This is a genomic window from Shewanella khirikhana (assembly GCF_003957745.1).
GTDB classification, from domain to species: domain Bacteria; phylum Pseudomonadota; class Gammaproteobacteria; order Enterobacterales; family Shewanellaceae; genus Shewanella; species Shewanella khirikhana.
The window spans coordinates 3,981,144-4,036,534 of record NZ_CP020373.1 but is presented as its reverse complement, the minus strand read 5'-3'; the positions used below and the strand labels follow the sequence as shown (position 1 = coordinate 4,036,534).

The following is a 55,391-nucleotide window of genomic DNA, read 5'->3' as shown; positions in this document are numbered from 1 at the left end:
CAGTTTAAAAAGTCATCAAGCTGGCTTAAAGTGTCGTTATTGACATATTTAAGGTTAATAGTGACATGGTCGGCAACCACATCCATTTGGCGATCCTCGTGCCAGAACAGCCCGTCATGAGCAGTGTCACCGCGCTGGTGGACCTATTCCGCCATGCCAACACGTACATAGAGCAGATGGGCCTCACCGGGCTGCCCCGGTTTGAGGTATCGCTATACTCTGCGGCTGGTGGTTGGGTAGCACAGGATGGCATGGCGGTGCAGACACTGGCGGTGACGGCCTTGCCTGCCGTAGGGGATGACTCAGACGCCCAGGGCCGGCTGCCCGATGCCGTGGTGGTGACGGCGCCGCTGATCCTCGATGGGCAGGGACTGCACCGAAACCTCGATGCCTTTGCGGTATTTGTGCCCTGGCTGGACGCCATGGCTGCCCGCAAGGTGGTGATAGGCTCGGCCTGTGCAGGCAGTTTGCTGCTGGCAGGCGTTGGCCTGCTTAATGGCCACAGAGCCACCACTGCCTGGTGGTTGGCAGCGCTGTTTGGCAAGCACTTTCCCGCGGTGGAACTGACCCTGGATGGGCTGATTGTGGAGGACGGCCAGTTTATTACCGCTGGCGCCTCGACCGCGAGTTACAGCCTGGGGCTGGCGATACTGGCGCGGCTGGTGGATGCGCGGTTTGCATCGGCCATGGCCAAGCTATTCCTTATTGACCCCAACCGTGCATCCCAGCGGGTGTTTATGGATCAGGCGCCGCAGATCCAATTGCATCCCGACCCGGAAGTCGCACGGATCCAGCGGTGGATTGCTGACAATCTGGAGGCGCCCATCGGACTCGATACCCTCGCAGACCGGTTTGCAATGGGTAAACGTACCCTGATCCGCCGCTTCAAGGCGGCACTGCACGAAACCCCGGTGAGTTACATTCAAAAGCTGCGAATCGATCGTGCCAAACAGTTGCTGGAAGGCACCGAACTGGGGCTCGAGGCCATAGTGCCGCAGCTGGGGTATGAGGATGTCAGCTCGTTTCGAAAACTCTTTGTGCAGCACACCAGCCTGACACCCAAGGCCTATCGTGAGCGCTTCCGCTCCCGTCACGGCTGTTGCCCGGCGTCTCCCTGAAGTAGAAATCTCACCTACACTGGCTAAAGTGACGTTTTTTTTACGCCAATGTGGAACTTTGGTTGCAGCTTGATGGCCAAAGTGAGGTAACGCGTTTGATTGAGGATTTGCCTGTGCACCGCACCCATTTCGACACCCGCTCCAAAGACTGGTGGCTGAGCCATTTTTTCCTGCCGTTGGGGCTGGGGTTGCTGCTGCTGAGTTTGCTCACCTGGCTTGAGACCGATTTATGGCTGTCGGGGTGGCTGTTTAAGCTGGAAGGTGGCGTGAGCAGTTGGCCGCTGCGGTATTGGTGGCTTACCGAAAACGTGCTGCACACCGGCGGACGCGACATGGTGGTATTGGCCTCGGCGGTCTTGATTGGTTTGCTGATAGCCAGCCTGGTGCATCCCCGCTTCAAGCCTTATCGGCGTGGCTTTTTGTATCTGTTGGCGTCGGTAGCGACCAGCGTGGTGTTGGTGCGGGTAGGTAAGAGCATTACCCAGGTGAATTGCCCCTGGGATCTGCAGATATTTGGCGGCCAGTTTCCCTACGCGCCTTTTCCGTTCAGCATGCAGGGGGAAGGCTTTGGCGGCCAGTGCTTCCCCGGCGGCCATTCCAGCGGCGGATTTGCCTGGATTGCCCTGTATTACTTCGCGGCGCAGTATTTCCCCAGCCGCCGAAAAGTCTTGCTGGCCAGCGTGCTTGCTATTGGTGTGATATTTGGTGTGACTCAGCAGCTGCGCGGGGCGCACTTCCTCACCCACGACATTGCCAGCCTCACGCTGGCCTGGCTGGTGGCCACCCTGATGTATGCTCTCTTTTGGCGCCGCGCTGCTGTGAGGGTAGCACCAGCACAAACACTGGAAACTGAGGCGCCGCGAAGCTCTGCCTTATAAGCGTTTGAACCATGCGGCTCTGTCGGTGCGGGCTTTATACCAAGCGCAGCATCGCCAGGGCGATTCCCAATGCCATCAAGCCATACACCCAGTAACGTCGCTGCCGATATTGCACCAGTTTGGGGTCATGGCTCTGGGCCAGTTCACCATCTTTAAGAGCGGCGCGGATATAATCGCTGCGAACCGGCGTGCCGGGCTGGCGGTTATAACTGTAGGCCTGATGCCAGATATCCGGGTAGCTGCGCTCTATGTGTTTGAGCAGCGAAACCCATGAGAATCGCTCCAGGCTCACGGCAATAAGCATCACATACATTCCATAATCCATACTGACTCCTGTCATTTTCGCTTGTCCTTTTCCTCTTGCCCTTCTCGCTTTTGCCCTTTATCGGCTCATCGCCTTACTGACGGCGGTCGTTGTAGCTTTGCAAAGAGTGGTGCGCCAGCGCTGCTGTTTGAGCCGCCGCGCGCAAAATTCCTCAATCTAAGCAGATTTGGAGAATTTTCATACTGCCATTGTTGGGCGCTTTCCCCTAGTATTTTCATCATGTGAGGAATTTTAGGGGAAGGCCATGTCCGGCAAGAAAGTGGACGCAGCTATTAAGGCAAACACGGCGTCGACAACTAAGGCCTCGGCCGCAAAAGGCCGACCCAGCGGCGACAGCGATGCCCGCATCAGGTTGATTGATGCGGCGCGGGAAGCCTTTATTGCCCTTGGCTATCAGGGGGTCTCGACCCGGGAAATTGCCCGCCGCGCCGGGGTGGATGCCGCCATGATCCGCTACTACTTCGGCGGCAAACCCGGGCTGTTTGAGCACATGGTGCGCGAAACCCTCTCCCCGGTGCTTGAGCGTTTCAAAGCCTTGTCTCAGCAGGGCGCACCTCAGGATCTGGCATCCCTGATGCAAACCTATTACAGCGCTATCGGTGCTCACCCAGGCCTGCCAAGGCTGATTTTCAGCACTCTGCATGAGGGGCCGCAAAGTGAGTCCTTCCGCCTGCTGATGCTGGTGTTTGGCGACGTGCTTAAGTTGTCGCACCGCTGGCTGATGCAATCTCTGGTGGCCACAGGTGCGCTCAGACCCGATATCGACCCGCAACTGGCGCGCTTAAGCCTGGTCAGCCTGATGGTGTTCCCCATGATAGCGCCCCCGGCGCTGTTTCAGTCGCTGGGGCTGGAGCAGTCACCTCAAGGCCTGCAAAGGCTGGTGTCCCACCATATCAAGGTGCTGAGTCAGGGCATTCTGGTCGCCCCGACTCACACTCAAACTCAAAGCGGAGATGCTCAATGAAATCCCCATTATTTTCTGCACTTGCACTCCTGATGCTGTTTGGTCTTGGCGGCTGCAACGACAACGCCGATGTGATTTACGGCACAGTGGAGCGCGACCGCCTCACTCTCACTGCCCCGGCGTCAGAGCTGATAGCCAGCATCCATGTGAAAGAAGGGGACGAGGTCAAGGCAGGCACCTTGCTGCTGGAGCTCGACAGTCGCGGCGCCGAGGCGCAGGTGGCGCTGGCCAAAGCCAATCTTGCCGGTGCCGATGCGCGCTTAAGCGAGCTCACCCGGGGCGCCCGCGATGAAGAGCTGGCTCAGGCCAAAGCCAGTGTCGATGGCGCCAATGCCAGTGTGACCGAGGCCGAGGCCCAGTTTCAGCGCACCCGCAAGCTGGTGCGGGAGAAAGTGTTAACCCAGGCCGATATGGACAAGGCCATCGCCGCCCGGGACCGTGCGCTGGCGGAGCAAAAACGCGCCTCGGAAGTCCTGAAAGAGCTGATTGCCGGTACCCGCAGTGAACAATTGCTGCAGGCCGAGGCCGCGGTGGAAGCCGCCCGGGCACAGCTGGCGCTGGCCGAAAAGCAGCTTAGCGATCTTAAGCTTTATGCCGCCCGCGACGCCGTGGTGGAACTGCTGCCCTGGCGCGAGGGCGACAGGGTGACTCAGGGCAGCCAGCTTGTTGGCCTGTTGGCCCTGGATGCGCCTTACGTGCGAGCCTATCTGCCTGCCCCCGCCCTCAGCGATCTGCTTCCCGGCTCTGAGGTTGGGGTGCGGGTGGATAACCCGGGCGATGCCAATTCGGGGACGATAATAAAGGCAAAGGTGCGCCGCATTCGCGCAGAGCCCGCTTTTACGCCCTTTTACGCCTTAAACGAGCGCGACCGGGCGCGGCTGATGTACCTCACCGATATCGACCTGCCCGAAGGCAGCACCCTGGCCACCGGCCTTGCGGTAGAAGTGGTCATTGGCGGGAGCCGCAACCATGACTGAGCTTGCCATCGAAACCCACGGCATGAGCAAACGCTTTGGTGAGCTCGCCGCCGTCGATGGGGTGGATTTAGCCATTCCCAAAGGCAGTATTTACGGCTTTCTTGGCCCCAACGGCTGCGGCAAGTCCACCTCAATTCGAATGCTGACCGGCCTTTTGCGGCCAAGCGCCGGCGATATCCGGGTGCTGGGTGAAACCCTGCCCGGCGCCGAGGAGCGCCTGCGCTCGCGCATCGGTTACATGACGCAGAAATTCTCCCTCTACGAGAACCTGACCGTGCTGGAAAACCTGCGCTTCGTGGCGCGTATTTATGGCCTCAAGGGCGCGCGGGCACACACGCGAATCGATGAGCTGCTCAGTCTGTACGCCCTCAGCGGCCGCGAAGGGCAGATGGCGGGCTCCATGAGCGGCGGCCAAAAGCAGCGCCTGGCGCTGGCGGCGGCCACCATTCATCAGCCGGAGCTTTTGTTTCTCGACGAGCCCACCTCGGCGGTGGATCCGGAAAACCGCCGCGAGTTCTGGGAGCGGCTGTTTGACCTCTGCGCCCAGGGCTGCACCATTCTGGTGTCGACCCACTACATGGATGAGGCAGAGCGCTGCCATGGTCTGGCGATTCTCGAGCGCGGTATCAAGCGTGCCGATGGCTCGCCCAAGGCGCTGATGCAGGCCATGGGTGCCCGGGTGGTGGAAGTGGGCGGCGATGAGCTGCGTGCGCTCAAACAGCAACTCGTGGCCAAACCTGAGGTATTGTCGGCGGCGCAGATTGGCAGTCGGCTGCGGGTGTTGGTCAGTAACAGCGTCAGTGACCCTATCGGCTGGCTCGGGGCCGAAACCGGCAATCGCCCCATGGATGAGGTGCGTCCAAGCCTTGAGGATGTGTTTGTAACCTGCACCGGCGAGCGGGCGGGAGGTCAGCATGTGGCTTAGAGTTTTTGCCATTTTAATCAAGGAGCTGCGTCAGCTTTCCCGGGACAGAATGACCTTCGGCATGATAGTGATGATCCCGCTGGTGCAGCTGATGCTGTTTGGCTACGCCATTAACACCGACGCTCGTCATCTGCCCGCCGGCTTGCTGGATTTGAGCGCCACTTCGGAGTCCCGCGCCATGGTGCAGGCGGTGAGCGCGACCCAGGTGGTGGACTTTGTGGCGGTTTATCACTCGGTGCCTGAGGCCGAGGCGGCCATTACCGCCGGCAAGGTGAAGGCGGTGCTGGTGCTGCCCGCCGACTTTGGCGAGCGTCTGGCACGCCATCCCCAGAGTCAGCGCGAGCTTCACGGCAGCGGCAGCTATTTCGCCGCCCCCGTGGGCCAGTGGCTGGTGGATGGCTCAGATACAGTGGTGGCCAGCGCTATCCGGTCGCTGCGCTCTATGCCGCTTGCCGAAGTGCTCGGCAGGCCGGTGACCGACTCTGTGCCAAGCCTCGAGGTGGTCAATTACTTCAACCCCGAGCAGCGCACCGTGGTGAACATAGTGCCTGGGCTCCTGGGGGTGATTCTGACCATGACCATGGTGCTTTTTACCTCGGCCGCCATAGTGCGCGAACGCGAGCAGGGTAATATGGAGTTTTTAATCACCACCCCGGTGCGGCCGCTGGAGCTGATGCTCGGTAAAATTCTGCCCTATGTGCTGGTGGGCTTTATTCAGGTGGGCATTATCCTCGGCGCCGGTCATCTTATCTTTAAGGTGCCGGTGCGCGGTGGGCTCGACTCGTTGGCGCTGGCCGCGATGCTGTTCATTCTCGCCAGTTTGACCCTGGGGCTGGTGATTTCCACCATCGCCCGCACTCAGTTGCAGGCGATGCAGATGACGGTATTTATCCTGCTGCCCTCGATTTTGCTGTCGGGCTTTATGTTCCCCTACGAGGCCATGCCAATTCCGGCGCAGTGGATTGCCGAGGCCTTGCCAGCCACCCACTTTATGCGAATGTCGCGGGCGATTATTTTGCGGGATGCCGAGGTGATGCAGCTTGGTTTCGATGCCCTGTGGCTGATTGGGTTTTCGGTGGTGGGCATTATTATCGCCACGCTGAAATTCAGTAAGCGCTTGGATTGACCTTTGGCGTCAACGGCGACAGACACCAAATTCGCGGGTAAACTGCCTGAGTCTATTGAAAATATTAGGGTAATGGCATGGGCAGATTACTTTGGCTCGGGGTGTTTTTGGCGGTGTTTATCTGGTCGGCGATAGGCCCACTTGACCGCTTCACCTGGTTTTTGGAAGTGGTGCCGGCGCTTATCGGTTTTGCCGTGCTTGCCGCCACCGAGCGGCGTTTCCCGCTTACCGCTCTGGTGTACGGGCTTATCCTGATTCACTGCGTCATTCTGATGGTGGGCGGCCACTACACCTATGCCGAAGTGCCGCTGTTTGACTGGCTGAAAGAGCCCATGGGCTGGGAGCGCAACAACTACGATAAGCTCGGCCACTTCGCCCAGGGCTTTATTCCGGCGATGATTGCCCGCGAACTGGTGCTGCGTTTAGGTGTGATGAAAAAGGGCCATTGGTGCAACTTCTTTGTGGTGTGTTTCTGTTTGGCTTTCAGCGCCTTTTACGAGCTTATTGAGTGGTGGGTAGCGATTGCCACCGGCGAGGGCGCCGAGGCGTTTTTGGGCACCCAGGGTTATGTGTGGGACACCCAGTCCGATATGGGCTTTGCCCTGCTTGGTGCAATAGTGGCACTGCTCACGTTAAGCCGCTGGCACGACCGTCAGCTGGCAAGTCTGGCCGCCAAGGCGTAGTTGCCTCTGGCCTGAAAAACCGCCGCAAGGCGGTTTTTATTGGCGTTTTTTATCTGTATTACAGTGGGTTGCGGGAGTCGGGTCGTTGTCATCGTCATCACCCCCGTCCGGAGTGGCCTTGTTCCTGCGTTGTTCCTGCTTGGCCTCATCCAATTGCTTGAAGGACTCGGTGGGAATGGGGAACAAGGAGATCAGCGGGAAAAACGCCATAAACAGGTAGGCACCCTTGGGCATATTGCGCGCCCAGCGGTACAGCCGCCACATCAGCCAGGGCAATACTGCCAGCATCAATACAACAAAGCCTATCAGCGGCCAATGCGCCATCATGGCTCCTTTTGTGTGATTCATTCCATTGCTCAGAACATAGACATGGAGGCGAGTAGCCGGATTTCAAGCGTTGACTGGCTGTCCGCCTGTCCGGCCGGACAGCAGAAAGTGTCCGCGGGCAGGGTTCGGACAAGTTGTGAAAGTGTCCGCTTTAAGCTGATTTTTAATAAAGTCCATTTAAAACATGATGTTGAAACTTTGGCACAAGAGTTGATTTAGTCATGGTGTCCCACAGTGAAGGACAACCAAATCAACCAAGGAGCAACACCATGAATACAGTAAGCCGTAACGCCAAAGCCCTGTTCGCCGCCATCAGCCTGATCCTGACCGCCCCTGTGGCCCTGGCTGACCAACAACTGCTGGAAGACATCGACAAGAGTATCAGCCAGATGCGTCAGCAAAATCTGACTGAAATCCAAAGCGATATTCGCCTGGAACACAGCCGTGAGCTGGCATTTGATGGCAATGATGTAGAAGTGAACTACCCCACAGTGGAAACTGTGAACACGCTGCTGCAACAGTCTGCCGTTGTTTTTGAGCTGACCGCGAGGGATTAAGAGTGGTGAAAGTGGATACTGCCGCCGGTGCTGTGACTGCGTTATTTGGCCCGGCGGTGACCGTCCCTCATTCAAAGCAAATCGAGTAGGGTCGTGTCAGCAGTTGTCTGATATCGGCGATTGAAAACACCCTCGCCAGTTCGCCAAAACTGTCCCCCTGGAAATACACCCGGATACCGGGCAGTGCAAATACCCCCAGCTGTGCACAAAGTGCCTCTCCACCGGCCTGGCAGTCGACATACGCAAGCTGCATGGCAGGAAATTCCGTCTCAAGCAGCTGAGTGATTCTGGGCTTGAGTGCCTGACATACACCGCAATCCTTCCCGCCAATCAACAGCAACAGTCCCTGATGTTGTTTGAGTGCATCTGCCAGTTGCTGCGGCGTTTCCAGAGTAAGCATGCCAATGTCCTGAAAATTGGGGCGATAGCGCATTTTGCCACAGTTTTCCTGCGCTGGCTGTGGGATGCAAATTGACACTTTTGGCTGCCTGTATCCCTGCGTAGTTGGCGCTACACTGAAAGGCTGACAACGCTTGGTTTTTCCATAGGAGATGCCTGATGAAAAGCACACTTAAATCCATCGCAGTGGTGAGTTTGAGCTTCTTGCTGCTGGCCTGTTCAAGCAATCGCCTCAGCCGCGATGAGTGGGAACTGAAGGTGAATGAGTCCATCAGCCAGTGGCAGCTGCAGAGCGTGAAAAGGGTAACCACTTTCCGACTCGACAGTTGGGCCAGCTTGGGGGAGAAACACCTGATCCTGCGCACCAGCCCGAGCAAGCCGTATTTGGTTGAGCTGGATGCCCGCTGCCCACAGTTGGATTTTGCCAGAGCCTTGATGCTGGATCAGACCATGGCTACCAGCCTGGATGCCGGTTTTGATTCTGTGTTTACTGCGCAGGAGCCGCATATCAAGTGTCGAATTAACACCATCTACCCACTCACCAAAGAGCAGGATAAGGCGCTGCTGGCATTGGATAAGGCGCCCGAGGACGACAAGGCCCAGTAGTTTAGTCGCTTGGGGTTAGCAGCTGACCTGTCGGCAACAGTTTTTTCCTGCGCCCTTGGCCAGATACAGCGCCGAGTCGGCGCAGGAGCACAATACGCTTTCCTGCACCATTGAAGACTTGGGGTCCAGGCTGGCGATGCCCATGCTTGCGGTGAGCTGTACTTCGCCATCGATTATAATGCCAAGCCTTTCAACCGCCCTTCGCACCTCTTCGGCCAGATTCAGTCCGGCCTCGGCGTGGGTATTGCCCAGTACCAGCGCAAATTCATCACCGCCAAAGCGGCAGGCGAGGTCGGTTGGGCGCTTGCACACGGTTTTCAATATCTTGCTGACTTGCTGCAAATAATCGTCGCCCGCCAGATGGCCGAAGTGATCATTGCAGGCCTTGAAATGGTCTAAATCCAGCAATATCAGCGTGAGTGGTGTGTGCTCCCGCTGGCTGCGGCGCCACTCATTGTGCAGAAAACTGTTGAACAGTCGGCGGTTGGCCAGGCCGGTCAGTGGATCATGCATAGACAGGTTGGCGACCTTAAGTTCCAGCAACTTACGCTCGGTGATATTCACATGGGCGATGGCAAAATAGCCTGCTTCCAGGCCGGCGATACTGGTTACCCGCATCATAAACCAGCGTTGAGTGGTGGGGCCGTGGCAAGGGTATTCGAGGTAAAACTGGCCCTGTTCGCCCGTCATTACCCGCCGAATGCCCTCCGCCGCCGTTTGGCTGATGGACTCGGCCGCGCCATCGCAAACCCCCAGATAATTGGTGCCAACCCAGCGGTAATCGGCGGGCATGCCGTTGTCTTTGGCAAACTGATCCCAGGCCAGATTGGTATATTGAATGATGCCCTAGCTGTCTATCACCACCACCTGATCTTCCACCGCATTGAGCAGGGCCTGCAGGCAGGAGGCACTGTCGGCAAAGCTGGCTGGCTCAGGCTGAGCGGCGTCATTCATGGCACTTTCTCCGAATAGCAGTGGCGGCATGCCAGCATCGACGGCACACTGGCATCGACGGCGACCCACCACAGGTCGCCTGGGATGCTTGCCCATGCTTTAGCTAGCATATGGCCGCATAAACTCAGAGCATGACAATCACATCCCTAAGCCAAGTAAAGCACCGCTTGGTCAGTTCGCCAGCGCTTCTGGTCTGATTCTCGGAAATGCGAGTTTGCTGAGGAAACTCCCTTTGTCGATGCGGGTGAATCGCATGAGTCGGAAGCAAGAAAACGGGATCTTTATAGATTAAAATCCAATTGAACCGTCTGTCCTTCGGAGCGCTGCTTTTGTCCTTTAATGATTGGTTGGTATACCCACTGCGATACAGCCTTTAAAGCGTAAGCATCAAAGACACCTTCAGGTATAGATTTTATTACCTGAATATCCTCTGTCTGCCCTGCTTCATTGATATTGAATTTAAGCTGAACAAAACCTTCTATACCATTCAAGGCGGCATGAACTGGATAGTTGGGTGCTACAGCTTTCAACAGCAAATGAGTGTTTTTAATTGGACTGCTATACTCAGCATTAATGCTGTATTGTTCCGAGTAACGTTTAAATACTGTAGCCAACTGCTCATAGTTAGCTTCTTTTTTTGCTACTTGCATTGCATTCAAGTAGTTCCCCTTATTACTGCTAGTTGAGTTTTTAACTGCAACTGTTGCATATTGGTACATGTCTTCCCAACGTCCCAGTGCCATATAACTAGCGGCTATCATTCTATTTGTATACTCATCATTTTGATTGCAAGTAAATTGCATAATTGCCAAGTTCGTCTCTATCTCTTCTTCGTACATGTTTTCTTGGTGATAGCTGTAAATGAGAGCGTTGAAGAGACTATGTTTGTCCATGTAAGAAAGCTCATTTTTGCTTACTAAAGGGGCTAGATAGTCAATGGATTTGGTATATTTACCCTGCTCAAGATAGAGAGTGCCCAACCAGAAATTTATATAATCGGCTTCGCCTTTCTGCTTGGGAGTGATTTTTTCAAGCTCGGCGATTGCTGATTCAAACTCACCCTTTTGGGCAGCCGCTCTAGCCGTATAAAAAGTAGGAAGTTCACTTGTTTTACTGTTGTGTTTTTTAATGTTTTCTAAATAGCAATGCCTAGATTTTTCACGAGCGTAATTCTTGGTGGAAGTGCATCCAGATGAACCTAAAACAACAGTAAAAACTAAAATAAAGTATTTATTCAACAATGTAGTCATTTACAAATCCTTTTGATAGAAACTATTAATCCAATATTCGTATCAAACAGTTATTTAAAAATCGTAATGTCGTTCTGTAAAAAGTGTGCTAGAACCCAACACCAGATATTTCAACAAGAATTATCAGCATGATACCTTTTTGCATGTATATATTCATGTTAATTTGCAAGGAGAATCAATATCAAGGGAAGAACAACTATGATTCGATGGACCAATTTTGCCACTATTGCAGTCTGTGTTTTCGTAAGTAGCTGCGTTTCAACGAAGACCATGCGCGCTTCTCCAAATGCGCTTGGAGACATGAGCGCTAAGTCGGTTGTGCCGATTTTTAGGGCATCGCCAAGCCCTATTACTCTAATAACCGCAGGTAATGCCATTGATTTTTCCCAAGGTAAGCTAGGGTTTCAGAGTGAAAGGGATGTTAGCTCAGAGGCCATGGTCAAAGAGGTTGTTGAGCTTCTGCAGCAGCGAGTGGCGATAGAGATTAACGAGGTGGCTGCGCTCTATCGTGGTGACCTCGAGCTCGAATCTTTGGTAGCGGCCTATTCCCAATATGCCGATTACGGTTTGGATAGCTATTCCATGAGCAAGGTTATTACCTACTATCCTTTTAATTGGCAGTCTTACAAGTTGACCTATACCAGCTTGTTTAGGCTTATTGATCTGAAAAATAACACTATTGTGGCTCAGTATCATTGCACGGCAGAGTCGGCCGACGAAGATGCCATGCGTTATGAGACTTTGACTGATCCTGATTCTAACCAGGTGTCTCGGTTAGAGGTCAAGTTGGCCAGCCAATGTGCCAAAGAGGTGGTGAAGGCGATTTTCTAGGATTTTTAAGGGTGGATAGCATAAAAAAAGCGCCGCAGTGCGGCGCTTTCCCAGGTGCCAAAGCCTTGGATTCTAGTGGATATCAATCCGTTGGCAGCGTTGTTTTTTCTGCTCTGTCTTTGGCAGCAGCAGATATAGCATGCCGTTGTCGAATCGGGCGTTAATGGCAGTTTCGTCAACATTGTCAGGCAACTGGAAGCGGCGGGTAAACTGCCCGTGGAACCGCTCGTTCAGGTGCTGCTTATCGTCGGTGTGCTCGTACTTGCGTTCACCGGACAGAACCAGATAGCCATCTTCTATGGCCAGTTCAATATCGTCTTTGTGGATCTCCGGTAGTTCGACTTTCAGCTGATAGCTCTCGGCGTTTTCACTGATGTCGGTCGCAGGTAACCAGTTGCGTTGGCCTGTTAACATAGGACCAGACCAATGCAGCATGGGCTCAAACCGGCGCAGCATGTCGTCAAAAGCTTCAGCAGGATTCCAAGGACGCAGTTTCATACTCTCCTCCTTACAGGCGTCACTCCTGGCTCGCTTTAACGAAAGGGAGCGTGTGTCTCCCTCTACTCACTATGGTGTCTGTTGCTGATTTTTCAAGCGCGTTGGCGGCCATTTTCAGATGTAGACTGTTACGAAAAATTGCCAATTTAAGGCATTGAAAATCAGCTGTTTTTATCATCCTTCGCAGTCAACTTCAGGCTGGCAAGGCGGGCAATGATCAGCGGAATACCCAATGCCAGACCATTGACCCAGCTTTCCATGGCAACACCCATGCTGAAACCTATGGCAAGGCCTGGCCCTACCGCACTGAAAATGCGGCATATCTTGGCTTTCATGTTGATGTTCTCCGCCCTGGGGCTAATGCAGAGGTGTCGGCCGACCGGGCACTTGGGGTGTCAGACGGCCTTGGCAGTGTGGCCTCAGAGGCGGGCGATTTGTTGCTTCAGCTCATAGCCAGGCTCTGTGACTATGGCTTCCAGGGCGGCGATGCGGGCCTTAAGCTCGGCATTTTCGCGCCTCAGGCTGTCATCTTCGCCACTTTTGCGGGGGCGGCTCTTAAAGTAGCTGATAGCCACCTGGGCGGCGAAAGCAGCAATCATGATCAGGGTAACGGCAGTCAGTTTGTCCATTTTGATGCTCCTTTGGGGCGATGACAGCGCCCCGTGCTGATCCACAGTTGTTCAGTTAGAGACCGAAAACCACTTTCTCGCTTTTCAGTGAGCGTTCCATAAAGAGTGCCAGTCCCAGAGCGATGACCAGGGTGGCGCCCGAGGTTGCCAGCAGCTGTATCAACGGCAGTTCCTTGCCTTTGACGACTTCCATCAGCGCCTGTTGCTGGCCTGCCAGCGGAACCCAGGCCATGATATCCGGCGCAATCTGATAAGTGCTGGCCATCACCAGCATCAGCGGCACAAACAGCACCATGGTGAGATACGACTGGGCTTCCTTGAAGGTCTTGGCCATAAAGGACACCGCCAACTCCAGGCTTGCCGCCAGCAGGGCAATGGGCAGGGCAACCAGTAACATCAGCAGCATAAAGCTGGGGTCTAGGTTGATGGCAAAGCCCAATTCCTGCCAGGGCACCAGGCCGTAGGCCAGCTTGGAGACGATAAGAATCAGCACCACCCCGAGCATGGCGAAGCTGGTGACCGCGAGGATTTTCGACCACACCAGCTCACGGGTGCTGATGGGGTGGCTCAGTAGCAGCGCCAGGCTGTTACGCTCACGCTCACCGGCACTGGTGTCGATGGCTAGGTTCATGCCGGAGATAAATACCGCGTAAATCATGGTGAAAATCGCCAGTCCGAGGATCATGCCGCCCTTGGAGTCGGCGGTGGCCTCATCCTGCACTTCCACCTTCAGTGGCTGAACCACCCTTGGGTCTATACCCCGGGCAATCAGGCGCAGACTGCCCATCTCGGCGCTGTAATATCTCAGCTGCGCTTCCAGGCGGCGAATCGATTTTTGCAGTTTGTCGTCCGAGTTATCGGCCACCAGGGTGACCAGCGCGCCTTCACCACGGGCCATCTGGGCCGGGTATTCCTCGCTGACGATAAGGCGGATTTTCTTGGCCTTGGTGTCATCGTCGCTGTGGCTGATACCCTTGCTTTCGAGGTAATGCACCAGGTCTTTGGCTTTGTCGGCATTGTCGATTTTGATAAACAAATCATCCGGGCTCGACAGTTGATTGATTAGCACCATAAACAGACCGCACATGATCAGTGGTGTGCCAATGGCGTAATAGAGGCCTGCCATTACAGAGCGCTTGTCACGGGCGGCATCCAGCAGCTCCTTGCGCAGCATCGTCAGTATCCGTTTCATGCGGCAATCCCCTCGTCTGTTCCAATCAGTTGAATAAAGGCTTCTTCCAGTGAATCGTGGCCGGTTTGGGCGCACAGCTCGGCGGGGCTGCCTACGGCAACCACCTGACCTCGGGCCATCACAATCACTCGGTCACAGAGGGCTGCCACTTCCTGCATCACATGACTGGAGAACAGCACGCAGTGCCCCTGGGCGCGCAGATCCTTGAGCATGTCACGCAGCACCCGGGTACTCATTACATCCAGCCCGCGGGTAGGTTCATCGAGGATGATATTGCGTGGCTGGTGCACAATGGCCTGCGCCAACGCGGTTTTCATTCGTTGCCCCTGGGAAAAGCCTTTGCAGCGGCGGTCGGCAATCTCATCCATTTTCAGCTGGGTCAGCACCCTGGCGGTGGCCTCTTTGGCGGCGGCGCCATTCATGCCGGACAGTTCGGCAAAAAAGCGGATGTATTCCCTCGGTGTCAGCCGCTCATAAAGGCCAAATGGGTCAGGGAACAGTCCCAGCGCCTGCTTGGCGGCAATGGGGTTATCGGCCACGTTAATGCCGTCGATTTCGGCAAAGCCCTGGTCGGGTTTCAGCAAACCAAACACGGTGCGAAGACAAGTGGTTTTACCGGCGCCATTGGGGCCAAGCAGGCCGGTGATTTCGCCATCGCGGGCTTCAAAGCTTAGGTTGCTGAGCGCCTGCACCTGACCAATCTTTTTATGTAATCCGTTGACTTTAATCATGATGTTCTCCGTTACTCTCCGGCCTTGTCCTGTGCTTTGTCGGCTTGGGTTGGCAGAGGCTCTACCGTGCTGGCGTTGAGGTAGAAGCCACGGCGAATGTCTTTGTTGATGCAGTCGGTGCTGAGCTCTTTCACAGAGCCTTCGCTGACAAATTCGGCCACCACGCTGCCAGCGCAGGACTCGCGGGCAATACCGTGTCCTGAGTAAGGCGCCACCAGGTGCAGCGAGTTGCTCAGGTGCTCTTTTGCCAGTTCGGCCCAGCTGGGTGGGGTGGCGGGGTCAAGCTGACCGGAAAGCAGCAGTACCGGTTTATCGCTGCTGACGCCCTCGGCAAAGTCAGCGGGCACGGCTGGCACCTGCCACACGGCGCAGGCCTTGCTCAGGCCCCTGTACATTTCGCTGCCGTAATAGCTGGCGTCGATATTGGCTTTCATATCGGCATCGATGCGATGCATGTCTTCGCCGCATACCACTGAATTGTGCATGCCGGCGGCCAGATCCAGGCTGCCCACGGTCATGCCATACAGTCCCAGCACAGTTTGATAGTTTTCATTGGCGGCCTGATGAATGGCGTAAGGCAGCAGCGCGCGGGTGGTGGGGGAATACAGCGCCAGACGCACCACGGCGGCAAATTTGCTGCGGGTCAGCAAAAAGCTTTGCAGCTCGCCGGTGAGCGGGTGTTGCACCCGGGTTTCGAAAGGCGTCTGGGCCAGACGCTCATGTACGGTTGCAAGCTCTTGTTTCAGATTGGGAAACTGCTGCTGACACGCTGGGGTATTGCCGCAGTCTTCCAGCATCAGCTCCACAGCGCGGTCGATGGCTTCGCCGATGGCCAATACGCTTCGCTGCATGGGCACAACGCCGTCCAATACTGTGGTGGCGACGCTTTGTGGGTAATGCTTGAGGTACAGCTGCGCCATGCGACTGCCGTAGGATACACCGTAAACGTGCAGTTTTTGGTAGCCCAGCGCCTGACGCACGGCTTCAAAGTCGCCAAGGGCTGTGAGGCTGCCGTATTGGGTGATGTCGGATGTCAGGCTGTCGAGACACTTTTGCGCATCGACAGCTATATCGACGCTTTCATCGTTATAGGCCAGCACATCGATGTTACCTTGCTCGCAGTTCAGCAGATTGGAGCGGCCGGTGCCGCGCTGGTCAATCAGCAGAATGTCGCGGGTTTGGCGAACCTTGTGGAACATGCGCTCGAAGCCGTCGGCATTATCGATTGCCGACTGACCAGGGCCACCGGCAATGGCCAGAAAGGCTTCGTTGGGGAAACTGGGTTTGATGGCCGGCAGCACGGCGTAGTGCACTTCAATCTGCTTGCCATCGGGTTTGGCCGGATTTTCCGGTACTTTGACAAAGCCGCAGCGCACCCGGTCGGAAATCCCGCTCAGGTAACAACTCTTGGGGGTACCATCCAGTTCGTTGTCCAACACATGGGTGTCGACGGCGTAGCTGTTCGCCACCACATGGGGCAGCGCGGTAATGGCCAGCAAGGTGGCGCAGGCAAGCCGGGACAGCTTGAGCACACCTTGACGAAAATTCCTTGCTTTCATAAGACCTTTTTCCTTTTTGAAATCCGGACCGAGTGTGTTAGTTTATAGTGTATCGGTGTATCAATGTATTAATACAGTGATTCAAGGCTAATGTTAGAACTTCTTCATGTCAACCCCTCCAGCGGCGATCCTATTTATCGTCAGCTGCACGAGCAGATAGTCAGGCTCATCGTCTCTGGCCAATTGGCCGAAGAGGATGTGCTGCCGTCTGTGCGCCAGATTGCTGAAACTCTGGCGGTGAACCCGATGACGGTCTCCCGCGCCATTCAGCAACTGGTGGATCAGGGCTATCTGGAGCGTCGTCGTGGTCAGGCAACCCGGGTTGCTCCCCGAGGCGGCGCGCAGCCCACCTCCAGCGCCGAACTGCTTGGCCCCAAACTCAAAGAAATCATCAATGAGGCGCGGCAGCTGGGTATGACACACCAAGAACTTGAAACCCTGCTTAAAGACATGTGGCAATGAGGCCCTGACGACCATGGATATGATGAAAGAAGGACCCTTGTTAGAGGTTCGCGGACTGAAAAAGCGCTTTGACACCAAGCTGGCGCTGGATGGCATCGACCTGACCCTGGAACCTGGCATGGTGATGGGGTTGCTGGGTGAAAACGGTGCCGGCAAGTCGACCCTGATGCGCGCCATCCTGGGGTTGGTGGCCGCCGATGAGGGCGAAGTGGTCACCCTGGGTGTGTCTGCCTCTCAGCTGGGCCCAAATCAAAAGGTGCGCATCGGCTATGTGCCGCAGCAGCACTTCGGTTACGAGGGATTCAGCGTTGCGCGGGCGCTTGAGCTGCATGCCAGCTTCTACCCTGAGTGGGATAAGCAACTGGAGCAAAACTGGCTCGCGCGCTTTGGTCTGGATGCCAATGCGCAGGTAAATCGCTTGAGTGTCGGTCAGCGCCAGTCGCTGTCCATCATCATGGCCATGGCTTACCGTCCCAGTCTGCTTATTCTCGACGAACCCGTTGCCAGCCTCGACCCATCGGCCAGACGCCGCTTTATGGGCGACCTGTTTGAGCTGGCGCTGGAGTCGGGTTCTGCGGTGCTGTTTTCCTCCCACATTACTTCGGATCTGGAGCGGGTTGCCAGCCATGTGGCGCTGCTCAAAGATGGCAAGCTGTTGATCAATGATGAATTGGATGCGGTGCGGGAGTCGCTGCGATTGCTGACGGTATCTGCCGATGCGCAGTTGCCAGAGGGGTTGAAACTGCTCGGTAAAAACGGCAACAAGTTGTTGGTGCAAGGCTATGCACAGCAGAGCTTCCCGGGGCTTATCAAGGCGGAAAAACTGAATCTGGAACAGCTATTTATGGAGCTGCACCCATGAATGCCTTAAGGGGATTCTGGCCCCTGTGGTGCCGTGACCTTGGCAGCGCCACCTTTATCAGCATGGCGGTTATTTTTATGCTGGTTTTTGTTCCGGTGACGCTGCTGCTGGAGCGCCCGGATGAAGCCGGATTTATGCTGGCATTTGCCATCAATGGCCTGTGCGCTGCTATCGCCTGGCAGCGCAACCGACTGCATGCGGCCGAATGGACCTTGGTGAATCCGGGCTTTGTGGCCATGGTGCGCAGCCATGTGCGGGTGCTGCTGGGCGTGGCAGTTAGTATCTCGTTGCTGGCCTGGCTTGCGCTGAATATTCCCCTTGGCTATGGCGGTCTGTCGTTGCTGCTCGGTGCATTGTTTGTGTATTTATGTATGCAGCGCCCCGGCAGTTTCTATCTGTCGATGATTGTATTTTTTTCACTTATGCTGATCCAGCCATTGTTGGATGCCTTGCCTCAGCTTAATGCCGTGTCCTTGCCTGTGGCTGTGCTGGTGTGGCTGTGGCTTGACCGTCGACTCTGGGGCAGTATCTGGCAAAAAGATGCCTTAAGCCTTTACTGCAATGGCATGACTACCGGCGGTTTATTCCTGCCAAGTTGGCGTTGGCTCGGTTTTACCAGCAGGTTGGATTCACGGCTGTTCCCCTTAAGTTATTTCGGTGGTCCCGCTGTTAATGCACTGTTGGTGTTGATGCCGCTGTTGGTGCTTATCGTGAGCCTACTGCTTAAATTCAAAGGGGAAGAGTTTAGTTTTCTTCATCTGTGGGTGCAGTTCAGTGTGATGATGAGTGCCATGATCCACTGGACCCGCGCCATGCGCTGGCGCTCGACCGAGGCGCTGCTGATGCTGCCAGTCTTTGCCGGTTGGCAGGATTTCTGTGGCAGCTTCTACCGGGCGCAGCTGAGGTTTCTGCTGCTAACCGGCCTGTCGATAACGCTCAGCAGCTTTATCAGTGTCACTCTGTTTGATTTACCACTGTGGATCTGGCCGCTGGCGGTGCTCGCAACCCTGTGGGGCTCGGCGGTATGCCTGGCCCTGGGGGTATTTTGTAAGACCAGCCTGCACACCACAGCACTGATGCTGGTGATGATTTTCCCCCTGGTCACAGTGGATGTGGCGGTGCGCATGAGCGAAAAGGGCCCGCTGGACCCACTGCCGTGGCTCGCCATCAATGGGGCCCTGGTGCCGTTGGCATTGCTGCTGATGTACCTCACCCGCACGTGTCTGCCCCGTAACTGATAGCGTTGATTTAGTAACAATAATCGACAGCCCCATGACAGCCAATGCGGCTTGTTTCGGGGCTTGTATCTGTGTGATTCATCGACCCTGTACCAGGCTCGGCGACGAATGTTGGCCGCGATACAGGTCGCTTTTTCGACAAAATTAGAGCAATAACTCTTACCTTTGCCCCCGAGCTGGGCTAGAATGCCGCCAAAACAGGAACAGTTGTACGCTAAAACGCGATTTGTCAGTTCCGGTCATCAGGCAGGTAATTCCATGTCACTCGAGCAATTTCATCTGGTTCGGCTGCTCAAAGCCCAAACCAAACAAAACCCCAACGCCATTGCCCTCGAAGGGTTCGAAATGGCTGCGCCCTGGGATCAGGTGTCCCGTCAGGCCTTCGATCACGGCAGCGACCAACTGGCAATGCAGCTGATCGGCGCCGGTCTTGGCGTGCAGGACAAGGTTGCGATTATGTCGAACAACTGTCCACAGTGGACAGTAACCGATGTTGCCGCCCTCAAGGCCCGCGGCGTTGTGGTGCCGATTTATCCAACCAGCACCCTGGAACAGGCGGCCTACATACTGAACGATGCCGATGTGGGCTTTTTGTTTGTGGACACGGCCGAGCGCTACCAGTTGGCCTGTGAGCTGAGGGCCCTGTGCCCGGCGCTGAAATCGGTGATCCTGTTTGATGATGCCGTGGCACGGCAGCATCCCGATGACAATCATTTATCCGGCCTGCTGGCGCGTGAGCCCATTGGCGATGCCGCCAAAGAGCTGGGGCTGCGACTGGACAGCACCTCGCTGGATGATTTGCTGACCCTGATTTACACCTCGGGCACCACCGGCGACCCCAAAGGCGTCATGCTGCCCCATCGCGCCATAGCTTCCACCATCTATCAGCACGATAAGCGTCTGGCCTTTACCGAAGGCGATGTATCGCTGGCGTTTTTGCCGTTAAGCCATGTATTTGAGCGCGGCTGGAGTTTTTACGTGCTCGGCCGTGGCGGCCGCAACGTGTATCTGGCCGACACCAATAAGGTGAAAGAAGCCATTGCCGCGGTACGCCCCCATACGCTTTGTGTGGTGCCGCGCTTCCTCGAGAAGGTCTACAGCGCAGTGCAGGACAAACTGTCCCGCGCACCGGCTTCCCGCAAGGCCTTGTTTGGCTGGGCCATGAATGTGGGTTCTCGTCAGTTTGAAGTGGCTCAGGGGCGTCGCAGGGGCGGTCTGCTGTTGTCCTTGCAGGCCAAGCTTGCCGATAAACTGGTGGGCAGCAAAATCCGCGAAGTGCTGGGCGGCCGCCTTAAGTTTATGCCCTGCGGCGGCGCTGCCTTGAATGCCGATGTGAGTGCGTTTTTTGATGCGGTGAATGTGCCTGTGCTCTGCGGTTACGGCCTGACCGAAACCACTGCCACAGTGACCTGCAACACCCTGGATAACCGGGTGCCGGGTTCTAATGGCCAGTGCCTGCCGGAAGTGGAAGTGCGCATCGGCGACAATGATGAAATTTTGGTGCGCGGTGACACCGTGATGACGGGTTACTACAAGCGTCCGGATGACACGGCCGCCGCCTTTGATGATGGATGGTTCAGGACCGGTGATGCCGGCCGCCTCGATGCCGAAGGGAATCTCTACATTACCGACCGCATCAAGGAACTGATGAAAACCTCCAACGGCAAGTATGTGGCGCCGCAGCGGGTGGAAGGCATGGTGGGCCGTTGCCCCTTTATCGAGCAGGTGGCCATTGTCGCCGATGCCCGTAACTATGTGACCGCGCTGATTGTGCCCGCGTTTGAGGCGCTGGAAGCCTGGGCCGGGGAGAAAGGGCTGAAGTACGAATCGCCACTGGAGCTTATTCGTCACAGTCATGTGCTGGAGCACTTTGAAGCACGGCTTAAGCTGATGCAGGAAGGGCTGGCCGGGTTTGAACAAATCAAGAAGTTCACCCTGTTGCCGGACGCCTTCACCATGGAATCCGGGCTTATCACTCCAACGCTCAAACTCAGGCGCAAGGTGATTTATCACAGATATCAACGGGAAATCTCTGCCATGTACGGCGGATAATCATCACTGTGTTTGAAAAGGTCGCCCTATGGCGGCCTTTTTTATTCAACAAACCCGCTACAAATGTAAAGTTGCCAGTCAAAATTTTGACGTTTGATGGTTTTCTGGCATAGTGCGCGCCGCGATGGGGGATAGGAAGTCGCATCATTCAATCAGGAAGTCATCATGAAATCAGCCAAACTTGCCGCATTGGCAGCGGTGTTTGCCACCAACGCTTACGCCTCCGATATCACCAACCAATTTGATTTGCACTATGGCGAGCCAGATGGCCGCAGCTGTGCCTCCAGCGCCGATATCGGCCGTACCGCTTTCGACCCTGACTCAGGTCGTCTTTGGGCCTGTGGCAGCGACGGTTGGGTGTATTTTGTATCACAGGCAAGCGATCGTCTGAGTTGCCTGGACAAAGCAGCCAACAGTGACCAGTACCCCGAGTGGAAGCAGCGCAATGGCCAGTATAAAAAACATGAGATTGTGCGCTTCAACGGCAAGCTCTATACCCCAACTTATGCCAATGTGTGGGGTGGCTCAAACCCAGAAAAGGCCAAATGGGAATGGCAGTTGTATCGTGAAGCCAACACCTTGCCTGTGCGCTGGGAGGCGTCACACCAGTACAGCAGTGGTGACCGGGTGGTGTTGATGGGTATTGAATACCAGGCCCGTGAGGCCAACGCCGCCAAGGCGCCCAACGATGGTCAGCGCAACTACCAGCCATGGGACTACATTGGTCCTTTCAGCTGTCCTAAAGCCTGAACCCCAGTCTGACGTCAGCCTTGCCAAGACCGCCACTGTGCGGTCTTTTGTTTTGCTGGGCCCTTGGTGTACTCTTTTGCTCTGCAAAATCACAACAACAAGGCTTGTCATCCGGACGAGCGAAAGGAAGCAGCATGGCCCAGTTTGACCTCAGTATTCAGCCCAGATTCAATGAAACCGATGGCCTCGGCCATATCAATAACACCGTTATTCCGGTGTGGTTTGAAGCCGCCCGCGAGCCGATTTTTGCCATTTTCAACCCCGAGTTGGATCTGAACAACTGGAACCTGATTGTGGCCGGGTTTACCATCGCTTTTACCGCGCCCACCTATTACGGCAAGCCGGTTGAGGTAGTTACCCGCATCTCCCGTATTGGCAATTCCAGTTTTGAAGTGCTGCAGCAAAGCTTTCAGGCCGGCAAGATGACCGCCGAAGCCAAAACCACCCTGGTGCATTACGACTACCAGACCGAAAAAAGCGTCGCGATTCCTGCCGATATCCGCGAGTTGCTCGGCAGCTACCTCACCGCCTGAGGTCAGTTTTCGCGCCTACAAAAAAGCCAACCCTTGGGTTGGCTTTTTGATGTCCGGTTAAGCGTCAGTAACGCAGAATTGCGAATTATAATCCGGCCAGCTTAGCTCGGGCGGCGTGCAGTTTCTTGTAGCTTTCAATCAAACGCTGATGGCGATCCAGTCCTTCCAGTTTTGTGCTGGTTGGGGTGAGGCCATGGAAGCGAACCCGACCCTCCACTGAACCGATAACGGCCGCCATGGTCTCTTCGCCGAACATGCGGCTGAGGTTATGGCGGTAGTCGTCCAGCGCCAGTTCGTCGTCGAGGCTGATTTCCAGCACTGCCGACATGGCCTGATAGAAGAGGCCGCGGGCAACCGTGTTGTCGTTGTACTGCAGGAAGGTTTCTGTCAGCTCCTGAGCCGCTTCCAACTCGCCCAGTGCCAGGTAGCACAGCAGCTTAAGCTCGAGGATGGTCAGCTGGCCCCAAACGGTATTTTCATCAAATTCGATACCGATAAGGGTGATGATGTCGGTGTAGTTATCCAGCTCGCTCTCTTCGAGGCGCTCAACCAAATCGGCAAGCTCGGCGTCGCTGAGGCGGTGCAGGTTGAGGATATCTTCACGGAAATCCAATGCCTTATTGGTGTTGTCCCAAATCAGGTCGGTCACCGGATATACCTCGGAGTAGCCGGGCACCAGAATGCGGCAGGCGCTGCCAAGGGCGGTAAATTCGGCCACATAGGCTTCCAGCCCCAGATCTTCGAGGATGCCGAACAGGGCGGCGGATTCTTCTTCATTGCTGCCGGAGAAATCCCATTCCACGAACTCGTAGTCGTGTTTGGCGCTGAAGAAGCGCCAGGAGATCACTCCGGTGGAGTCGATAAAGTGCTCAACGAAGTTCTCCGGCTCCTGCACCGCCATGCTGTTGAAGGTCGGCTTTTGCACATCGTTCAGACCCTCGAAGCTGCGGCCCTGCAGCAGCTCGGTGAGGCTGCGCTCCAGTGCCACTTCCAGGCTTGGGTGGGCGCCGAAAGAGGCAAATACGCCGCCGGTGCGTGGGTTCATCAGGGTTACGCACATCACCGGGAACTGGCCGCCGAGGGAGGCGTCTTTCACTACCACAGGGAAACCCTGGGCCTCCAGCGCTTCGATACCCGCCACTATGCTGGGGTACTTGGCCAGCACTTCTTGGGGCACGTCCGGCAGGGCGATTTCTTCTTCGATGATTTGGCGTTTAACCGCGCGCTCGAAGATTTCCGACAGGCACTGCACCTTGGCTTCGGCCAGGTTGTTGCCAGCGCTCATGCCGTTGCTGAGGAACAGGTTTTCAATCAGGTTGGACGGGAAGTACACGGTCTCGCCATCGCTGTGGCGGGTGTAAGGGATGGCGCAGATGCCGCGCTCATAGTTGCCCGAGTTGGTATCCACCAGATGCGAGCCACACAGTTCGCCATCGTTGTCGTAGATATCGAGGCAATACTCGTCCAACAGGCCTGAAGGCAGTGAATCGTCTTCCTCCAGCGGGAACCACTTTTCGTTGGGGTAATGCACGAACTCGGCATTGGCAATTTCTTCACCAAAGTACTGATCGTTATAGAAGAAGTTGCAGCTAAGACGCTCGATAAACTCACCCAGCGCCGAGCACAGGGCGCTTTCTTTGGTGGCGCCTTTGCCGTTGGTGAAACACATGGGCGAGGCGGCGTCGCGGATATGCAGCGACCAGACGTTGGGCACCAGGTTGCGCCAGCTGGAGATTTCAATCTTCATTCCCAGCTCCGCCAGCTTGGCGGTCATATTGGCGATGGTCTGCTCCAGCGGCAGATCTTTACCCACAATAAAGGTGCTGTGGTCGCCATCCGGCTTCACCATCAGCATGGCCTGGGCATCTTCGTCGAGGTTTTCCACGGTTTCGATAACGAACTCGGGGCCGGTCTGGACTACTTTTTTCACGGTGCAGCGGTCGATGGAGCGCAGAATGCCTTCGCGGTCTTTATCGCTGATGCTCTCTGGCAATTCCACCTGAATTTTGAACTGCTGGTTATAGCGGTTTTCCGGGTCAACAATGTTGTTTTGCGACAGGCGGATACCTTCGGTGGGAATATCCCGCGACACGCAGTACACCTTCACAAAATAGGCGGCGCACAGGGCGGAAGAAGCCAGGAAGTAGTCGAACGGACTGGGGGCCGAGCCATCGCCCTTGTAGCGAATCGGTTGGTCGGCAACCACGGTGAAGTCGTCGAACTTGGCTTCGATTCTCAGGTTATCGAGAAAATTAACTTTGATTTCCATGGGATAATTCCAGATGTTGCGGGCAAATGCAGTTGCCCCGCGGTAAAACCGCCGAAAAATTAGCGCAATTATCGGCTTTTTTGGGTCAAGTGTCTTGGGTTTATTGCCGCGGATACCTGTGGGCGGGCGTTGCAAATTGCAAATTCAGGCTGCAGCACTCGCATCCTGGGAGGAGATTTGCGTCTGCGCCTGCTGATGCAAAATGGCTTTGCAATAAAAGCCTTTATCTAACAATCAATTAGTCGCGTGCGCGTACTTGGTCTGATACTTGATTAGCCCCTTCACCTAACCAACCGACAGGAGGGAGCGACCATGTCCCGCTTTCAATCAAATGCAATGATGTTACGAGTGGCGGCCGTGGCCGCGTCCGTGTCAATGGCGCTGGGCGTTGCCGCTGTGGTACAGGCCGCGCCCAGCTTTACCGAAAAGGCGATTGGCGACGTGGGCTGGCAGGTGGAGTTTGTGGGCAGCAGCTACGACTCAGCCACAGATACCACCACCTTTACCTACGAGTTAACCGCGGATTTATCGGAAAAAGACTTGAGCCATTGGGTGCTGGCACTGGATGACAGCCCGATTGGCAGTGAAGGTTGTAGTCTGGTGAAGTTTGGCCTCGACCCCACCACAGGGGTATCGGGTTGGAAGTGCGACGATGGTCAGAACGCCGGCTCTGTGCAGACTTATCGGCTCACCTTCAGCGGCCAGTTGGGCGAGCTGGCGACCCAGTATTCCGTCAAGGGTGGCACCTATTATGCGGTTGGGGGCACCACGGGGCCGGGTGACGCGGTTGTTGGTACTCTCAAATATAAGCTGAGCGGCACCGCATTTATGGACATCAACGGTAACGGCATGATGGAGGCCGACGAGCCGGTGTTCGCCAACGTGCTGGTTTCCCTCAGCAATGGTGAAACCAGCCGGACCGATGATCAGGGTCACTACAGCTTTACCGACCTGACTCCGGGGCAGTATCAGCTGACAGTGGCGCCGCAGACGCCCGCTGTGATGGATGATTTCAATGAGCTGCTGAGCCGCTATTTCGAACAGAGCACGCCGGCGCTTCTTGATGTCGGACTTGCAAGCGATACCGAAGGGCAGGACTTTGGCTATCGGGTCAATGTGGCGGCGTTAATGGATGAGTTCGATGGCAGTGACCCCGATGGCAACGGCCAAAGCTTTACCGGCAGCGGTAAAACCATCGGCTTTTGGAAGCATCAGCTCACTTCGGCGCTCAAGGGCAAAACCAAGGGCGTGCAGGTCAGCGCTGCCGTGGTACGCGACTATCTGTACAGCGGCACTTCCTCGGTAAAGAGTATGTATTTGGACGTGTTCGCCGACTTGCCCGGCAGTGTACCCGGCGCCTACAGCTATGGTTCTGATGTGCTGGGTAAAACCTCCAGCAACGAAGTGGACCTACTGAAAAAGCAACTGATGGCAACCGAGTTGAATTATCAGGCGGGCTGGGGGCTTGAGAGTATTCCCTTGCAGGGCGCGCTGATTGCCTGGGCGGAATATCTGGTGCTATACCACGACGACTTCAGCCGTGACGAATTGCTGCAGGCCAAAGATATCTGCGACCTTATCAATAACTCCGGCGACTGACCTGTGCGAGTAACCTGGGCGGAAAACTCGGGTGGATAACTTGGACGAGCTGCTGTGCTGACCAGCCTGTGGGAGTGAGCCCCGTTAATCGACACAGATTGCATTGCAATGCCCGTTGAATGGAATAGCGAGAGCCAGGAGACCCGCGGGGTCTCCTCAATTTTGTGGCTAACCGGTCGGGCGTTCGGTGAAGGCGGGCTAAACAACCTGGATTTCACAATGCAGGCGCTGGCGCCTTGGTCGCTAGGGGCTTGGGGGGTATCATAAAGGCGAATTCGAGCTTTTTTACCAACGCCCCATCGGAGAGTTATGAGCGGTATCACCCCCGAACTGGCAGTCATACTGCTGAACCTTGCCATCATTGCCGTCGCCTACGGTTCTGTGTACCCCAAGATTGCCGGCAACAGCTTTCAGCGTATCTCCATCTGCGATATGGGCGCATCAGCGCTGGCGCTGCTGATTGTGGGCAGTAAGTATTGGGGCTCGGGCGCCGAATTTAATTTGTTGGTTGCCGATGTGAACTGGTTTTGGTTCACGCTGCTGAGTTACTTCGTGCTCGAGCTGCCTGCCGTGGTGTGGTACTTCAAAAAATACGGCGTAAAGATGCCGGAATAACCAGCTTAGGGAGAAGCGAGCCGTGATCCAGATTATCGAAGGTGATATTACCCGTGCCAGGGTCGATGCTATAGTCAATGCGGCCAACTGCCGTATGCTTGGCGGCGGTGGAGTCGATGGAGCCATTCATCGGGCAGCCGGTCCCGAACTGCTGAAGGCCTGTATGGCCGTGCCTGCAACCAATGGCACTCGCTGCCCGGTGGGGGAAGCAAGGATTACCGCGGCGGGAAACCTCAGTGCGCGCTATGTGATCCACACGGTTGGGCCTGTCTATCGCTCCTATGCGGATCCCGCCGTTTATTTGGCAGCGGCCTATCGCAATTCATTGCGTCTTGCGCTGCAACATGGCTGCGAAAGCGTGGCACTGCCCGCCATTTCCTGCGGAGTCTATGGCTATCCTCACGATGAGGCGGCAAAGATCGCGCTGGAGGTGTGTTCCGCACCTGAGTTTGCGGCGCTGCAAATCCACTTTTATCTTTTCGGTGAAGCCATGACTCAGGTCTGGCGTGATAGCTGGGAAAGCATGCGGAACCCAAGCGTCTGAATCTGATGTTGCAGGCTGAATATTCTCTAATTTGATGAGAAATAGTTTTCTATAGCCCGCTTCTTATCCCCTGTTCAATGTCATTAGCCATACCTGGCGAGCGCCATTTTGGTCTCTGCTCGCCTTGTTTTCCGGCCGCGCGAACTCGTCATTATTGTTGCCACGGTTGGCCGCTTATCACGATTACCCTAATTCCCCCATCCTGAAAGAGTTAAATGCCAAGCCAGCAATCCATGGTCATTGAGCATCTGCTTTTTGCTTCAAACCGTACCCCAACACGCACGTCAATCGGCGCGTCAATTCATGCTTTGATTTATGCTTCAGTCTTAGCCTCATCATCCGGCCTCTTGTCATTGCTGCCAGTCGGCAACCAGACTACAACTTCAGTAATCAAGGTGGATCGGTCACCAATATTTACTGATGAAATAAGGCATGAAACAGCCCGAGAATGCCGCTCCGGTGAAGGTCGTTCAAGTCGGCAGGTTGAGATTTCTCCTATTTGGTTATGGATGAAGTAAAATAATCTAACATTTTTATATTTTATTGATTTTAATTGTCTTTGTTTGTTTTTTATCGTGTATTGATTAATTTAATAAACTTGTGTGGGTTGTGTTTGTTGTTTGGTATCACCTGGAATTTACCAAGGCACTGCGTTTTCCCGTCCTTATGCGTCGTGGGTTTGATGCCGCGTTTTGTGTAATTGCCTTGCCCGCGGAGCCAACAACAATTATTAGGTTAAAGCCAGCGCCATAGACAGCTTAATCGGTGTGCCAAATGGAAAAATTAAGCCAGCAACTGCCAGCCCAAGCAGGATAAACCGAGCCGGAAATGTACAAAGCAGTGACCGCTAATGATAGATGGCGAATGCACAGAGCATGGTTGCCGAACATGCCTGCGGAAATGGTCGGCCTCTGAAGAATCGTCAGTTTATAAACACGCTGAAACTACCTGGGTGGACTCAACAATAAAGATAAAAACAGGGCAGCGTTCTGCGGGGATGAAACCCCAAATCACCTGTTAACTAGTTGGTGAATAAAATTCATCCGTTGAGTTGTGGAGTTTTTTACTGCAGTATAGTGGCTGGCGTAAGTGCTGCGCCAAGACGGTAGCAAGTGTGAGAGCGACAAAAACCGTGCTGAATGGACGGACAGCGGCATCCTGAACCCTTGGGTTTTAAGCTCGGGTTTGATGCCTGGCGACTAAGACAAAGTGAACTTTGTCTTAGCTGGCAGAGCGGGTATGTATCGTGATTCGTTTTTTAGTTTAAAAGTGAGTTTTTTAAACTGATTTACTCGAATCGATGCAACCAGGACTTCAACAGGGTGCTGAGCAATTTTTGGTCGTCCCGGCTTAGTTGGTTCAGCAGACGTTTTTGCGTTTCAACGTGACTCGATAACACCTGCGCCTGAGTCGAAATTCCCTTGGGGGTGAGACAAACTTCGACACTGCGTCTGTCCTTTTGACTCGGCTCACGGGCTATCAGTCCCTTGGCTTCGAGACGGTCCAATCGGTTGGTCATGGCACCGGATGTCAGCATCATGGCAGCCAATAAATCGGACGGTGTAAGCCGGTATGGCGCACCACTTCGACGCAAGGTTGCGAGCACATCAAACTCGCCCGGTTTGAGACCATAGGCCTTGTGACATTGTGCAATTTCTTGCTCCAGATGCTTGGTTAACCTGGCCAGGCGCCCCATGATCCCCATGGCGAGGGTATCCATATCGGGTTTCTCTTTTGCCCACTGCGCCAAAATCTTATCTACTGCATCCATAATAATTCTCAATTTTTCATTGGGATAAAATTATCTTAGCATAAAGATACTTTACGGAAAGATTTTTCTGAGATAGGCTGAAATAAATCTTGATGTGAAGATACTTTGTATGAACATAATTTTAGCCCTGCTCACGGCTGCCTTGTGGGGAACGACCTACGGGGTCACTCAGTACACCTTACCCGACTGGCCACCCCTGCTTTTGGGAGCGATTCGGGCGTTGCCCGCCGGACTGATCCTGTTGTGTGTTCGCCCCCGCTTGCCGTCGCGGCAACACCTTTGGCCACTGCTCAAATTGGGGGCGGTGAACATCGCTTTATTCTTCAGTTTGATCTTTGTGATGGCCCATACTTTGCCCTCCGCTATCTCAGGTGTCGGCATGGTATCTGTGCCGTTGTTCGCGATGATTTTCCAATTTCTGGTGCTGAAACATAAGCCTTCAGTTGCACAAATTGTGGCCGGTGTGTCTTTGTTACTGCTCGGATTAATGCTGTTCAATCCGGGTAGCCTGACCCTCAATCCGGTGGGGTTGGTGGCGATGCTGGCGGCAATTGGCTGCATTATTGTTGGCAGTCGGATGACACAAACCCTGAGTGGTAAGCTGCATTGGTGGGACGTGCTGGTATGGCAGCTTATTCTGGGCGGCGCCATCCTGGCACTGATTAGTGCTGTGCAGTGGCTGCTGGCCCCTGCTGGTTTTGCTGCAGTGGCAGATGGCTTCAGTGGCCGCGAGTTGGCCGGGATTGGCTGGATAGTGCTGTTCAACACTGTCCTGGCTTATGGTCTGTACGTGTTTTTGATGCAGCGGATGAGTATTGTCGACTTTACCTTTGGCGGCATAGCCAACCCCATTACCGGTATTGCCTTGGGGGTCTTGCTGATAGGTGAGCAGTATTCCCAGACACAGTATTTACTGATGGCTGGCATGATAGTGTCGTCGCTGCTGCCAAGCCTATGGCAGCGCTTTAAACGCTGACGAAAGCTCAACCCATGGCCGCTTTGACGTAGACGTCGAAGCGGTTTTTTTTGGTTTCAATCCGGGTGCTGGGTTTGATGCCATCGAGATCTTCGGCGTAGTCGGGGCGTTTCACCACCACCCGTTTTTGCGCCAGCTTCAACGCAGGTTGCAGCAGCCCATCGGCGTCGGCATCGGCACCAACCAATGACTGAAACAGCATAGCTACCCCTGCTTTTCTATTGTCCACAGATCCGCTTGTCGGTTTGCAAGCAGATTTTCCGCATTCAGCTGTCAATCTTCGCTATCCAGATCCTTGCTTCTTGAGACATTTCTCCACGCCCCCTAGGTTAGTCAGCAGAACAATGTGTCTTCATCCCAACACTGGGGCTTGTAAGGATAGCAATATGTATTGGATTGAGCGTCGAGCCGGAAGAGCGGTTCTCAACTACACCATGTTAAATCAGTCTCGTTTTAGCAATCTTGGAGATTACCGCAGCAATAACAGCTGCTATATGCGCCTGGTGGGTGATTTGCTGCCGGCTGACTGGAAATTGCATTACCAGAAAGGCATCTGGTGCCAGGTACGTGCGCCCAACCATATCCTGGTTAATTCGGGTTTCAAGATCCATCTTTCTACCAACTTTAAATCAGCAAGCCAAATGTTAAGCACAGTGGTCCCGGTGCTGGTGGAGCTGGGGGTGACTTTTAAATTCCTGGTGGATACCTTTGCGCTGACCTTTATTAACTCGCAAACCTGCAGTAAGGCGAGTTCAGGAAAATTTATCACCATATACCCCAGCGACTTACAGCAATTTTATCGGGTGATTGAGCAGTTGAAGCCGGTGACGGCGGAGTTTGAAGGGCCCTACATCTTGTCCGATCAGCGTGTACCCGATAGCCGGGTGCTGTTTTATCGCTATGGCGCATTCGTTAACAAGTTCCGCACCAATCTTTACGGTGAACAAGAGTCGTTGATGCAACTGCCAAACGGCGACTGGGTGAAGGATTCCCGCAGCAACCAGTATCAGCTGCCAGAAGGGGTTGCCGATCCTTTTGCCCTGGATAACAGCCACACTGGTGAGGTTGTGCTTAATGATCGCTACCTGATGAATAGCTGGTTGGCCGACTCCAATAAGGGAGGGGTTTATAAGGGGGTGGATCGCAACACTGGTGATGAGGTCGTAGTGAAAGAGGTTCGTCCCTTTATCAATGAAAATGAGCAGGGACATGCCGACGCCATGGTATTGCTTGATAACGAAGCACGTGCGTTGGCTCGTTTAGCGGATACAGGTGTTGTCCCCAAAGTGATAGAGCGCTTCAGGGAGTGGGAAAACTCTTTCCTGGTATTGGAAATGCTGCCAGGAACCACCTTAGCTGCCCTGCGCGCTCAGGAAGATTTTGCCCTGATGTTGATGACCAATCCGACTCAGCATCAGATCCGTGAGTTCTATCAGCGCTTCCTGGCTATCGCAGAGCTGTTGCTGGCTGCGGTGAAAAAAGCCCATGATGCCGGCGTGATCATCGTTGATTTGGCTCCGCAGAACATTATTTACGATCGCGATCAGCATAAACTGTGGTTGATTGATTTGGAGGCGGCCAATATTCAGGAAAATGACCGACCTGAAATAAAAATTGCGACTTATGGCTACGCCGATATTAACGATGTCCGTGACGGTAAATTCAGTAATGCCATCGACTACAGTGCGGCTTCCAATGTGCTCTATAACCTGCTTTTCCCGGCCAATGAAGTCTTGGTGCTCAACCCACAGGCACGGGCGGCCATATTGAATATGTTTATGGCTAAGTTTGGTGGTACTCAAGCGCTGCTGGCATTCGTGCTCGGGATCGGTAAGGACTGGCAGCAAAACCAACGACTCTTGGTTAAGGCGCAGCAGTCTCTGGCTTCGGACCTTATGTCGCTTCCCTTGGGCGAAGAATACAGTGAGTCACAATTGGTTGCCGATAAACAGGCTATCTGTCAGGCCATCAGAGCTAGCACAGCAGTGAAAGCTGGGGAATTTGACTATCGCCCGGATTATCGGGTGTATAGCAGCCACTCTCTGGCTCTGGTGCATGGCATCAGCGGCATAATCTGGACCTTCAGACAACTGGGGATGCCGGTGCCTGACACCTGGGAAACGCAGTTCATTCTTGAATTGAAACGCCAAGAGTTTTCGACCATGGCTCCAGGTGTTGCTGTTGGGGTGGCTGGAATTGCCCGTACCGCCTTTGCGCTGGGACGGCCCAATTTAGCGAAGCAAATGATGCAGCAGAGCCAGCATTCGCACTGGTTAGAGCAAAACGCCGATCTGTTTTATGGCGCATCCGGTTGGGGGCTGACCGCACTGCATCTGTACGGTCAAACTCAAGACAGCGACTATTTAGAGATGGCGGAGTTTGCTGCAAAGCTGGTGCAGGCCCAATTAAAGCAAGATGCGCACGGCCTTTACATAGTGCAGGAAAAAGAGGCTGTCTTTCACGGGCTGGCCCACGGTGCTGCCGGTGTTGCCCTGTTTCTGTTGCGCCTGTATCAGGTTTCCCGCACCCCGAACTATCTGGCGTTGGGCCAGTCGCTACTCGCCTTCGAGATAGCACATGCCAACGAAGAGTCGGGCTTCATCAACTGGCAACGGTCGCCCGATTTAGCAGTAATTACGCCTTATCTGCGTGTGGGTAGTGCGGGCATGATTGAAGTACTGTTGGCCTATTACCAAGAAACTGCTCAAGAAAACTACTTGGATATAGCTGAAAAAGCAGGCCAATACCTGCAAGGCAAGCTCTCTATCACCACTGGTTATCTGAATGGTATGGCTGGCTTGGGGAACGCATTTGTCTGCTTGTTTGAGGTTACCAACAAGCCGGAATACTGGTTGGAAGCCAAACGCTATGCCGAACAGGTGTTGGTTTTTGCCCAGCGTCAGGATAACCAAATCAACTTCATTGGCGAAGAGAATATCCGCTTCACCGACGACCTGGGATCGGGGGCCGCGGGCGTGGCTTGGTTCCTGAATCGTGTAATTAATCGTAGCGGGGGAAACTTTTATGATCTCTAAACTGTGGGCACTTTTTTCTGAACACAAGAAGCTCGCAATGACGGTCATTCTTGTCAATGCACTGGTCACCTTGGCGAAAACCGTGGTTGACCCATTGGTGATGAAAATTTTGGTCGACGACGCCTTGGGGCAGAAAGACCTGGAACTCTTTCTCATTACCATAGGTGTGGTGATCTTCCTGTCCATCAGCTTGCGTACCATCATGTTTTATGTGGATGTGTCCAAGCGCAAACTGATTAACATGATTACCCAATCCAAGACTCGGGAATTAATGACACGGTATTTTAACCTGCCCTATAAAGAAGTTGCCGAAAAGGGAGAGGGCTATTTTATCAGTCGAGTCTACGATGAGCCTGCTCAAGTATCTGAAAAGGGCACTCACCTGGCTGTTGGCCTGTTTCAGAACGTTATTTCATTTATTGGTGCCTTCGGTATATGTGTCTATCTGTCATGGGAAGTAACCATGGCACTGCTATTCATTGTTCCAATTCTGTTTGTGTTGTCGCGTCGCTACGGCCGTCGCATCTACAATCAGAGTGAGCAGGAAGGTGAGCGTCACGCCGAGTTCCGCGACGATATGGTGCGCTGTCTCGAGACCTATAAACTCAGCAACCTGTTCGACCTGCACCGTCGCGTAACAGAATCTGTCATCGGGGTTATGAGCACCTTCCTGAATACGACCTATGAGCGAAACCGTACATCTCAGGTGTACCAGACGTTGTCAAACATCTTCCTGTCGATGGCAGAATCAGTAGTATTGGTGGTTGCAGCTGCGGCAGTATTTCTGGGCACCATGACAGTTGGAGGGTTGTTGGCTTACATGAGTGGCTTCTGGAAGATGATGAATGCACTGGTAGCCTTAATTGATAAAATTCCAGAAATATCAACATTGCTGGCTTATTTTAATCGTGTCGATCAGTTTGGCGGCGAGCAGCAGCCCAAAGCGCTGAACGAGATCTGCCATGTGAATCTGAATCAAGTGGATTTGGGGTATAACCACGACAAGATAGTGGAGAACTTTGATCTGCAAATGCAGCAGGGCGAACGGCTGCTGATCCAGGGCGGTAATGGCACAGGCAAGAGTACCCTGTTGCACGGAATTTCGGGTTTCCTGGAGTTTAATGGGAAATCCGAGTTGCCTGATCAGAGTCGGATTAGCGCTTTGCTGTCACCAATGAACTTCTTTAAGGGCTCGCTGGCAGAGCACCTTGAGTTGGATAAACGTTCCGCAGCGCATAAAGCAGTGATTGAGAACATGCTGTTTGACTTCGGTTTGATGGACAAATTGGATCGAGACCCCATAGGTTTCTCTGAGGGCGAAAAGCGTAAGGCGCAAATAGCCATCTGCCTTGCCAAGGACGCCGATCTCTACATCTTCGATGAGCCACTGGCTGCAGTTGACGTCGGTAGTAAAGACGTGGTCATGGGCTGGATAAATAAGATGACCCAAGGTAAGAGCCTTATGGCGGTGCTGCATGGCGATGAGCGGTTTTACAAGATGTTCGATCGCCAGGTATGCCTGGATGCCCATAGAGCGGCAGTCGCATAGGTTTCAGCCTGCACTCCAAACACGACGCCAGCCCCTCATCGGGCTGGCGTTTTCTATTGGTAGCCCCTCCTTGGGCTGGCGTTTTCTATTGGTAGCCCCTCCTTGGGCTGGCGTAATCCGACGCAGGCACAAGATTTACCTAATTGGTTGTCTAAGATATTGGCCATTCTTCATATCATGCTCGATGCACCACGCAATGAGAATTGCTCTATGAGTTGTCGAGTTGCTCTATTTTCAGGGTATGCCAACAGCCCACGTCTAATGAACCAAGACCAAGTTGTTCTCGGCTTGCCGCTGATAGTCAGAGGATTGTGGAGTTTCCCCAAATAAGCAGCGGTGCTGCGACGCATCTTAGGGGGAAGCCGCCAATTCACCCTTCCTCTGGTTTTTCCACCTTGCCCGACCCCATACCATGCCGCCAGACCCAGACCCAGACCCAGACCCAGACCCAGACCCAGACCCAGACCCAGACCCAGACCCAGACCCAGACCCAGACCCAAATCCAAATCCAAATCCAAATCCAAATCCAAATCCAAATCCAAATCCAAATCCAAATCCAAATCCAAATCCAAATCCAAAGCAGGCCGGCAGTGGCCCTAGTTGTGGCTACTGCACATTTTGGGCATGGGGCGATTGACCCACCGACAGCCTGAGATTACAGAGGGGTTCCTGATTTGAGTTCTTTGCCTAAATAGGCGCAGGTCATGATCGAGCTGGCAGCGAGACGCGCTGAACGGCCTTGGCCTGCCAGTAACTGTGATGAGCCTTTCGATCGTTTTGCGCCGGACGCTTGAGCTGTGCCCTTGTGGTTACTTGCTTATAAAGAGCACATTGCCGTTATAGGGTAGACGTACCATAGCTTTATCTGCCCATGCCTTTGAGCCAACCAGTTAACATTTGTATTGGCTTGAGGCGATTGATACAGGCGACATTGCCAAGGGGCACAGCCTTTATCCTGATGGGCTCGCTTTAGTTGGCATGCGCTTGTTTCAATGGATTGACCGTTGGTTGAGACAGGATTTGAGGAGCTACAGATTGTCGGGCAATCGGCTTAAGGCAATCAGAAGTGCACAGCATAGTTGATTGTTGAAATAAAAAACTCCCTCATGCTGCATTAAAGCAGGATGAGGGAATTCAATCCGGGCGACGGTGATACGGCACCGCAACTGCGGATGCCGCGATCACAGCTGATTGGAATGGGTTATTTTTCGGTTTGGTTGCTGTTGCAGCATACAACGCTGGCCAGCGAGGAGAGGCTGGTGATCACTACGTCGTCGTGGGCCGAAGTCATGGATTGCAGAGCGAGTACGTTAGTCATGGTTAATCTCCTTGGTTAGTGTGTTGTTAGTTTTGTTGGGTATTGCAGCATACGGCGCTGGCCAGCGAGGAAAGGCTGGTGATCACTACGTCGTCGTGGGCCGAAGTCATGGATTGCAGAGCGAGTACGTTAGTCATGGTTAATCTCCTTGGTTAGTGTGTGTTGTTAGTTTTGTTGGGTATTGCAGCATACGGCGCTGGCCAGCGAGGAAAGGCTGGTGATCACTACGTCGTCGTGGGCCGAAGTCATGGATTGCAGAGCGAGTACGTTAGTCATGGTTAATCTCCTTGGTTAGTGTGTTGTTAGTTTTGTTGGGTATTGCAGCATACGGCGCTGGCCAGCGAGGAAAGGCTGGTGATCACTACGTCGTCGTGGGCCGAAGTCATGGATTGCAGAGCGAGTACGTTAGTCATGGTTAATCTCCTTGGTTAGTGAGTGTTGTTAGTTTTGTTGGGTATTGCAGCATACGGCGCTGGCCAGCGAGGAAAGGCTGGTGATCACTACGTCGTCGTGGGCTGAAGTCATGGATTGCAGAGCGAGTACGTTAGTCATGGTTAATCTCCTTGGTTAGTGTGTGTTGTTAGTTTTGTTGGGTATTGCAGCATACGGCGCTGGCCAGCGAGGAAAGGCTGGTGATCACTACGTCGTCGTGGGCTGAAGTCATGGATTGCAAAGCGAGTACGTTCGTCATGCCTATATTCCTTATATCAAGGTTGATTATTTAACCGGGTGATTAGCCACACCCTGAAATGGCATTTAATTGCTGTGGAATGATTCAGCTTTCGTCGGTTCTAATTCGAATGTTTGTGTCACAAAAGAGTTGCTTTTCATAATCTCTCTCAAGCTTTGATAAATCAGTCATGTGAAAACCACCTATATTGCACAGGCCAGGCTAAGCATGGAGTAAATTGGTGGCCCAGACTCTGGCATCTCTGATTGAGACAATACTTGTAAGGCGAGTACATTTTTCATCGTAAAACTCCAATTAATAATTGTTGGTAATTTGAACCTCTAAATACTGTGTTCGTCGTTCACGTTTATATTGATAGCGGTTTAAAAATCATTTGTCGAATCACTTATGGCACACTCAGACCATGAAAGCGCACATCCAGGCGTTAAATTCGGCATTGATTTTTAAATTTTCAGCATTGGCTTGTAACGAATTTAAATTGGAATCGAAAAGGATGCCGTTCTCTTTATTTATCTGGGGTATGAAAAGCAATAATGAGACTAAGCGTTTAAGGGAGAGTGATTTTTTTGGGTTAAGGTCATAACGTGGCGAATATATTTGAGACATGGGGCTGCGGGAACGATAGAGCCTAAATGACTGGTTTAAAGCAAGGTGATGCTTTCGCGGCTGGTGCCGGTTTGCGGCGCCAGGCTCAAGCACATGCCATACCTCGGAAGGCTGAAAAGAAGGTGTATCGCAGGCGCTAAATAGCAAGGGGTCACATACCACCAAACATAGGGGGCTTTCTTACGTTATGGATCAGTGGCTTAGGCTTTCTATCCTTGGTGGTGTAGATGTCAACCCAAGCGAGCACAAGCAATCCCCTTCAGTTGGCCGTTGCATTCACGGCTTGAATTGCCGCGCTCAGGGACGGGATTTCCTCAATGGCTAGTTTGGCACTTTTCCTTAGATAAAGGGGGGCTTAGAGTCGAAGAAACCGTGACTGGAGGAACAATTCTATGAACGCAAAATTACGCTATTCTGCCATCAAGCAGCGTAATAAATGGTTGGCTGCGGCTGTGGCTTGCGTATCGCTGGCAGCGTACGGTGCCTGGAACGCTCCCGGAGCCAGCAGTGAAACTGTGTCGGTATCGACATTGGAAGTCGCTGCCGTCACCCGGGCACCATTTCGTGAACAGATAAACATCCGTGGTACCTATGTGCCGGATCAGAGTGTCTATCTTGACGCCATTGAGGGCGGTCGTGTTGAGAAACTGTTGGTCGAAGAAGGTCAGCTGGTCAGCAAAGGACAACCGCTGTTGGTGCTTAGCAATACCGGCTTGCAGTTGGATGTGATTTCTCGGGAAGCCCAGATTTCTGAGCAGTTGAACAATCTACAAAATACTCAATTGGCGATTGCACAGAATGCACTGAAGCTGAAACAGGACCTAGCTAATTTCGATTATCGCATCAATAACCTGGAACGAAAGCTTAAGCAGAACCAAGTACTATTAAAGAAGCATATGATATCTAAGGATGAATATCATCAAGTAGCCGATGAATTGGAATACCTTCACTCTGCCAAGGCCCTGACCATTGAAAGCCAAGATGTAGATAATCAGCTGCGACAGGTTCAACTGGCCCAATTACAGGACAGTGTGAAACAGCTAAATACAAATTTGGATTTTGCCAGGAAAAATTTGGAAAACCTTATCGTCAAGGCCCCAATTGACGGCCAGCTATCTTCATTTAATGTTGAGCTTGGTGAATCCAAGACGAGGGGGGAGCGCTTGGGTCAAGTTGATGATTTGGATGAGTTTAAAATACAGGCAAAGCTTGATGAGTTTTATTTGAATAACGTATATGTCGGACAAACTGGAAAAACCTATATCAATGAGAAAACGGTCGAGGTTAGGGTAGATAAAATTTATGCTCAGGTAGAAAGTGGTAAATTTAAAATTGAACTTAAGTTTCAGCAACCATTAAATTCGAAGATGCGTCGCGGCCAAAATTTAACTGTGGAGCTGGCATTATCCGATGACAGCAACGTGTTGCAGTTACCTCTCGGCGGATTTATTCAAGATACAGGTGGGCAGTGGGCGTTTGTTGTCTCCGAGGATGGTTCTAAAGCCGAACGACGCGCCATAACGCTGGGGCGAGAGAATGGTACCAGTGTGGAAGTGCTCAGCGGTGTGTCAGCAGGTGAAAGCGTGATCATCTCGCCCTATCGAGATCTTGCCAATGTCTCGGTAGTAGATTTTGACTTTGATAACTAAGGAAGTACCCATGATTACTCTTGAGAAGATTAGTAAATCTTTTGCCAATGATTCCTTAGAAACGGTGGCACTGTCCGAGGTGAGCCTGACGATCCATGAGGGAGAGTTCTTGGCAATAATGGGTACCTCCGGTAGTGGTAAGTCGACCTTGTTGAATCACTTAGGGTTGTTGGAAGACGCTGACTCAGGGCATTACTGGTTTGAAGGCAGTGACCTATACCAGCTATCTCGCTCGGCAAGGCAGAAATTTCGCAGTAACCATTTGGGATACATTTTTCAAAGCTTTAATCTTATTGATGATTTGACCGTCTATCAGAATGTTGAGCTGCCGCTGATCTATCAAGGGGCGTCCCGTGCCGAAAGGCAAAAGCGTGTCAATGACGTATTGGAGCGTCTGGAGCTAAACCATCGTCAGCAACATCTGCCTCAACAACTCTCTGGTGGACAGCAGCAGCGGGTGGCCATTGCCCGGGCTTTGGTTACTCGACCCAGGGTTATCCTGGCCGATGAGCCCACCGGGAACCTGGACTCGCGGATAGGTACCGAGGTGATGGGTCTGTTGCAGGAGCTTAACCGGGAGGGCACCACCATTATCATGGTGACTCACAGCCGTGAACATACCAGATATTGCACTCGCACCGTAGAGATGTCTGACGGCGTTCTCTTGCGGGAAAGTTCAGCCTTGGCGGTGGCATCTTAGGGAGTTGTTATGTTGTGGCATTATTTAATGAGCGCCTTGCTGGCCATCAAAGCTCAAGGAAAATATACCCTCATCAATATCTTGGGGCTGACTACTGGATTATCTGCGGCCTTGGTGCTGTTGATGATCATCCTGTCCGAAACCGGTTTTGATGAACATCATCCGCAGGCTAACCGTTTGGCACGTGTGGAAGTGATATTCGACTCTTTGGACAATACACATATTGCCTGTGTCGCCGGCGCCATGGGACCGACGTTAATGCAGCAGGGGTTGGTTGAAGACAGTGCCCGCTTGTTTCGCCAACAAACCAAATTAAGGATCGGCCAGCGTCAGTACCTGGAAACCCGCTTCGTATACGCCGATGCCAGCGCTGCCGAAATGTTGCAGTTCAATGTTGTTGCTGGTGATCTCAAGCAAGCACTGTCGCGTCCCTTTGGCCTAGCCATCACCCAAACAACGGCACGGCGATGGTTTGGTGACCGCCCGGCATTGAATGAAGTTGTTATGAGCGATGCCGGAGAGCCATTGCAGGTGCTGGCGGTCATTGCCGATCTACCACGGCAAACGCACTTGGCGCTCGATATCTTATCCGGCATGGGCACCTTGGAGTCCATCGAGGGGCGTAACCGGTTGGAGAGCTGGATGCGGAATGATTTCTATACCTACGTGCGCCTGCCAGAACATCGTCAGCGGAAAGAGCTTGAGCAAAGCGTTACCCAGCAACTGAGTCAGCCACTGCTTAAGATTGTCCCCGGGCTTAAATTACACTTTGAATTGCAGCCGATCAGCGATATTCATCTCCATGGCCACGCCATTAATGAGTTCAAGGTCAATGGTGATATCACTCAGGTACGGGTGTTCGCCAGTTTGATGGTGGTGATCTTGTTTGTGGCCATCTTCAACTACGTGAACTTTGCCACCGCCACCGCAGGTCGCCGCGCCAAAGAAATTGGGGTGCGTCAGGTGGTGGGTGCATCGCGCAGCTCTTTGATGATCCAGTTTATGGTCGAATCTATGCTGTTGGTTGCTCTGGCTTTTGTGTTGGCGTCGGCAATGGTTTTGGTGGCAATTCCCTGGGTGAACGAGGCCTTTGATCAAGATGTACAACTGCAGATGCTGCTGCAAGGGCGCTGGTTGGGTTGGGCATTGTTGCTGTTTGTTGCCGTGGTCATAGGTGCGGGCTTCTACCCGGCGTTGATTTTGTCATCCATCCCCACCTTATCGGCATTAAAAGGTGCTGGTTTTAAAGGGAAGAGTGGCCATTGGTTCCGCCGTATCGTCTTTTTTATGCAGCTCTCCAGTGCGATTTGTCTGGCGATCTGGGGCGGCCACATTTATGCACAGATGGCGTTGATCGAACAGACGCCGCTGGGGTACGACAAACAGGATAAGTTGGTGCTGACAGAAGTTGACTCGAAGCTGCTCATGGCTTCATTGCCAGCATTAACGCAGCGTTTACAGGGGTATCGTCACATTAAGGCAGTTGCAGCAGCCGAGTTTATTCCCACCCAGGATCATGGCAACTTGGTTGCGCTGCGGCACACGTTACAACACAACCGTGCCCTGGATAACGTGCTAGTCAATACGGTATCGACAGGATTCTTTCAGACACTGGCAATTGAGATGTTAGCCGGTCGGGATTTCCTCGAGCAGGAACAGGAAATGACTACTAGGACCGAGCGTAACGAGGCCATCCCCATCATCATCAACAGTACCACCATGAAAATCTTGAATCTGGGTAACCCAAAGGAAGCCATAGGCCAGCAGCTGGAGTTGGGCTGGGATCCCGATTATAACCAGGCAAGTCTGGGACGTATCATAGCCGTGGTGGATGACTACTTCACCACGTCACTGAAAGTTGAAAAACGACCGATGGTGTTTGTCACAGGCAAGATGACCCAGTCCAAGTCGCAACTGGTATTGAGCTTCAGTCGCGGAGGCTATCTGCCAGCGTTGGCCCAACTGCGCAGCTTGTGGCCAAGCCTGTTTTCTGCAACCTTGCCTAGTTATCAGTTGTTGCGCTCCCGCTTTGAAGGGCTGTACCGTCAGGATCGGCTGCGTAGTACCATGGTCAATCTGTTTAATATATTGACTCTAATGGTTATTACCTTTGGCGTGCTAGGTCTATGTAGCTTTAGTGCCCAGCGTCGACTCAAGGAATTTGCACTGCGGCAGTTAATGGGGGCCAGCACCGCGAATCTGGGGTGGATTTTGGGACGCGAGTTTTTGGTCTCTGTACTGGTCGCATGGGCGGTGATGTTGGTACCTGCGTGGTGGTTGACGGACCAATGGTTAGCCCAGTTTGTGACCCGGGTGGAGATTCAGTGGTGCCTGTATCTGTTGGTCCCTTGCGTGCTGGTGTTGATCATCTCGACGGTGGTGGCAGCCATCCTGACTGTGCTGCGACACGTGGAACTCTCCGGGGTATTGCGTACCGAGTAACAACAAAATGGGGCCAGGAAGGGCCCCATTTTGCTATGGTGACTCTAGACAGACTCGATCCATTTGCGAAACGCAGGGGTTCGATGGGAACTGGTAATGCACTCAAAATCCAACCCCTTGAGCTTGAGTTTCAGCTTGTCTTTCGTGTGATTGAGAATGAACTCAATAAAATCAATATTTATTATCTCATTGCGGTTGATGCGGAAGAATTGCCGTGGACACAGCATAGTTTCTAAGCTGTTCAAGGTGAACTCGTGCATCGGATAGTATTTGCCATCGGAGTCATGGGCAAATAATCCTGTTAGATCTAGCCGGAAGATGGCCACGTCTTTTGCTTCCACTAGCTCCATCGCTTTATGGCGTTTAATGGTAAATCGTTTACGATACTCTTCTTTCGGCGGTTCCAAGGTGCTCTGAAGCTGGGCGATTAGGCTGGTAGATACCGAGGAAAACTGTTTCTCTAATCGGTGATACTTATCCAGCGAGGCCTGTAATCTGACCTGGTCAAATGGCTTGAGCAGATATTCGATACCGTTACTCTCAAAGGCTTGTTTCAGGTAATCATCATATGCCGTGGTAAAAATTACAGGGCAGGTTGGTGGGTGTTGACTGAACGCCGAGAACACTTTGCCATCTAACAGTTCCACGTCGGAAAAGATGATGTTGGGCTGAGGATTATTTTGAAACCACTGTTTAACTGATTCTATCGAGTTTAGTTGGGCAACAATCTGAGCATTAGGCTCGGCTTTGGCCAGCATGGCGATGAGTTTTTTAGCTGCGAGTTTCTCATCTTCAATAATAACAACCTTCATATGACTCCTTGTTCTAATAGAGGTAACGATACCGAGAAGAAACCTTCTGATTCTTCGACTGTGACTTCCTTGTTGGTTAACGATTGATAACGTTGCTGCAGGTTGCTTAAGCCTGTGCGGGTAGATTCTACCTTGGATGGCTTGAGGGTTTTCTTATTGATGAGGGTCATGTGCTGCTGAGCGATAAATAAGTCGATCTCCAGCGGTAACTCCGGGGTTGCGGTGTTATGTTTAATGGCATTCTCAACTAATGTTTGCAGACTGCCGGCGGCGATTAACTTATGCTGATGGGGAGCTATATCAGATTTAATCTGCAATGAGTATGCGCCATCAAAGCGAATATTCATCAAATCTATGTAATCCAACATGAATCCCATTTCTTCGGCCACAGAGACAAAGTGAGACTCCTTATGCTTAAGCATGTAGCGATACAAGTTCGCAAGTTTTGAGACATAGACTTCGGCACTATCCGGCGAATAACTGATCAGTGATGACAGTACATTGAGGTTGTTGAACAGGAAGTGTGGTGTCAATTGTTGCTGAAGCAGCTTTAGCTGCGCTTGTGACGAAGCTTGTTCCGCACGCACCCTATTCAGTTCTGCTTGATTGGCTTGATTGAGGTAATAGTAGGCCAGGTAGCCACCGGCAATGACTAGATGTACGTTGAAAAAGATAAAGGCTACGTTGGCGAACAAAGAAGTCGTATTCACCTGCCAATTGCCGTCGTTAAGTAAAAAACGTAACAGCATCCAGGTGCCAGTGGTCAGCAAGGTATTGAGCGCCCCTGCGAGCAGGATAACTTCCACGTACTGCCAGATATTGGTGCTGTCTTGATAGCGTTTTAGGCGAATAATGTAGCGAGTGGCAAAAAAGCTTACCAAGCAGTAGACGAGCAGCCCGGCATGCTCAAGCGGATGATAGAACAGGGTTTCGCCGTAAAGCTGTGCTGTGGCCAAGTTTACGTATAGTAAACTTCCCAATATCAACACATAAGCTATTGAATAGTAAGGCATGGCTTTTATCTGTTACAGGTATTACCAATTTATAACAAAATCATTGGTAACTAGCCAGCGGTTATGAAGTGATAAATGACCGACGGTGCCCTGAGATATTGGGCGCTTGATCATTGCGGTGATTGCCAAATCTGACGGGACTGGGTGCCAGAAGAATGGTCTAAGTTGAGACAGATTTATGGTCAGATGTCGCCAAAACCAAAATGTGACATAGGTATTATAAAAGGAACAGCAAGTTACATGCAGGCTAAGACCATAAGCTGACAAATGGAAATACAAAAATGCCTGCATTTTTCGATCTCTATATTTTGCAATAAACTTTTCTGTGAGGTTGGGTCTTTTAACGAGGAGATAGTTCTACGACTATCATTTGGGGGAAAGATGGCATTTAACCGTGACGGTGAGCCATATACCCTAGCATGCAAAACGATGACTATGTGCATGCCTACCAATTTCACAATCACACCTGTAGTTCTAATCACCCCTACCGGCGTTGTTGATTAAATCGTTGTAAACCAGTTTGGCCGAAGATGCTCAGATCTTTCAGTGTCGTTTGACAAAGCTATATCATGGATGGTGCCAAGACAAGATCACTAACTGATCTGAATACAAAGAGGGTTTACGCAATGCAATTCCCTGATCTTTTGGGTTGATGAAGCGGCCATCAAAGAGGTTGTGCCATAAGCATCACGAGCCTTGGGCCTTGGGGCGTGGTTTTCAGTTTACCAACCAAGCGATTGAAATCGCACAGAAGCTCGAAAGTGAGTTTGGCTTATCGCGGTGAGCAACTGAGGGATTAATTAACGCCCCATTTAAGTTGATGGAAATTCCCTTGCCATCACGTGACTACAGTTACATCAGTAAACGAGCTAAAACTGTCACATTCATTTATCGGACGCCAAGTCATGGTGCGGTTTGTCATTACGTTATCGACGTCATGGGCCCGAAGGTCCTCGGCGAAGGAAAAAATCATAAGCATGGGAAAGAAAGCGTCGGATGTGGCGCAAGCTGCACTTGGCAGTCGATGCTCAAACCCATGCCATAATCGCTGCTGAGGACAGCCTTAAAAGCGTAGGTGACAACCGAGAGCTTGGCTCGCTTCGTCGTTACATTGAGAAAGTGGAGCCTATGACTCTAGAGTCTGCTACCAGCAAAGGCATCAACGCCGTGATACTGCTAAGTTCAAATGCAGGGTACTGGACTATGGGAAATGTCCGCAATGAAGCCGTGGATGCGCCCAAAGCAGGCGGTCTTTCGGACTGGAAGCAATACAATGATTAGGGAGAACGGTCGCTGGCAGAAACGGCGATGTATCAATACAAACAACTGATAAGCCTGAGCTTGCGAGATTCCAATGCTCAGATTGGTGAAATTTGGGCTGGCGTTAAGGCAATGAACAAAATGCTGGCCCTGGGAATGCTCTCTTGCGGCACTGGTCGTTAAACTGAGCGATACGTTGGGGCGATTAGTGTTTGCGCCATGACTTGATCAACAACGCCCTAACGAAAGCTCAACCCATGGCCGCTTTGACATAGACGTCGAAGCGGTTTTTTTTGGTTTCAATCCGGGTGCTGGGTTTGATGCCATCGAGATCTTCGGCGTAGTCGGGGCGTTTCACCACCACACGTTTTTGCGCCAGCTTCAATGCAGGTTGCAGCAGCCCATCGGCGTCGGTATCGGCACCAACCAATGACTGAAACACCCGCATCTCTTTCTTTACCAACGCAGATTTGTCTCTGTGGGGATACATGGGGTCGAGATACACCACGTCGGGTTGGTGTTGCAGATTATCCAGTGCATCCAGGCTGGAGCCATGAACAAGCTGCATCCGCTGCGCCATCCAAGGGCCAATTTCGGCATCGAGATACGCACGACGCAGGCCGTCTTCCAGCAAGGCAGCAACCACAGGGTGACGCTCAATCAAGAGTACATTGCAGCCAAGGCTTGCCAGCACAAAGGCGTCCCGTCCTAGCCCGGCGGTACCATCCACCACGCTGGGATTGGCACCGGCCTTGAGCCCCACCGCCTTGGCAATGGCCTGACTGCGACCGCCGCCAAACTTGCGTCTGTGGGCCACGGCGCCCGAGACAAAGTCCACTGAGATCCCGCCAAGTTTGGGTTCATCCCGCTTTTTTAAGGTTAAGGCATCGTCTTCAAACAGCAGCGCAAAGTCGGCGCTATCCGTGGGCAGCAGCTGCCAACGCTGGCAAATGTCACTCAGGCGACTGTCGTCTTTGTCGATATGGATTGCAAACACTGTGAAGACCCTCATCGGAAGTTGGCGGCAGTATACCCCTTGTGGCCTTTGGCCGGAACTAAAGCCTGTGGGGAAAAGCGGCCCCTTTAAGGATACAGACGCAACGGCTGAGGTTATAATAGCTGCAGTTTTCATTGCGCCGACCATTTCGGAAATTTTTATGCTGAGTTATCGCCATGGCTTTCACGCCGGCAACTATGCTGACGTTCTCAAACACGCTATTTTGCTGCAAGTAATTGAGCTGATGCAGAAAAAAGACAAGCCGTTTGTCTATATCGACACCCACTCGGGTGCCGGTGGCTATAGTCTGAAAGACGAATTTGCTCAGAAGACCGGTGAATACAAGGATGGCATCGGCCGCTTGTGGAACCGCACCGACCTGCCCGCTTCACTGGCCTTTTATGTGGAAGCGGTGCGTCACTTCAACGAAGGCAATGAAAACGGCGGTGACGATCTCGAGTGGTATCCGGGCTCACCGGCATTTGTGGATATGCACCTCAGGGACAACGACCGCATGGTGCTGCATGAACTGCACGGCACCGATTTTGAGCTGCTGAACGAATATTTTGAAACTGCCCGTCAGGTACAGGTCACCAAGTGGGATGGTCTCAGCGGTCTGCTGGCCAATGTGCCGCCGCTGGAGCGCCGTGGCGTGGTGTTGATTGACCCAAGCTATGAAATTAAAACCGACTATGATGCCGTGGCCGATAGCATCATCAAGGCGCATCGCAAGTTTGCCACCGGGGTATACCTGCTTTGGTATCCGGTGGTGAATCGCGCCCAGACCGAGGGCATGCTCGATAAGCTGAAGCAAAGCGGCATTCGCCGTCAGCTGCGCATTGAGCAAGCCATCAAACCCGATTCAGACGAGTTTGGCATGACCGCCGCCGGTCTGTGGGTTATCAACCCTCCCTGGCAGCTCGACACCCTGGCCAGCGAAATGCTGGAATATCTGGCGCCGCTGCTGGATGTGGAAGGTGGCTCGGTGCGGGTTGAATGGGAAGTCGGCGAATAAACACAGTCGCTTGGCTGTCGTGGCAGATTGTACAAAAAACGGGCTTAATGCCAGTTTTTTCATATTAACTGTTTAGCCTGACGCCTTAATGGCGGACTCTATGCTCAGGTACGCAGGTTGCGATAGCGGCTCAGCAGAATATTGACCCTTTCAATGTAGGCTTTGGTTTCCGGGTAGGGCGGAATACCACGGTATTCCTCAACCCGGGTTGGACCGGCATTGTAGGCCGCCAGCGCATGGTTGAGATTGCCTTTGAAGCGCTCCAGCATTTGCGACAGATAACGACTGCCGCCGAGGATATTGTCCTGGGGTAAAAAGGCATTGCGCACGCCCATGTCCTTGGCGGTGCCGGGCATCAGTTGCATCAGCCCCACGGCGCCGGTGCGCGAAATGGCTTTGGGATCGAAGTTCGATTCGGCATGGATCACTGCCCGGATCAGCGCAGGTTCCAGCGCATAGGTTTCGGCCGCCAGCAGAATGTCGCGCTCGTAGCTGCGATTCAGACGGATGGTGCGCCAGTTCACCTTGGATCTGGGATTACAGGCGTAGCAGTCAAACAGCAGAATCTCGTATTTGCCGTTGGCGGGTGCCTTGTCGCTGAAGACTGTAGTGCCGTTGGGCTGCTCGTATCGGTACACCTTGGTTTGGCTGCTGGTGCCCTGATCCGAGTAGCGGGCGGTGATCTTGGGTTTTGCTTTGTTGTCGGTATTTTCGGCACCATAGGCCAACACCGACCCCAACAGGGCCGGTAACAACAGGATTGGCAGCAGGGTGCGCTGGGCAGACATTAAAGACCCGTGTATTCGTTAAGCTTGAGTAACTCAATAATAGCAAAGAGTTGCTTCATTTCGGCATGGATTTGGCTGAATTCATCTTCGAAGGTGGCGCCGTTAAAGATGGATGTTTGCTCAAAGCGGTTCTGGTTGCTCTCGAGGGTGATCAGCAGCCTGTCATGGTAGAAGGCGCATTGGATGCGGCTTTGGAAGAAACTTGCCAGCTCCAGCAAACGCTCCATAAAGGCGGTGGTCAGCAGCACTCTGGCCTCAATCTGATCGCTTGAAAACACATCAAACAGCTTCTCGAAACGAGGGTCTTCCAGCCTCACCCGCTCAAGGCCGCCATGGCTGTCGGAAAAGAAATTGGTAATGGCACCGCGGGCACGGATGGCCACCGTATGGCCCTTGAACGGCTTATGGCTCGAGAGCGAAATGGTCAGCCCTTTAAAGGCGGTTACATGTTGGGTGCGGTTGTCTTTGTCACGCTCTTCTCTGAGCAGATGCACTTCGTTGATCACGATTTCCACACCGCGATAGCTGCCGAGTACACCATCATCGAAGCGGGCCTTGTCGTACGACGGCAAAATACGGGCATCTTTAAAACGGCGCAGTCCCATGTCCTGGCCTTTGCAAAACACAAAGTCAGGGCCGAAGAAGCGGAAAATACGCGGGTAGATTTCGGCCTGCACAGCGCCGCTGTATTGCCTCAGCGGACGGCTGGCCACGTGCCACATGCCGAAGGCCAGCATCACGGCAATCATCCAGATGAAGGGGGCGTATTCGGCGCCGGGGCGCATCATGGGGAAGGCCAGCAACAACAGACCCAGGTAGATGGCGGCACCCAGATAAAGGCGCTTGCGGGCATGTTTAAGCGCGCTGATGCGCTGGTTTTCAAACTTGCGGCATAAGGGCGCAATATCGGATTCATAATAGGCTTTGAGGGCGTCAATGTCTGCCGGGTGTGCAGACAGCCCCTTGGTTGCCCGCTGCGCCTTGATGGGCGCACCGAGCAAAAACGACAGCATATTCATGGCTTACTTCAGGTAGTCGCTGGCATTCACCGGCGCGCGATCGGCTTCCTGAGCTTCGAAGAATGGCATGGCTTTTACCGAGGCCATACTGGCAATCAGCGAGCCGGGGAAGATTTCCACCGCAGTATTCAGCTCAGACACGGCCGAGTTGTAAAAACGGCGGGCAGCGCTGATGTGGGCCTCAACCTCGTTGTAGGTTTGCATGGCCTGTACCATGGTCTGGTCGCTTTTGAGTTCAGGGTAGTTTTCCACGGTAACCATCAGCTGACCCATCTTGCTGTTGAGGGCGTCGGCCTGCGCCAGGTGCTGACGAACGGCTTCGGCATCGCCCTTGTCATAACCGGCAGACACCTGCGCCCGCAGCGCGGTGATTTCGGTGAGCAGCGACTTTTCGTGGTCCATAAACTTCTGCGCTATGGTCAGAATGTTGGGCACCAGATCGGCACGCTTCTTCAGCTGCACATCAATGCCTGACAAGGCCTCACGGGCTGTATTGCGCTTTTTGATCAGGCTGACATACCAGAGGTAGGAAACTATCAACACCAATCCAAGACCGATTAACAATCCTTCCATCATAAATCCTTAAATTACAGACACCCGCTGGGCCATTGCAGCCAAAGCTAACCACAAATTGGCAAAAATTGCATCTGTCACGGCGGAAAACTGACCAGTCGACCAATGGGGAAGAGGGCGTGAGTGCCAAAACGGCAAGTTAAACTAATGATTTCAATGTTTTTTGCCTGCTATTTTTCATAACTGGCTGTAATGGTGGGCGATTGGTGAAAAAATACCGCAGTTAAAAGTTATCCTTATGAAAATAAAGGCTTTAATTGTGGTTTTTGCTGGATGAAAAAACAGCGCCACTGCAAACAGGCGTGGCCGATACCGCCTGCAATGCGGCAATAAAAGGATGAAATTGACGTTTTAAGCTGCAATTTGCGGCTAAATTCATGAAATTACACACATGGTTAAGCTTGAGTTCAGAATGGGTTCAATAAAGTGACAAGTGCACAACATTTGGATTTGGCGACCAATTTGCCGTGACGGGATCCCGCTGGGATCCTTTTTTTTGCCTGTCCCCCAGCCCGTGCGGTCTTTCCCGCTTCTGACCACTTAAGTTTGACTTAACCCTATTGTGCTAGCGTGCCGGGTCCGCTAAGGACTGCCAGCAGCCACAATGTGCATGGCGTTTCCCGCGGATAACACCCATAACGAGTGCTGCAAAGCAGCCCAGGCCCGAAGGAAAGACCATGAGCACCAACTCCCCGGAGGTTACCGCCTCTGAAACCCCGGAAGACATCGCCAAGAGCGGTTGGTTTGTCCGATTTCTGAACGTGGTGGAACGGCTGGGTAACCTGTTGCCCCATCCCATCACTCTGTTCGCCCTGTTCTGCCTCGGTGTGGTATTGCTCTCTGGCCTGCTGGGTTACTTTGAGCTGTCGGTGGCCGACCCGCGCCCCGAAGGCGCCTCCGGTCGCAGTGCTGATGGCATGATTTCCGTGGTCAGCCTACTCAATGCCGAAGGTTTGAGGCTGATTGTTTCGAATCTGGTGACAAACTTTACCGGCTTCACCCCACTGGGCACAGTACTTGTGGCTTTGTTGGGGGTGGGGATTGCCGAGCGCTCCGGCCTGCTCAGCGCTGCCATGCGTGCGCTGGTGATTGGCCGTTCTCGCCGACTGGTGACCGTGACCATAGTGTTTGCCGGTATCGTCTCCAACACCGCCTCTGAGCTGGGCTATGTGGTGCTTATCCCGATGGCGGCGATGATTTTTCACTCCCTCGGGCGTCACCCACTGGCGGGCCTTGCGGCCGCCTTTGCCGGTGTTTCAGGTGGTTACAGCGCCAACTTGCTGCTGGGCACCATAGACCCCTTGCTGTCGGGTATCACCGAAGCCGCGGCGCAGATGATTGACCCGGACTATATCGTTGGCCCGGAAGTGAACTGGTACTTTATGTTCGCCTCCACCTTCCTGGTATCCATCATGGGCGCCTGGGTCACCGAGAAGATTGTTGAGCCTAAGCTTGGCAAGTACGACGACAGTGAAGCTTCCATCGACCTGGCCGGGCAGACCATGGAGCAGGTGACCGACATCGAACGCCGTGGCCTGAAGATGGCCGGTCTGGCGGCATTGGTGCTGGGCGCTATTCTGGCGTTGACCGTGGTGCCGGAAGGCGCGCCGCTGCGTCATCCCGACACCGGGCTGGTTGCCGGTTCGCCCTTCCTTAAGGGCATAGTGGTGTTTATTTTTGTCTGCTTTGCCATTCCGGGTCTGGTGTACGGCAAAGTGGTCGGCACCATGAAGAAAGACACAGATGTGATCAATGCCATGAGCCACAGCATGAGCACCATGGGCATGTACATAGTGCTGGTGTTCTTCGCGTCCCAATTCGTGGCCTTCTTCAAGTGGACCAATCTGGGCGCCGTGCTGGCGGTGATGGGCGCCGATGCCCTCAGTGCCATTGGCCTCACGGGCCCGCTGCTGTTCCTGCTGTTTATCGCCATGTGTGGCTTTATCAACCTGATGCTGGGCTCGGCTTCGGCCCAGTGGGCAGTAACGGCACCGATTTTTGTGCCCATGCTGATGTTGGTGGGGTATGCCCCGGAGACCATTCAGGCGGCGTATCGTATTGGCGATTCGGTGACTAACCTTATCACCCCGATGATGAGTTACTTCGGGCTTATCCTCGCCGTGGCCTGCCGCTACAAGAAGGACATGGGCATAGGCACCCTGGTGGCCACTATGCTGCCATACACCCTGGTGTTCTTTGTTGGCTGGACCAGCTTCTTCTTCCTGTGGGTATTTGGCTTTGGCTTGCCGGTGGGGCCGGGCGCTGCCACTTACTACACGCCGGGCTAAGGCCTGAGCACTGAGCCGGTCGGTTTAAAAGGCCGCCGGCTCAGGTTTTCTGTCAACTGGCCTGGGTTTTAAAGCGATTTACCATGCCGGTGAGGGCGCTGGCCTGTTCACCCAGTTGCTCGGCCTCTTTTGAGGCAATCTCGAACGACTGACCGTTTTCGCTGGCGTGATGGTCTATCTGATGTACATAGTCCACAACCGCTTGAGTTTGTTGGGTCTGCACCGACATCTTTTCCATCAGTTCACTCACCGCCTGGGCAACCTCCTGACAACTGTCGACAATCTGCCCCACTGAGCTGGCGGTATCCTGAATTTCATCCAATCCACGTTGGGTCAGGCTGACATTGGCACCCATTTCATCCACCACCTCACGGGTTTTGTCGCGAATGGCACCAATGGCCTGCACTATGTCCTGAGTGGTCTGCGCCGCCCTTACGGCCAGCTGGCGCACTTCGTCGGCCACCACCGCAAAGCCGCGCCCCTGTTCGCCAGCCCGCGCCGCTTCAATGGCGGCGTTGAGTGCCAGCAGATTGGTCTGCTCGGCAATATCGCGAATGCCTGTCACCAGAGTGGAGATGGTTTCGGTTTGCTCCCCCAGCGCATTGACCTTGGCGGAGGCGGTATGAATGCCGCCTGCCAGATCTTCCACCGCGCGGGTTACGCCGCCGAGACGCTTGATGCTGCCCTCTGCCTGCACCTGAGCGCTGTTGGCCAGTGCCACCACCCGGGTATTGCCTTCTCTCACTTCTTCCCGGCTTTTGTCGGTCAGGGCGATGTTGTCGACGATTTCACTGACCAGGGTAGCCATGGTGCCGGCGCGGGAGTGCAATTCCTTAACCCTGTCGCCCTGAGTCACGGCCTGGGCGCCCAGTGTCTGTGCCAGTTGGCGGATGTTATGCACCACTGCCCGCAGTTCCTGCTGCATCACATCCACGCCGGCCAGTACCGACTGGTTGTCGCTGGCCTGAATTCGCTGCGCCAGATCGCCATGGCCGATGCGTTCCACCAGGGTCATCAGTTCTCTGGGCTCTGCTCCAAGCGGCTTGTAGATGGCACGGGTTATCCACCAGAGCGCGCCGCAAAGCAGCACCCCAAGCAGCAGTTGCAGGGCGATGGAGCGTTGGGTGCGCTCACCCTGGTGTGCCGACAGAGCGGCCTGACCGGCTTCAAAGCGCTGTTGATACTGGTTAATCAGGGTGTCCAGATTGTCAGCCAAGGTGGAACCAGCGGCATCGATATCATCATCGAGCTGGGCCATTTGTGCTTCATCGGCGCGCTGTTCAATCAGTTTTGGCAAGGTTTGGGTGATGGTTTGGCTCAGGCGTTCAAATTTGGGCCGCAACGATTGCTGCTCAGCCTGGGGCAGGCTGGCCAGCTGGCGCTGAATATTGCTCACCAGTTGATCGGCCTCCTGCTTGCGCTCCGGTTGTACCTGGCCTTCGTCTTTATCGACCAGGTTGTCCATGGCAACCAGCACCAATTGAGTTACCCACAGCTGAATTTGGTTGAGGGTCTGATTCTGACGCACCAGCTCGTCGCTTTGATGGATACGCTGCAGCGTGTCCTTGTGGCTGAGCCAGGCATCCAGCCCCAGCGCCGCCAGGGTCAGAATGACGGCACTGGCGAGCAACATCAGCCACTGTTTGATTTTCACCGTTTGCACGTCCATCTGCGTCGTTTTCCTGAATGGCATGGAGGGGAGATCTCAAGTGTAGTCAGCGAATTGCTGCTGCGCATTTTGGCTATCTGAGGTACATTGGCCTCTTCGGGAAGTGGCGACTGCGCCGCGCGGTCACTGTTGTCTGCCCCTGCAGCGCAGGTGCTAAACCTGTTTGCCCCTTCCCTAGTGCCGGACGTAGTAGCCTTCTGGCGTGTTCGAACTGTAATTGAGTTAATTAAACAGCATGCAAATTTGGGTCGATGCCGATGCCTGCCCATCGGTAATTAAAGAAGTACTGTTTCGCGCCGCCGAGCGGCGACAAATCCCGCTGACTTTGGTAGCCAACCAGAGCGTACGGGTGCCCCCTTCTCCTTTTATCAAATCGGTTCGGGTCGAGTCGGGTTTCGATGTCGCCGACAACGAAATCGTTCGCCGGGTCAGTCAAGGCGAGCTGGTGATCACCGCCGATATTCCGCTGGCCGCCGAAGTGATTGCCAAGGGCGCGCTGGCGCTCAATCCCCGTGGCGAGCTTTACACCGCCGAGAACGTGAAGGCGCGGCTGAATATGCGCGACTTTATGGAGACCCTGCGTGCCAGCGGGATCCAGAGCGGTGGCCCTGCGCCTTTGTCGCAGGCCGATCGCCAGGCCTTTGCCAATCAGTTGGACCGCTGGCTCGCCAAGCTGCCCAAGTAGTTTCTGTCGCCCGGGAGCGGGCGTGTTGTAACCACAGACCATCAGGGAGTCAGATGGCCACTCCAGACTTTGATATTCCATACGAACACCGCAAGCCTTTTGCCAAACACTATCAGCAATCTATCTGGCCGATGTGTAAAAAGCTGGAGGCGCGCCGCGGCCCCATTGTCGCCCGTCAGCAGGCGCGAATGGCTCAAATCCGCCCATTTACCCGGCTGATGTGGCCGATGATTTATCTGTCGTTCGGCAGCAGTGCTCTGGGCTTTTTTGGCGTACTGCCAAACCAATGGATTTTCATCGGCTTTGGTTTGGCCTTTGTCAGTATGCTTGGCATGGGCGCGCTGGCCTGGTGGGCAGGCCATGAGCTGTCCAACTTTATGGATGAAGGCATCGACAAGCTTTATCCCCGGGTGCTGGCGTATTTTGGCAAGGACTTTGTCATCAAGTGGGGGAGTGAGGCGACCGGCCAGCACCGAGCCTACGAAGACTTTGGCATCTTCCCCAAACACGATAAATCGAGCTGCTTTAGCCACTTGAAGGGCAGCCACCACGGGGTGCCGTTCGCGTTTTTCAATGTGGTTTTTTACGAAAAGAAAAACAACGATGAGTACGAGCTGGCATTCAAAGGTGTATTACTGGCTTTTACCCTGAAAAAGGCCTTCAAGGGCACCACCCGGGTAGTGCGCGATGGAGGCTTCTGGCTTAGTTTGGGGCAGCGGGGGCTCGACAGAGTGAAGCTGGAAGATCCCCGCTTCGAAGCAAGATTTGAAGTGTTTTCCTCGGATCAGGTCGAGGCCCGCTATCTGCTGAACCCCGGTATGATGGAGCGCTTAATCGAGCTCGACAACCACTTTGGCAATGGGCTTGAAGCCTGCTTCAAAGACAATAAATTGCTGATCCGCGTGCCCAGCTCGCGGGACTTCTTTTCCCACCATCAGGACCATGAAAAGCCCATCGATTTTAAAGAGCCCATCGGGGAAATCTTTGCCGATCTTGGCTTTATTTTTGGGATTGCCGACGAGTTGGCACTGGCGCGTCATACCGGGCTTTGATGCTGTAATCGCTCTGATTTCAGCGGCTTA

The 55,391-nt window shown here is 53.5% G+C and carries 55 protein-coding genes and 3 pseudogenes; 30 read left to right on the top strand and 28 right to left on the bottom strand.

Features of this window, described 5'->3' with window-relative positions; translation table 11 throughout:
- The first annotated feature begins 116 nt into the window (after positions 1–116).
- A complete protein-coding gene (locus tag STH12_RS17730) occupies positions 117–1,118 on the top strand; it encodes a GlxA family transcriptional regulator (RefSeq protein ID WP_164551248.1) in 1,002 nt (333 codons plus the stop codon).
- Between the two features lie 113 nt (positions 1,119–1,231).
- Complete coding sequence (locus STH12_RS17725; protein WP_126168782.1) at positions 1,232–1,996, top strand: phosphatase PAP2 family protein; 765 nt, start codon at positions 1,232–1,234, stop codon at positions 1,994–1,996.
- Positions 1,997–2,030: 34 nt separating this feature from the next.
- Here STH12_RS17725 and STH12_RS17720 read toward each other — a convergent pair whose 3' ends face one another.
- Positions 2,031–2,321, bottom strand: a complete 291-nt coding sequence (locus STH12_RS17720) for a hypothetical protein (protein ID WP_126168781.1) — start codon at positions 2,319–2,321, stop codon at positions 2,031–2,033.
- A 244-nt stretch (positions 2,322–2,565) separates the two neighbouring features.
- On the opposite strand from STH12_RS17720, the gene STH12_RS17715 reads away from it, so the two are divergent.
- The 5 genes from STH12_RS17715 to STH12_RS17695 all read left to right on the top strand — a co-directional run bounded on the left by STH12_RS17715 (position 2,566) and on the right by STH12_RS17695 (position 6,996).
- The gene (locus tag STH12_RS17715; RefSeq protein ID WP_126168780.1) at positions 2,566–3,285 is read left to right on the top strand and encodes a TetR/AcrR family transcriptional regulator; all 720 of its coding nucleotides are present in this window, start codon (positions 2,566–2,568) and stop codon (positions 3,283–3,285) included.
- The gene (locus STH12_RS17710; RefSeq protein ID WP_126168779.1) at positions 3,282–4,262 is read left to right on the top strand and encodes an HlyD family secretion protein; all 981 of its coding nucleotides are present in this window, start codon (positions 3,282–3,284) and stop codon (positions 4,260–4,262) included. Before STH12_RS17715 ends, STH12_RS17710 begins: the two co-directional genes overlap by 4 nt.
- A complete protein-coding gene (locus tag STH12_RS17705) occupies positions 4,255–5,187 on the top strand; it encodes an ABC transporter ATP-binding protein (protein ID WP_126168778.1) in 933 nt (310 codons plus the stop codon). The genes STH12_RS17710 and STH12_RS17705 overlap by 8 nt, the downstream gene beginning before the upstream one ends.
- Positions 5,177–6,313, top strand: coding sequence for an ABC transporter permease (locus STH12_RS17700; RefSeq protein ID WP_126168777.1), 1,137 nt, complete (start codon positions 5,177–5,179; stop codon positions 6,311–6,313). The genes STH12_RS17705 and STH12_RS17700 overlap by 11 nt, the downstream gene beginning before the upstream one ends.
- Before the next feature lie 77 nt (positions 6,314–6,390).
- Positions 6,391–6,996 carry a DUF2238 domain-containing protein gene (locus STH12_RS17695; protein WP_126168776.1) on the top strand — a complete coding sequence of 202 codons (606 nt, stop codon included), beginning with the start codon at positions 6,391–6,393 and terminating at the stop codon, positions 6,994–6,996.
- Between the two features lie 36 nt (positions 6,997–7,032).
- On the opposite strand, the gene STH12_RS21680 is transcribed toward STH12_RS17695, so the two are convergent.
- The gene (locus STH12_RS21680) at positions 7,033–7,344 is read right to left on the bottom strand and encodes a hypothetical protein (RefSeq protein WP_237158660.1); all 312 of its coding nucleotides are present in this window, start codon (positions 7,342–7,344) and stop codon (positions 7,033–7,035) included.
- Between the two features lie 248 nt (positions 7,345–7,592).
- On the opposite strand from STH12_RS21680, the gene STH12_RS17685 reads away from it, so the two are divergent.
- Complete coding sequence (locus tag STH12_RS17685) at positions 7,593–7,880, top strand: hypothetical protein (RefSeq protein WP_126168775.1); 288 nt, start codon at positions 7,593–7,595, stop codon at positions 7,878–7,880.
- A gap of 67 nt (positions 7,881–7,947) precedes the next feature.
- Here STH12_RS17685 and STH12_RS17680 read toward each other — a convergent pair whose 3' ends face one another.
- Positions 7,948–8,358 carry a thioredoxin family protein gene (locus STH12_RS17680; protein ID WP_237158659.1) on the bottom strand — a complete coding sequence of 137 codons (411 nt, stop codon included), beginning with the start codon at positions 8,356–8,358 and terminating at the stop codon, positions 7,948–7,950.
- Positions 8,359–8,438: 80 nt separating this feature from the next.
- Between STH12_RS17680 and STH12_RS17675 the strand changes: the two genes are divergently transcribed.
- Positions 8,439–8,885, top strand: coding sequence for a DUF6491 family protein (locus STH12_RS17675; RefSeq protein ID WP_126168774.1), 447 nt, complete (start codon positions 8,439–8,441; stop codon positions 8,883–8,885).
- A 15-nt stretch (positions 8,886–8,900) separates the two neighbouring features.
- On the opposite strand, the gene STH12_RS17670 is transcribed toward STH12_RS17675, so the two are convergent.
- The gene (locus tag STH12_RS17670) at positions 8,901–9,677 is read right to left on the bottom strand and encodes a GGDEF domain-containing protein (protein WP_237158658.1); all 777 of its coding nucleotides are present in this window, start codon (positions 9,675–9,677) and stop codon (positions 8,901–8,903) included.
- Positions 9,678–10,120: 443 nt separating this feature from the next.
- Positions 10,121–11,089, bottom strand: a complete 969-nt coding sequence (locus STH12_RS17665; protein ID WP_126168773.1) for an energy transducer TonB — start codon at positions 11,087–11,089, stop codon at positions 10,121–10,123.
- Between the two features lie 198 nt (positions 11,090–11,287).
- On the opposite strand from STH12_RS17665, the gene STH12_RS17660 reads away from it, so the two are divergent.
- Positions 11,288–11,920, top strand: coding sequence for a hypothetical protein (locus STH12_RS17660; protein WP_126168772.1), 633 nt, complete (start codon positions 11,288–11,290; stop codon positions 11,918–11,920).
- A gap of 72 nt (positions 11,921–11,992) precedes the next feature.
- Here STH12_RS17660 and STH12_RS17655 read toward each other — a convergent pair whose 3' ends face one another.
- The 6 genes from STH12_RS17655 to STH12_RS17635 all read right to left on the bottom strand — a co-directional run bounded on the left by STH12_RS17655 (position 11,993) and on the right by STH12_RS17635 (position 16,529).
- Positions 11,993–12,418 carry an Hsp20/alpha crystallin family protein gene (locus STH12_RS17655; RefSeq protein ID WP_126168771.1) on the bottom strand — a complete coding sequence of 142 codons (426 nt, stop codon included), beginning with the start codon at positions 12,416–12,418 and terminating at the stop codon, positions 11,993–11,995.
- A gap of 161 nt (positions 12,419–12,579) precedes the next feature.
- Positions 12,580–12,753 (bottom strand): hypothetical protein, encoded by a 174-nt coding sequence (locus tag STH12_RS21465; RefSeq protein WP_164551247.1) that lies wholly within the window; start codon positions 12,751–12,753, stop codon positions 12,580–12,582.
- An 84-nt stretch (positions 12,754–12,837) separates the two neighbouring features.
- Positions 12,838–13,047, bottom strand: coding sequence for a coiled-coil domain-containing protein (locus tag STH12_RS17650; RefSeq protein WP_126168770.1), 210 nt, complete (start codon positions 13,045–13,047; stop codon positions 12,838–12,840).
- Positions 13,048–13,102: 55 nt separating this feature from the next.
- Positions 13,103–14,239, bottom strand: a complete 1,137-nt coding sequence (locus tag STH12_RS17645) for an ABC transporter permease (RefSeq protein WP_126168769.1) — start codon at positions 14,237–14,239, stop codon at positions 13,103–13,105.
- Positions 14,236–14,970 carry an ABC transporter ATP-binding protein gene (locus STH12_RS17640; protein WP_126168768.1) on the bottom strand — a complete coding sequence of 245 codons (735 nt, stop codon included), beginning with the start codon at positions 14,968–14,970 and terminating at the stop codon, positions 14,236–14,238. Before STH12_RS17640 ends, STH12_RS17645 begins: the two co-directional genes overlap by 4 nt.
- 11 nt (positions 14,971–14,981) lie before the next feature.
- Positions 14,982–16,529 carry an alpha/beta hydrolase gene (locus STH12_RS17635; RefSeq protein WP_126168767.1) on the bottom strand — a complete coding sequence of 516 codons (1,548 nt, stop codon included), beginning with the start codon at positions 16,527–16,529 and terminating at the stop codon, positions 14,982–14,984.
- 90 nt (positions 16,530–16,619) lie between these two features.
- Here STH12_RS17635 and STH12_RS17630 point away from each other — a divergent pair, with 90 nt between their 5' ends.
- The 6 genes from STH12_RS17630 to STH12_RS17605 all read left to right on the top strand — a co-directional run bounded on the left by STH12_RS17630 (position 16,620) and on the right by STH12_RS17605 (position 22,426).
- The gene (locus STH12_RS17630; RefSeq protein WP_126168766.1) at positions 16,620–16,991 is read left to right on the top strand and encodes a GntR family transcriptional regulator; all 372 of its coding nucleotides are present in this window, start codon (positions 16,620–16,622) and stop codon (positions 16,989–16,991) included.
- A 19-nt stretch (positions 16,992–17,010) separates the two neighbouring features.
- On the top strand, positions 17,011–17,853 hold the full coding sequence (locus tag STH12_RS17625; RefSeq protein ID WP_237158657.1) for an ABC transporter ATP-binding protein: 843 nt from the start codon (positions 17,011–17,013) through the stop codon (positions 17,851–17,853).
- The gene (locus tag STH12_RS17620; protein ID WP_126168764.1) at positions 17,850–19,091 is read left to right on the top strand and encodes a hypothetical protein; all 1,242 of its coding nucleotides are present in this window, start codon (positions 17,850–17,852) and stop codon (positions 19,089–19,091) included. The genes STH12_RS17625 and STH12_RS17620 overlap by 4 nt, the downstream gene beginning before the upstream one ends.
- A gap of 258 nt (positions 19,092–19,349) precedes the next feature.
- Positions 19,350–21,143, top strand: a complete 1,794-nt coding sequence (locus STH12_RS17615; protein WP_126168763.1) for an AMP-dependent synthetase/ligase — start codon at positions 19,350–19,352, stop codon at positions 21,141–21,143.
- Positions 21,144–21,308: 165 nt separating this feature from the next.
- The gene (locus STH12_RS17610; RefSeq protein ID WP_126168762.1) at positions 21,309–21,893 is read left to right on the top strand and encodes a hypothetical protein; all 585 of its coding nucleotides are present in this window, start codon (positions 21,309–21,311) and stop codon (positions 21,891–21,893) included.
- Between the two features lie 134 nt (positions 21,894–22,027).
- Positions 22,028–22,426: an acyl-CoA thioesterase gene (locus tag STH12_RS17605; protein WP_126168761.1), complete on the top strand. Its 399-nt coding sequence runs from the start codon at positions 22,028–22,030 to the stop codon at positions 22,424–22,426.
- A gap of 85 nt (positions 22,427–22,511) precedes the next feature.
- Here STH12_RS17605 and STH12_RS17600 read toward each other — a convergent pair whose 3' ends face one another.
- Positions 22,512–24,695 (bottom strand): OsmC domain/YcaO domain-containing protein, encoded by a 2,184-nt coding sequence (locus STH12_RS17600; RefSeq protein ID WP_126168760.1) that lies wholly within the window; start codon positions 24,693–24,695, stop codon positions 22,512–22,514.
- 312 nt (positions 24,696–25,007) lie between these two features.
- Between STH12_RS17600 and STH12_RS17595 the strand changes: the two genes are divergently transcribed.
- From STH12_RS17595 to STH12_RS17585, 3 genes are all read left to right on the top strand, one after another.
- Positions 25,008–26,294 carry an SdrD B-like domain-containing protein gene (locus STH12_RS17595; protein ID WP_126168759.1) on the top strand — a complete coding sequence of 429 codons (1,287 nt, stop codon included), beginning with the start codon at positions 25,008–25,010 and terminating at the stop codon, positions 26,292–26,294.
- A 309-nt stretch (positions 26,295–26,603) separates the two neighbouring features.
- Positions 26,604–26,909: a hypothetical protein gene (locus STH12_RS17590; protein WP_126168758.1), complete on the top strand. Its 306-nt coding sequence runs from the start codon at positions 26,604–26,606 to the stop codon at positions 26,907–26,909.
- A 22-nt stretch (positions 26,910–26,931) separates the two neighbouring features.
- The gene (locus STH12_RS17585; RefSeq protein ID WP_126168757.1) at positions 26,932–27,453 is read left to right on the top strand and encodes an O-acetyl-ADP-ribose deacetylase; all 522 of its coding nucleotides are present in this window, start codon (positions 26,932–26,934) and stop codon (positions 27,451–27,453) included.
- A gap of 1,288 nt (positions 27,454–28,741) precedes the next feature.
- Here STH12_RS17585 and STH12_RS17580 read toward each other — a convergent pair.
- Positions 28,742–29,224, bottom strand: a complete 483-nt coding sequence (locus STH12_RS17580) for a MarR family winged helix-turn-helix transcriptional regulator (protein ID WP_126168756.1) — start codon at positions 29,222–29,224, stop codon at positions 28,742–28,744.
- 109 nt (positions 29,225–29,333) lie between these two features.
- Here STH12_RS17580 and STH12_RS17575 point away from each other — a divergent pair, with 109 nt between their 5' ends.
- Complete coding sequence (locus STH12_RS17575; RefSeq protein ID WP_126168755.1) at positions 29,334–30,200, top strand: DMT family transporter; 867 nt, start codon at positions 29,334–29,336, stop codon at positions 30,198–30,200.
- Between the two features lie 7 nt (positions 30,201–30,207).
- On the opposite strand, the pseudogene STH12_RS17570 reads toward STH12_RS17575, so the two are convergent.
- A pseudogene (locus STH12_RS17570) lies at positions 30,208–30,399 on the bottom strand (class I SAM-dependent methyltransferase); the annotation flags it as partial.
- A 187-nt stretch (positions 30,400–30,586) separates the two neighbouring features.
- On the opposite strand from STH12_RS17570, the gene lanKC reads away from it, so the two are divergent.
- Together lanKC and STH12_RS17560 are read left to right on the top strand one after the other, a co-directional pair.
- Positions 30,587–33,235, top strand: coding sequence for a class III lanthionine synthetase LanKC (gene lanKC / locus STH12_RS17565; RefSeq protein ID WP_164551246.1), 2,649 nt, complete (start codon positions 30,587–30,589; stop codon positions 33,233–33,235).
- Positions 33,225–34,784 carry an ATP-binding cassette domain-containing protein gene (locus STH12_RS17560; protein WP_126168753.1) on the top strand — a complete coding sequence of 520 codons (1,560 nt, stop codon included), beginning with the start codon at positions 33,225–33,227 and terminating at the stop codon, positions 34,782–34,784. Before lanKC ends, STH12_RS17560 begins: the two co-directional genes overlap by 11 nt.
- 170 nt (positions 34,785–34,954) lie before the next feature.
- Here STH12_RS17560 and STH12_RS21525 read toward each other — a convergent pair whose 3' ends face one another.
- The 7 genes from STH12_RS21525 to STH12_RS21565 form a co-directional block, all read right to left on the bottom strand.
- Positions 34,955–35,350, bottom strand: a complete 396-nt coding sequence (locus STH12_RS21525) for a hypothetical protein (RefSeq protein WP_177616559.1) — start codon at positions 35,348–35,350, stop codon at positions 34,955–34,957.
- Positions 35,351–35,985: 635 nt separating this feature from the next.
- The gene (locus STH12_RS21590) at positions 35,986–36,102 is read right to left on the bottom strand and encodes a class III lanthipeptide (RefSeq protein ID WP_218567758.1); all 117 of its coding nucleotides are present in this window, start codon (positions 36,100–36,102) and stop codon (positions 35,986–35,988) included.
- Positions 36,103–36,128: 26 nt separating this feature from the next.
- Positions 36,129–36,239, bottom strand: coding sequence for a class III lanthipeptide (locus tag STH12_RS21585; RefSeq protein ID WP_218567757.1), 111 nt, complete (start codon positions 36,237–36,239; stop codon positions 36,129–36,131).
- A gap of 28 nt (positions 36,240–36,267) precedes the next feature.
- Entirely contained in the window at positions 36,268–36,378 is a 111-nt protein-coding gene (locus STH12_RS21580) for a class III lanthipeptide (RefSeq protein ID WP_218567757.1), read from the bottom strand.
- A 26-nt stretch (positions 36,379–36,404) separates the two neighbouring features.
- Positions 36,405–36,515: a class III lanthipeptide gene (locus STH12_RS21575; RefSeq protein WP_218567757.1), complete on the bottom strand. Its 111-nt coding sequence runs from the start codon at positions 36,513–36,515 to the stop codon at positions 36,405–36,407.
- Positions 36,516–36,543: 28 nt separating this feature from the next.
- Entirely contained in the window at positions 36,544–36,654 is a 111-nt protein-coding gene (locus tag STH12_RS21570) for a class III lanthipeptide (protein ID WP_218567757.1), read from the bottom strand.
- 28 nt (positions 36,655–36,682) lie between these two features.
- Positions 36,683–36,793: a class III lanthipeptide gene (locus tag STH12_RS21565; RefSeq protein WP_218567757.1), complete on the bottom strand. Its 111-nt coding sequence runs from the start codon at positions 36,791–36,793 to the stop codon at positions 36,683–36,685.
- Positions 36,794–37,791: 998 nt separating this feature from the next.
- Between STH12_RS21565 and STH12_RS17550 the strand changes: the two genes are divergently transcribed.
- From STH12_RS17550 to STH12_RS17540, 3 genes are read left to right on the top strand one after another with little or no spacing between them, the layout of a single operon-like run.
- The gene (locus tag STH12_RS17550) at positions 37,792–39,048 is read left to right on the top strand and encodes an efflux RND transporter periplasmic adaptor subunit (RefSeq protein ID WP_126168752.1); all 1,257 of its coding nucleotides are present in this window, start codon (positions 37,792–37,794) and stop codon (positions 39,046–39,048) included.
- Between the two features lie 10 nt (positions 39,049–39,058).
- Positions 39,059–39,748 (top strand): ABC transporter ATP-binding protein, encoded by a 690-nt coding sequence (locus STH12_RS17545; RefSeq protein WP_126168751.1) that lies wholly within the window; start codon positions 39,059–39,061, stop codon positions 39,746–39,748.
- A gap of 9 nt (positions 39,749–39,757) precedes the next feature.
- Complete coding sequence (locus tag STH12_RS17540; RefSeq protein WP_126168750.1) at positions 39,758–42,190, top strand: ABC transporter permease; 2,433 nt, start codon at positions 39,758–39,760, stop codon at positions 42,188–42,190.
- Between the two features lie 44 nt (positions 42,191–42,234).
- On the opposite strand, the gene STH12_RS17535 is transcribed toward STH12_RS17540, so the two are convergent.
- Together STH12_RS17535 and STH12_RS17530 are read right to left on the bottom strand one after the other, a co-directional pair.
- The gene (locus tag STH12_RS17535) at positions 42,235–43,002 is read right to left on the bottom strand and encodes a LytR/AlgR family response regulator transcription factor (RefSeq protein ID WP_126168749.1); all 768 of its coding nucleotides are present in this window, start codon (positions 43,000–43,002) and stop codon (positions 42,235–42,237) included.
- Positions 42,999–44,015: a sensor histidine kinase gene (locus tag STH12_RS17530; protein WP_126168748.1), complete on the bottom strand. Its 1,017-nt coding sequence runs from the start codon at positions 44,013–44,015 to the stop codon at positions 42,999–43,001. The genes STH12_RS17535 and STH12_RS17530 overlap by 4 nt, the downstream gene beginning before the upstream one ends.
- Positions 44,016–44,621: 606 nt before the next feature.
- On the opposite strand from STH12_RS17530, the pseudogene STH12_RS17525 reads away from it, so the two are divergent.
- Positions 44,622–45,458, top strand: a pseudogene (locus STH12_RS17525) (IS5 family transposase).
- A 67-nt stretch (positions 45,459–45,525) separates the two neighbouring features.
- Here the strand turns inward: STH12_RS17525 and STH12_RS17520 are convergent.
- Positions 45,526–46,236: pseudogene (locus tag STH12_RS17520) on the bottom strand (class I SAM-dependent methyltransferase); the annotation flags it as partial.
- A 196-nt stretch (positions 46,237–46,432) separates the two neighbouring features.
- On the opposite strand from STH12_RS17520, the gene STH12_RS17515 reads away from it, so the two are divergent.
- Positions 46,433–47,287 carry a 23S rRNA (adenine(2030)-N(6))-methyltransferase RlmJ gene (locus STH12_RS17515; RefSeq protein ID WP_126168746.1) on the top strand — a complete coding sequence of 285 codons (855 nt, stop codon included), beginning with the start codon at positions 46,433–46,435 and terminating at the stop codon, positions 47,285–47,287.
- A 104-nt stretch (positions 47,288–47,391) separates the two neighbouring features.
- Here the strand turns inward: STH12_RS17515 and STH12_RS17510 are convergent, their stop codons facing one another.
- Genes STH12_RS17510 through STH12_RS17500 form a run of 3 tightly spaced genes read right to left on the bottom strand, consistent with a single transcriptional unit; the run spans position 47,392 to position 49,667 of the window.
- On the bottom strand, positions 47,392–48,075 hold the full coding sequence (locus STH12_RS17510) for a lytic transglycosylase domain-containing protein (protein WP_126168745.1): 684 nt from the start codon (positions 48,073–48,075) through the stop codon (positions 47,392–47,394).
- Positions 48,075–49,094, bottom strand: coding sequence for a DUF3137 domain-containing protein (locus STH12_RS17505; protein WP_126168744.1), 1,020 nt, complete (start codon positions 49,092–49,094; stop codon positions 48,075–48,077). Before STH12_RS17505 ends, STH12_RS17510 begins: the two co-directional genes overlap by 1 nt.
- 3 nt (positions 49,095–49,097) lie before the next feature.
- Positions 49,098–49,667, bottom strand: coding sequence for a LemA family protein (locus tag STH12_RS17500; RefSeq protein WP_126168743.1), 570 nt, complete (start codon positions 49,665–49,667; stop codon positions 49,098–49,100).
- Positions 49,668–50,344: 677 nt separating this feature from the next.
- Here STH12_RS17500 and STH12_RS17495 point away from each other — a divergent pair.
- On the top strand, positions 50,345–51,955 hold the full coding sequence (locus STH12_RS17495; protein ID WP_126168742.1) for an AbgT family transporter: 1,611 nt from the start codon (positions 50,345–50,347) through the stop codon (positions 51,953–51,955).
- A 52-nt stretch (positions 51,956–52,007) separates the two neighbouring features.
- Here the strand turns inward: STH12_RS17495 and STH12_RS17490 are convergent, their stop codons facing one another.
- Positions 52,008–53,624 (bottom strand): methyl-accepting chemotaxis protein, encoded by a 1,617-nt coding sequence (locus STH12_RS17490; RefSeq protein WP_164551245.1) that lies wholly within the window; start codon positions 53,622–53,624, stop codon positions 52,008–52,010.
- A gap of 235 nt (positions 53,625–53,859) precedes the next feature.
- On the opposite strand from STH12_RS17490, the gene STH12_RS17485 reads away from it, so the two are divergent.
- On the top strand, positions 53,860–54,309 hold the full coding sequence (locus STH12_RS17485; protein ID WP_126168740.1) for a YaiI/YqxD family protein: 450 nt from the start codon (positions 53,860–53,862) through the stop codon (positions 54,307–54,309).
- A gap of 53 nt (positions 54,310–54,362) precedes the next feature.
- Positions 54,363–55,361, top strand: a complete 999-nt coding sequence (locus STH12_RS17480) for a DUF3137 domain-containing protein (RefSeq protein WP_126168739.1) — start codon at positions 54,363–54,365, stop codon at positions 55,359–55,361.
- Positions 55,362–55,391: the final 30 nt, after the last annotated feature.

Coding starts and splice junctions, on each gene's coding strand:
- STH12_RS17510 (WP_126168745.1), bottom strand. CDS start 48,075: ATGTCTGCCCAGCGCACCCTGCTGCCAATCCTGTTGTTACCGGCCCTG.
- STH12_RS21565 (WP_218567757.1), bottom strand. CDS start 36,793: ATGACGAACGTACTCGCTTTGCAATCCATGACTTCAGCCCACGACGAC.
- STH12_RS17515 (WP_126168746.1), top strand. CDS start 46,433: ATGCTGAGTTATCGCCATGGCTTTCACGCCGGCAACTATGCTGACGTT.
- STH12_RS17530 (WP_126168748.1), bottom strand. CDS start 44,015: ATGCCTTACTATTCAATAGCTTATGTGTTGATATTGGGAAGTTTACTA.
- STH12_RS17600 (WP_126168760.1), bottom strand. CDS start 24,695: ATGGAAATCAAAGTTAATTTTCTCGATAACCTGAGAATCGAAGCCAAG.
- STH12_RS17545 (WP_126168751.1), top strand. CDS start 39,059: ATGATTACTCTTGAGAAGATTAGTAAATCTTTTGCCAATGATTCCTTA.
- STH12_RS17605 (WP_126168761.1), top strand. CDS start 22,028: ATGGCCCAGTTTGACCTCAGTATTCAGCCCAGATTCAATGAAACCGAT.
- STH12_RS17485 (WP_126168740.1), top strand. CDS start 53,860: ATGCAAATTTGGGTCGATGCCGATGCCTGCCCATCGGTAATTAAAGAA.
- STH12_RS17535 (WP_126168749.1), bottom strand. CDS start 43,002: ATGAAGGTTGTTATTATTGAAGATGAGAAACTCGCAGCTAAAAAACTC.
- STH12_RS17675 (WP_126168774.1), top strand. CDS start 8,439: ATGAAAAGCACACTTAAATCCATCGCAGTGGTGAGTTTGAGCTTCTTG.
- STH12_RS17695 (WP_126168776.1), top strand. CDS start 6,391: ATGGGCAGATTACTTTGGCTCGGGGTGTTTTTGGCGGTGTTTATCTGG.
- STH12_RS17550 (WP_126168752.1), top strand. CDS start 37,792: ATGAACGCAAAATTACGCTATTCTGCCATCAAGCAGCGTAATAAATGG.
- STH12_RS17540 (WP_126168750.1), top strand. CDS start 39,758: ATGTTGTGGCATTATTTAATGAGCGCCTTGCTGGCCATCAAAGCTCAA.
- STH12_RS17495 (WP_126168742.1), top strand. CDS start 50,345: ATGAGCACCAACTCCCCGGAGGTTACCGCCTCTGAAACCCCGGAAGAC.
- STH12_RS21575 (WP_218567757.1), bottom strand. CDS start 36,515: ATGACTAACGTACTCGCTCTGCAATCCATGACTTCGGCCCACGACGAC.
- STH12_RS17645 (WP_126168769.1), bottom strand. CDS start 14,239: ATGAAACGGATACTGACGATGCTGCGCAAGGAGCTGCTGGATGCCGCC.
- STH12_RS17490 (WP_164551245.1), bottom strand. CDS start 53,624: ATGGACGTGCAAACGGTGAAAATCAAACAGTGGCTGATGTTGCTCGCC.
- STH12_RS17580 (WP_126168756.1), bottom strand. CDS start 29,224: ATGGATGCAGTAGATAAGATTTTGGCGCAGTGGGCAAAAGAGAAACCC.
- STH12_RS17620 (WP_126168764.1), top strand. CDS start 17,850: ATGAATGCCTTAAGGGGATTCTGGCCCCTGTGGTGCCGTGACCTTGGC.
- STH12_RS17730 (WP_164551248.1), top strand. CDS start 117: ATGAGCAGTGTCACCGCGCTGGTGGACCTATTCCGCCATGCCAACACG.
- STH12_RS17640 (WP_126168768.1), bottom strand. CDS start 14,970: ATGATTAAAGTCAACGGATTACATAAAAAGATTGGTCAGGTGCAGGCG.
- STH12_RS17590 (WP_126168758.1), top strand. CDS start 26,604: ATGAGCGGTATCACCCCCGAACTGGCAGTCATACTGCTGAACCTTGCC.
- lanKC (WP_164551246.1), top strand. CDS start 30,587: ATGTATTGGATTGAGCGTCGAGCCGGAAGAGCGGTTCTCAACTACACC.
- STH12_RS17500 (WP_126168743.1), bottom strand. CDS start 49,667: ATGGAAGGATTGTTAATCGGTCTTGGATTGGTGTTGATAGTTTCCTAC.
- STH12_RS17685 (WP_126168775.1), top strand. CDS start 7,593: ATGAATACAGTAAGCCGTAACGCCAAAGCCCTGTTCGCCGCCATCAGC.
- STH12_RS17655 (WP_126168771.1), bottom strand. CDS start 12,418: ATGAAACTGCGTCCTTGGAATCCTGCTGAAGCTTTTGACGACATGCTG.
- STH12_RS17625 (WP_237158657.1), top strand. CDS start 17,011: ATGATGAAAGAAGGACCCTTGTTAGAGGTTCGCGGACTGAAAAAGCGC.
- STH12_RS17615 (WP_126168763.1), top strand. CDS start 19,350: ATGTCACTCGAGCAATTTCATCTGGTTCGGCTGCTCAAAGCCCAAACC.
- STH12_RS17630 (WP_126168766.1), top strand. CDS start 16,620: ATGTTAGAACTTCTTCATGTCAACCCCTCCAGCGGCGATCCTATTTAT.
- STH12_RS17720 (WP_126168781.1), bottom strand. CDS start 2,321: ATGGATTATGGAATGTATGTGATGCTTATTGCCGTGAGCCTGGAGCGA.
- STH12_RS17660 (WP_126168772.1), top strand. CDS start 11,288: ATGATTCGATGGACCAATTTTGCCACTATTGCAGTCTGTGTTTTCGTA.
- STH12_RS21465 (WP_164551247.1), bottom strand. CDS start 12,753: ATGAAAGCCAAGATATGCCGCATTTTCAGTGCGGTAGGGCCAGGCCTT.
- STH12_RS17505 (WP_126168744.1), bottom strand. CDS start 49,094: ATGAATATGCTGTCGTTTTTGCTCGGTGCGCCCATCAAGGCGCAGCGG.
- STH12_RS17715 (WP_126168780.1), top strand. CDS start 2,566: ATGTCCGGCAAGAAAGTGGACGCAGCTATTAAGGCAAACACGGCGTCG.
- STH12_RS21680 (WP_237158660.1), bottom strand. CDS start 7,344: ATGAATCACACAAAAGGAGCCATGATGGCGCATTGGCCGCTGATAGGC.
- STH12_RS21580 (WP_218567757.1), bottom strand. CDS start 36,378: ATGACTAACGTACTCGCTCTGCAATCCATGACTTCGGCCCACGACGAC.
- STH12_RS17575 (WP_126168755.1), top strand. CDS start 29,334: ATGAACATAATTTTAGCCCTGCTCACGGCTGCCTTGTGGGGAACGACC.
- STH12_RS17710 (WP_126168779.1), top strand. CDS start 3,282: ATGAAATCCCCATTATTTTCTGCACTTGCACTCCTGATGCTGTTTGGT.
- STH12_RS17705 (WP_126168778.1), top strand. CDS start 4,255: ATGACTGAGCTTGCCATCGAAACCCACGGCATGAGCAAACGCTTTGGT.
- STH12_RS17595 (WP_126168759.1), top strand. CDS start 25,008: ATGTCCCGCTTTCAATCAAATGCAATGATGTTACGAGTGGCGGCCGTG.
- STH12_RS17560 (WP_126168753.1), top strand. CDS start 33,225: ATGATCTCTAAACTGTGGGCACTTTTTTCTGAACACAAGAAGCTCGCA.
- STH12_RS21590 (WP_218567758.1), bottom strand. CDS start 36,102: ATGACTAACGTACTCGCTCTGCAATCCATGACTTCGGCCCACGACGAC.
- STH12_RS17670 (WP_237158658.1), bottom strand. CDS start 9,677: ATGCCCGCCGATTACCGCTGGGTTGGCACCAATTATCTGGGGGTTTGC.
- STH12_RS17610 (WP_126168762.1), top strand. CDS start 21,309: ATGAAATCAGCCAAACTTGCCGCATTGGCAGCGGTGTTTGCCACCAAC.
- STH12_RS17480 (WP_126168739.1), top strand. CDS start 54,363: ATGGCCACTCCAGACTTTGATATTCCATACGAACACCGCAAGCCTTTT.
- STH12_RS21570 (WP_218567757.1), bottom strand. CDS start 36,654: ATGACTAACGTACTCGCTCTGCAATCCATGACTTCAGCCCACGACGAC.
- STH12_RS21585 (WP_218567757.1), bottom strand. CDS start 36,239: ATGACTAACGTACTCGCTCTGCAATCCATGACTTCGGCCCACGACGAC.
- STH12_RS17665 (WP_126168773.1), bottom strand. CDS start 11,089: ATGACTACATTGTTGAATAAATACTTTATTTTAGTTTTTACTGTTGTT.
- STH12_RS17700 (WP_126168777.1), top strand. CDS start 5,177: ATGTGGCTTAGAGTTTTTGCCATTTTAATCAAGGAGCTGCGTCAGCTT.
- STH12_RS17635 (WP_126168767.1), bottom strand. CDS start 16,529: ATGAAAGCAAGGAATTTTCGTCAAGGTGTGCTCAAGCTGTCCCGGCTT.
- STH12_RS17650 (WP_126168770.1), bottom strand. CDS start 13,047: ATGGACAAACTGACTGCCGTTACCCTGATCATGATTGCTGCTTTCGCC.